General features: G+C 65.7%; 50 protein-coding genes, 2 tRNA genes, 1 other RNA gene and 1 pseudogene (2 of these 54 cut by a window edge). 21 read left to right on the forward strand and 33 right to left on the reverse strand.

All coding sequences use genetic code 11. The features are described 5' to 3' along the window. Positions 1-15 carry the final stretch of a molybdopterin molybdotransferase MoeA gene (gene moeA / locus M2282_RS05965; RefSeq protein ID WP_280807866.1) on the forward strand. It extends 1314 nt beyond the left edge of the window, so the window shows 15 of its 1329 coding nt (coding positions 1315-1329); its start codon lies beyond the left edge, outside the window; it ends in the stop codon at positions 13-15. Positions 16-22: 7 nt separating this feature from the next. On the opposite strand, the gene rnhA is transcribed toward moeA, so the two are convergent. Together rnhA and M2282_RS05975 are read right to left on the reverse strand one after the other, a co-directional pair. Further along, positions 23-472, reverse strand: coding sequence for a ribonuclease HI (gene rnhA, locus M2282_RS05970; protein ID WP_280807867.1), 450 nt, complete (start codon positions 470-472; stop codon positions 23-25). Between the two features lie 29 nt (positions 473-501). After that, positions 502-1275 carry a class I SAM-dependent methyltransferase gene (locus tag M2282_RS05975; RefSeq protein WP_280807868.1) on the reverse strand — a complete coding sequence of 258 codons (774 nt, stop codon included), beginning with the start codon at positions 1273-1275 and terminating at the stop codon, positions 502-504. On the opposite strand from M2282_RS05975, the gene gloB reads away from it, so the two are divergent. Both gloB and M2282_RS05985 read left to right on the forward strand, forming a co-directional pair. Continuing rightward, entirely contained in the window at positions 1274-2053 is a 780-nt protein-coding gene (gloB, locus tag M2282_RS05980; protein WP_280807869.1) for a hydroxyacylglutathione hydrolase, read from the forward strand. The two genes, M2282_RS05975 and gloB, sit on opposite strands and share 2 nt — an antisense overlap. Beyond that, positions 2050-3672 (forward strand): transglycosylase SLT domain-containing protein, encoded by a 1623-nt coding sequence (locus M2282_RS05985; RefSeq protein ID WP_280807870.1) that lies wholly within the window; start codon positions 2050-2052, stop codon positions 3670-3672. The genes gloB and M2282_RS05985 overlap by 4 nt, the downstream gene beginning before the upstream one ends. A gap of 19 nt (positions 3673-3691) precedes the next feature. Here M2282_RS05985 and M2282_RS05990 read toward each other — a convergent pair whose 3' ends face one another. The 8 genes from M2282_RS05990 to dnaX all read right to left on the reverse strand — a co-directional run bounded on the left by M2282_RS05990 (position 3692) and on the right by dnaX (position 11071). Further along, on the reverse strand, positions 3692-4876 hold the full coding sequence (locus M2282_RS05990; protein ID WP_280807871.1) for a low temperature requirement protein A: 1185 nt from the start codon (positions 4874-4876) through the stop codon (positions 3692-3694). A 32-nt stretch (positions 4877-4908) separates the two neighbouring features. Then, positions 4909-5742, reverse strand: a complete 834-nt coding sequence (locus tag M2282_RS05995) for an ABC transporter permease (RefSeq protein WP_280807872.1) — start codon at positions 5740-5742, stop codon at positions 4909-4911. After that, positions 5739-6554, reverse strand: coding sequence for an ABC transporter ATP-binding protein (locus tag M2282_RS06000; RefSeq protein WP_280807873.1), 816 nt, complete (start codon positions 6552-6554; stop codon positions 5739-5741). The genes M2282_RS05995 and M2282_RS06000 overlap by 4 nt, the downstream gene beginning before the upstream one ends. Positions 6555-6606: 52 nt before the next feature. Next, positions 6607-7641, reverse strand: coding sequence for an ABC transporter substrate-binding protein (locus M2282_RS06005; RefSeq protein WP_206173814.1), 1035 nt, complete (start codon positions 7639-7641; stop codon positions 6607-6609). A gap of 150 nt (positions 7642-7791) precedes the next feature. Next, positions 7792-8184 (reverse strand): MAPEG family protein, encoded by a 393-nt coding sequence (locus M2282_RS06010; protein ID WP_280807874.1) that lies wholly within the window; start codon positions 8182-8184, stop codon positions 7792-7794. 4 nt (positions 8185-8188) lie between these two features. Further along, positions 8189-8779, reverse strand: a complete 591-nt coding sequence (gene recR / locus M2282_RS06015) for a recombination mediator RecR (protein ID WP_013540938.1) — start codon at positions 8777-8779, stop codon at positions 8189-8191. A 7-nt stretch (positions 8780-8786) separates the two neighbouring features. Further along, positions 8787-9119: a YbaB/EbfC family nucleoid-associated protein gene (locus tag M2282_RS06020; RefSeq protein WP_007836669.1), complete on the reverse strand. Its 333-nt coding sequence runs from the start codon at positions 9117-9119 to the stop codon at positions 8787-8789. 74 nt (positions 9120-9193) lie between these two features. Continuing rightward, positions 9194-11071 carry a DNA polymerase III subunit gamma/tau gene (gene dnaX / locus M2282_RS06025; protein WP_280807875.1) on the reverse strand — a complete coding sequence of 626 codons (1878 nt, stop codon included), beginning with the start codon at positions 11069-11071 and terminating at the stop codon, positions 9194-9196. A gap of 113 nt (positions 11072-11184) precedes the next feature. On the opposite strand from dnaX, the gene ffs reads away from it, so the two are divergent. Both ffs and M2282_RS06035 read left to right on the forward strand, forming a co-directional pair. Further along, positions 11185-11281, forward strand: an RNA gene (gene ffs, locus M2282_RS06030) — signal recognition particle sRNA small type. A gap of 115 nt (positions 11282-11396) precedes the next feature. Then, the gene (locus tag M2282_RS06035; protein ID WP_280807876.1) at positions 11397-12743 is read left to right on the forward strand and encodes a DUF6538 domain-containing protein; all 1347 of its coding nucleotides are present in this window, start codon (positions 11397-11399) and stop codon (positions 12741-12743) included. A gap of 250 nt (positions 12744-12993) precedes the next feature. Here M2282_RS06035 and M2282_RS06040 read toward each other — a convergent pair whose 3' ends face one another. The 3 genes from M2282_RS06040 to M2282_RS06050 form a co-directional block, all read right to left on the reverse strand. Next, positions 12994-13299, reverse strand: a complete 306-nt coding sequence (locus tag M2282_RS06040) for a BRO-N domain-containing protein (RefSeq protein WP_280807877.1) — start codon at positions 13297-13299, stop codon at positions 12994-12996. A gap of 53 nt (positions 13300-13352) precedes the next feature. After that, entirely contained in the window at positions 13353-13649 is a 297-nt protein-coding gene (locus tag M2282_RS06045) for a hypothetical protein (RefSeq protein ID WP_280807878.1), read from the reverse strand. Between the two features lie 213 nt (positions 13650-13862). Then, positions 13863-14456 (reverse strand): recombinase family protein, encoded by a 594-nt coding sequence (locus tag M2282_RS06050; RefSeq protein WP_280807879.1) that lies wholly within the window; start codon positions 14454-14456, stop codon positions 13863-13865. A gap of 371 nt (positions 14457-14827) precedes the next feature. Here M2282_RS06050 and M2282_RS06055 point away from each other — a divergent pair, with 371 nt between their 5' ends. Both M2282_RS06055 and M2282_RS06060 read left to right on the forward strand, forming a co-directional pair. Further along, complete coding sequence (locus tag M2282_RS06055; RefSeq protein WP_280807880.1) at positions 14828-15727, forward strand: hypothetical protein; 900 nt, start codon at positions 14828-14830, stop codon at positions 15725-15727. A 459-nt stretch (positions 15728-16186) separates the two neighbouring features. Then, entirely contained in the window at positions 16187-17233 is a 1047-nt protein-coding gene (locus M2282_RS06060; RefSeq protein ID WP_280807881.1) for a restriction endonuclease, read from the forward strand. A gap of 42 nt (positions 17234-17275) precedes the next feature. Here M2282_RS06060 and M2282_RS06065 read toward each other — a convergent pair whose 3' ends face one another. The 5 genes from M2282_RS06065 to M2282_RS06085 all read right to left on the reverse strand — a co-directional run bounded on the left by M2282_RS06065 (position 17276) and on the right by M2282_RS06085 (position 25168). Further along, positions 17276-17452 (reverse strand): hypothetical protein, encoded by a 177-nt coding sequence (locus tag M2282_RS06065; RefSeq protein ID WP_280807882.1) that lies wholly within the window; start codon positions 17450-17452, stop codon positions 17276-17278. 22 nt (positions 17453-17474) lie between these two features. After that, entirely contained in the window at positions 17475-17702 is a 228-nt protein-coding gene (locus M2282_RS06070) for a hypothetical protein (RefSeq protein ID WP_280807883.1), read from the reverse strand. 328 nt (positions 17703-18030) lie between these two features. Further along, positions 18031-19269, reverse strand: coding sequence for a TIGR03862 family flavoprotein (locus M2282_RS06075; protein WP_280807884.1), 1239 nt, complete (start codon positions 19267-19269; stop codon positions 18031-18033). Next, on the reverse strand, positions 19266-22526 hold the full coding sequence (locus M2282_RS06080; protein WP_280807885.1) for a UvrD-helicase domain-containing protein: 3261 nt from the start codon (positions 22524-22526) through the stop codon (positions 19266-19268). The genes M2282_RS06075 and M2282_RS06080 overlap by 4 nt, the downstream gene beginning before the upstream one ends. After that, positions 22523-25168: a PD-(D/E)XK nuclease family protein gene (locus M2282_RS06085; protein ID WP_280807886.1), complete on the reverse strand. Its 2646-nt coding sequence runs from the start codon at positions 25166-25168 to the stop codon at positions 22523-22525. Before M2282_RS06085 ends, M2282_RS06080 begins: the two co-directional genes overlap by 4 nt. Positions 25169-25325: 157 nt before the next feature. Between M2282_RS06085 and trxA the strand changes: the two genes are divergently transcribed. After that, complete coding sequence (gene trxA / locus M2282_RS06090; RefSeq protein WP_013540933.1) at positions 25326-25658, forward strand: thioredoxin TrxA; 333 nt, start codon at positions 25326-25328, stop codon at positions 25656-25658. A 181-nt stretch (positions 25659-25839) separates the two neighbouring features. Continuing rightward, positions 25840-27105 (forward strand): transcription termination factor Rho, encoded by a 1266-nt coding sequence (gene rho, locus M2282_RS06095; RefSeq protein ID WP_013540932.1) that lies wholly within the window; start codon positions 25840-25842, stop codon positions 27103-27105. Positions 27106-27159: 54 nt separating this feature from the next. Here rho and M2282_RS06100 read toward each other — a convergent pair whose 3' ends face one another. Beyond that, entirely contained in the window at positions 27160-28227 is a 1068-nt protein-coding gene (locus tag M2282_RS06100; RefSeq protein WP_280807887.1) for an oxidoreductase, read from the reverse strand. 191 nt (positions 28228-28418) lie between these two features. Between M2282_RS06100 and M2282_RS06105 the strand changes: the two genes are divergently transcribed. The 3 genes from M2282_RS06105 (at position 28419) to M2282_RS06115 (ending at position 31839) form a co-directional block, all read left to right on the forward strand. After that, positions 28419-28688 carry a type B 50S ribosomal protein L31 gene (locus tag M2282_RS06105; protein WP_007836661.1) on the forward strand — a complete coding sequence of 90 codons (270 nt, stop codon included), beginning with the start codon at positions 28419-28421 and terminating at the stop codon, positions 28686-28688. 75 nt (positions 28689-28763) lie between these two features. After that, the gene (locus M2282_RS06110) at positions 28764-30491 is read left to right on the forward strand and encodes a hypothetical protein (RefSeq protein WP_280807888.1); all 1728 of its coding nucleotides are present in this window, start codon (positions 28764-28766) and stop codon (positions 30489-30491) included. Between the two features lie 4 nt (positions 30492-30495). Next, positions 30496-31839, forward strand: coding sequence for an MATE family efflux transporter (locus M2282_RS06115; protein ID WP_280807889.1), 1344 nt, complete (start codon positions 30496-30498; stop codon positions 31837-31839). Positions 31840-31841: 2 nt separating this feature from the next. Here the strand turns inward: M2282_RS06115 and phoR are convergent, their stop codons facing one another. The 7 genes from phoR to pstS are packed head-to-tail and all read right to left on the reverse strand — an operon-like array spanning position 31842 to position 38480. Then, a complete protein-coding gene (phoR, locus tag M2282_RS06120) occupies positions 31842-33179 on the reverse strand; it encodes a phosphate regulon sensor histidine kinase PhoR (RefSeq protein ID WP_280807890.1) in 1338 nt (445 codons plus the stop codon). 44 nt (positions 33180-33223) lie between these two features. Further along, on the reverse strand, positions 33224-33916 hold the full coding sequence (gene phoB / locus M2282_RS06125) for a phosphate regulon transcriptional regulator PhoB (RefSeq protein WP_007836652.1): 693 nt from the start codon (positions 33914-33916) through the stop codon (positions 33224-33226). 27 nt (positions 33917-33943) lie between these two features. Beyond that, the gene (gene phoU, locus M2282_RS06130; protein WP_280807891.1) at positions 33944-34645 is read right to left on the reverse strand and encodes a phosphate signaling complex protein PhoU; all 702 of its coding nucleotides are present in this window, start codon (positions 34643-34645) and stop codon (positions 33944-33946) included. A gap of 12 nt (positions 34646-34657) precedes the next feature. Then, on the reverse strand, positions 34658-35437 hold the full coding sequence (pstB, locus tag M2282_RS06135) for a phosphate ABC transporter ATP-binding protein PstB (protein WP_280807892.1): 780 nt from the start codon (positions 35435-35437) through the stop codon (positions 34658-34660). Positions 35438-35451: 14 nt separating this feature from the next. Then, positions 35452-36336, reverse strand: coding sequence for a phosphate ABC transporter permease PstA (pstA, locus tag M2282_RS06140; protein ID WP_280807893.1), 885 nt, complete (start codon positions 36334-36336; stop codon positions 35452-35454). Next, positions 36333-37412, reverse strand: coding sequence for a phosphate ABC transporter permease subunit PstC (pstC, locus tag M2282_RS06145; RefSeq protein ID WP_280807894.1), 1080 nt, complete (start codon positions 37410-37412; stop codon positions 36333-36335). Before pstC ends, pstA begins: the two co-directional genes overlap by 4 nt. 33 nt (positions 37413-37445) lie before the next feature. Continuing rightward, the gene (pstS, locus tag M2282_RS06150; RefSeq protein WP_280807895.1) at positions 37446-38480 is read right to left on the reverse strand and encodes a phosphate ABC transporter substrate-binding protein PstS; all 1035 of its coding nucleotides are present in this window, start codon (positions 38478-38480) and stop codon (positions 37446-37448) included. Between the two features lie 256 nt (positions 38481-38736). On the opposite strand from pstS, the gene M2282_RS06155 reads away from it, so the two are divergent. Next, positions 38737-40257 (forward strand): Ppx/GppA phosphatase family protein, encoded by a 1521-nt coding sequence (locus tag M2282_RS06155; RefSeq protein ID WP_280807896.1) that lies wholly within the window; start codon positions 38737-38739, stop codon positions 40255-40257. Between the two features lie 7 nt (positions 40258-40264). On the opposite strand, the gene M2282_RS06160 is transcribed toward M2282_RS06155, so the two are convergent. The 3 genes from M2282_RS06160 to M2282_RS06170 form a co-directional block, all read right to left on the reverse strand. Beyond that, on the reverse strand, positions 40265-40726 hold the full coding sequence (locus M2282_RS06160) for a SixA phosphatase family protein (RefSeq protein ID WP_280807897.1): 462 nt from the start codon (positions 40724-40726) through the stop codon (positions 40265-40267). Between the two features lie 19 nt (positions 40727-40745). Continuing rightward, a complete protein-coding gene (gene ppk1, locus M2282_RS06165) occupies positions 40746-42884 on the reverse strand; it encodes a polyphosphate kinase 1 (protein WP_280807898.1) in 2139 nt (712 codons plus the stop codon). Between the two features lie 179 nt (positions 42885-43063). Next, positions 43064-43951 carry a GNAT family N-acetyltransferase gene (locus M2282_RS06170; RefSeq protein WP_280807899.1) on the reverse strand — a complete coding sequence of 296 codons (888 nt, stop codon included), beginning with the start codon at positions 43949-43951 and terminating at the stop codon, positions 43064-43066. Between the two features lie 144 nt (positions 43952-44095). Here M2282_RS06170 and M2282_RS06175 point away from each other — a divergent pair, with 144 nt between their 5' ends. The 5 genes from M2282_RS06175 to M2282_RS06195 all read left to right on the forward strand — a co-directional run bounded on the left by M2282_RS06175 (position 44096) and on the right by M2282_RS06195 (position 47121). After that, positions 44096-45775 carry an FAD-dependent oxidoreductase gene (locus M2282_RS06175; protein WP_280807900.1) on the forward strand — a complete coding sequence of 560 codons (1680 nt, stop codon included), beginning with the start codon at positions 44096-44098 and terminating at the stop codon, positions 45773-45775. 30 nt (positions 45776-45805) lie between these two features. Then, positions 45806-46069, forward strand: a complete 264-nt coding sequence (locus tag M2282_RS06180) for a UBP-type zinc finger domain-containing protein (RefSeq protein WP_280807901.1) — start codon at positions 45806-45808, stop codon at positions 46067-46069. A gap of 100 nt (positions 46070-46169) precedes the next feature. Continuing rightward, positions 46170-46874, forward strand: coding sequence for a glutathione binding-like protein (locus M2282_RS06185; RefSeq protein WP_280807902.1), 705 nt, complete (start codon positions 46170-46172; stop codon positions 46872-46874). Positions 46875-46920: 46 nt separating this feature from the next. Beyond that, positions 46921-46997 (forward strand) — tRNA-Pro (locus M2282_RS06190). Positions 46998-47044: 47 nt separating this feature from the next. Then, positions 47045-47121, forward strand: a tRNA-Arg gene (locus M2282_RS06195). A 308-nt stretch (positions 47122-47429) separates the two neighbouring features. Here M2282_RS06195 and M2282_RS06200 read toward each other — a convergent pair. Further along, positions 47430-47825, reverse strand: coding sequence for a hypothetical protein (locus M2282_RS06200; RefSeq protein WP_280807903.1), 396 nt, complete (start codon positions 47823-47825; stop codon positions 47430-47432). A 289-nt stretch (positions 47826-48114) separates the two neighbouring features. On the opposite strand from M2282_RS06200, the gene M2282_RS06205 reads away from it, so the two are divergent. After that, positions 48115-48507 (forward strand): nuclear transport factor 2 family protein, encoded by a 393-nt coding sequence (locus M2282_RS06205; RefSeq protein ID WP_280807904.1) that lies wholly within the window; start codon positions 48115-48117, stop codon positions 48505-48507. Between the two features lie 367 nt (positions 48508-48874). Then, positions 48875-49270, forward strand: a complete 396-nt coding sequence (gene arr / locus M2282_RS06210; protein WP_280807905.1) for an NAD(+)--rifampin ADP-ribosyltransferase — start codon at positions 48875-48877, stop codon at positions 49268-49270. A 255-nt stretch (positions 49271-49525) separates the two neighbouring features. Here the strand turns inward: arr and M2282_RS31045 are convergent. The 3 genes and pseudogenes from M2282_RS31045 to M2282_RS06225 form a co-directional block, all read right to left on the reverse strand. Continuing rightward, positions 49526-49708 (reverse strand): annotated as a pseudogene (locus M2282_RS31045) (XRE family transcriptional regulator); the annotation flags it as partial. Between the two features lie 119 nt (positions 49709-49827). Continuing rightward, positions 49828-53850 (reverse strand): PAS domain-containing protein, encoded by a 4023-nt coding sequence (locus M2282_RS06220; RefSeq protein WP_280808228.1) that lies wholly within the window; start codon positions 53848-53850, stop codon positions 49828-49830. A 317-nt stretch (positions 53851-54167) separates the two neighbouring features. Then, positions 54168-56471, reverse strand: coding sequence for an FdhF/YdeP family oxidoreductase (locus M2282_RS06225; protein WP_280807907.1), 2304 nt, complete (start codon positions 56469-56471; stop codon positions 54168-54170). Between the two features lie 202 nt (positions 56472-56673). On the opposite strand from M2282_RS06225, the gene M2282_RS06230 reads away from it, so the two are divergent. After that, positions 56674-56783, forward strand: partial view of a cytochrome c oxidase subunit II gene (locus M2282_RS06230; RefSeq protein ID WP_280807908.1) — the 5' portion only. 949 nt of this gene lie beyond the right edge of the window; only the first 110 of its 1059 coding nucleotides appear in the window; its start codon is at positions 56674-56676; its stop codon lies beyond the right edge, outside the window.

Here is a 56783-nt window from a genome sequence, read left to right on the forward strand (position 1 = left end):
AACGGCGTTCTCTAGCCGATCTTCAGATCCGCCCGAGCGCCTTGTCCACGCCCTTGTTGGCGAGCATGTCGGCGCGTTCGTTCCCCGGGTCGCCCGAATGGCCCTTGACCCAGCGCCATTCGATCGTGTGGCCGCCCTCGGCCACCAGCTTGTCGAGCCGTTGCCAGAGCTCGACGTTCTTCACCGGCTGCTTGCTGGCGGTCATCCAGCCCTTGGCCTTCCAGCCGCGGATCCACTCGGTGATGCCCTTGCGCACGTACTGGCTGTCGAGGTACAGCACCACCTTGCAGGGCCGCTTGAGCGCAGCCAGGCCTTCGATCACGGCGGTGAGCTCCATGCGGTTGTTGGTGGTGGCCAGTTCGCCGCCGAACAGTTCCTTTTCGGTGGCGCCCGACTTGAGCCACGCGCCCCAGCCTCCAGGTCCGGGGTTGCCCTTGCATGCACCATCGGTGTAGATCACGACTTCGTTCAAGCTCTCTTTTCCTTTTTTCTCTGTTCGATTCAATCCATCTGATCCGGCCGGTGCCGATGCACCTTGCCCGCGATCGACACCGGCGCCGTGGCCCGTGCCGCGGCGCGGCGCCAGTCCGCGCTCAGGAGGCGCATGCCGCGCACCCGCTTCACGGCCACCAGGAAATACGCCGCGCCGAAGATCGGCCACCAGCGCTCGCCGGCCTTGTCCATCCATCGGCAGCGCTCGAGCCACGCGTCGCTGCGCACCGCGGGCCGGTAGACGCCGAAGCGCCCCGACTCCACCTCGAAGCTCAGGAGCCGCAGCCAGTCGCGCATGCGCCAGTAGCCGATGAACTCACCGCCCTCGGGCAGGTAAAGATCGCCGACGCCGAGCTTGCGGTACAGGTGCGCGCGCCGCTGGCGCATGCCCCACAAGCTGGCCGGGTTGAGGCCGCAGATCACCACACGGCCCTCGGGCACCAGCACCCGCTCGACCTCGCGCAGCGTGGCGTGCGGATCGGGACTGAGTTCCAGCGCATGCGGCATCACCACCAGGTCGAGGCTGTTGGCCGCGAACGGCAGCGCCGTGAAGTCGGTCAGCAGCGTGGCCTCGGCGGGCCGCATCGGGTCGCTCAGGGCCAGCCAGCGGTGCGGCATGCGGTTGGTGCGGAGGCCCTCGACTTCGGCCGCGCCCAACTGCAGCGCGTGGTAGCCGAACACGTCGGCCACCGCTTGGTCGAACTGGGCCTGCTCCCACGCGAGGAGGTAGCGTCCCGGGGGGGTCGCGAACCAATCCTGCAAACCTATAATTTGACCGCTCATGACCCTCGTTCCGCTGCCCGCCTTCGCCGACAACTACATCTGGATGCTGCACGACGGGTCCAGCGCCATCGTCGTGGATCCGGGCGACGCCCAACCGGTGTTCGATGCGCTGGCGCACCACAAGCTGCAGCTGGCCGCGATTCTAGTCACGCACCACCATGCCGATCACACCGGTGGCGTGGCCGCGCTGCACGCCGCCACGGGCGCACCGGTGCATGGCCCGGCGCGCGAGCGCATTCCGGAGCCCTTCACGCCGTATGTGCAAGGCGACATCGCCGAAGCGCTTGGCCTCAGCTTCGAAGTGATCGACGTGCCGGGCCACACGGCCGGCCACATCGCTTACTTTCTTCCGGCGGCCGAGAGCCGCGCGCCGCTGCTCTTCTGCGGCGACACCTTGTTCTCCGGCGGCTGTGGCCGTCTCTTCGAAGGCACACCCGCGCAGATGCTGGCCTCGCTCGATGCGCTCGCCGCGCTGCCCGGCGACACCCGCGTGTGCTGCGCCCACGAATACACACTTGCTAACCTGCGATTCGCCCGCGCGGTGGAACCGGGCAATGCCGATCTGACTCACTACAACGCGCGCTGCGAAAGCCTGCGCGCACAGGGGCAGCCCACGCTGCCCTCGCAACTGGCAACCGAACGCCTGATCAACCCCTTTCTTCGCAGCCGCGAAGCCACTGTCCTTAGAGCGGTGCGCGAGCACGCCGAGCTTTCCGCCGATGCGGCCGAAGCCGATGTGTTCGCTGCGCTGCGCCAATGGAAAAACGACTTCCGATGAAATTTATCGCTGCCACCTGCCTTGCAGGTTCCCTGGTGCTCGCAGGCTGCGCGGCACCGACCGACAACCCCTCCTCATCCAGCACTTCCTCCAAGACCGGCGCCACCGCCGGCGGCACCGGCTCCAAGGTCGCCGGCAGCGCGGCCCCCGTCTACCCGCGTGACGCCCTCTCTCCCCTGTCCAGCAGCGAGGCCCATTCGCAGAGCGTGGTCACGCTGGCCCCGCCGACCGACATGTGGGACCGCATCCGCCGCGGCTTCAAGATGCCCAACCTCGAGAGCGACCTCGTGCGCGACCGCGAGCAGTGGTACGCCAGCCGGCCAGACTACATCCAGCGCATGACCGAGCGCTCGAACAAGTACATGTTCCACATCGTCGAGGAACTCGAGCGGCGCAACATGCCGACCGAACTCGCGCTGCTGCCGTACATCGAGAGCGCTTTCAACCCGCAGGCGGTGTCCAGCGCACGCGCCGCGGGCATGTGGCAGTTCATGCCGGCCACCGGCAACGACTTCGATCTGAAGCAGAACATCTTCCGCGACGACCGCCGCGACGTGCTGGCCTCCACCCGCGCCGCGCTCGACTACCTGCAGAAGCTCTACGGCATGTTCGGCGACTGGCAGCTCGCGCTGGCCGCCTACAACTGGGGTGAAGGCAGCGTGAGCCGCGCCATCGCCAAGAACCAGCGCGCGGGCCTGCCCACCACCTACAGCGACCTCAACATGCCGGCCGAAACGCGGCTGTACGTGCCCAAGCTGCAGGCGGTGAAGAACATCGTGGCCAATCCGCAGGCCTTCAACGCCGAGCTGCCGCTGATCGCCAACCACCCATACTTCCAGACCGTCACGCTCACGCGCGACCTGGATGTGGAACTGGCCGCCAAGCTGGCTGACGTGCGCATCGAGGACTTCCGCGCGCTCAACCCTGCCGCGCACAAGCCGGTGCTGATCGCCTCGGGCACGCCGCAGATCCTGCTGCCCTGGGACAACGCGGCCGTGTTCCAGCGCAACTTCGACGCCTACTCGCAAGGCCAGTACGCCAGCTGGACCGCCTGGGTCGTGCCCAACACCATGACCGTGGCCGACGCCGCCCAGCGCTCGGGTATGAGCGAGAGCGACCTGCGTGCGATGAACAACGTGCCGCCGCGCATGCTCATCAAGGCCGGCTCGACGCTCATCGTGCCGCGCGGTGCACGCGTGAAGGAAGACGTCGCGGCAGTCGTGGCAGATGGCGGCCACCTGAGCTTCCAGCCCGAGATCGTCAATCGCCGCACCACCGTCAAGGCCGGGCGCAACGACAGCGTGGCGAGCATCGCGCGCCGCTACAACCTCAAGCCCACCAACGTGGCCGAGTGGAACGACGTGAAGCCCAACCACGCGTTCAAGCGCGGCTACAGCGTGGTCGTGTACCTGCCGGTTCGCGCGGCGCCCGCGGCCCGTGTCGGTGCCGGCGTGGCGGTGGCGCGTGGCCATGCCGCGGCAGCCTCCTCGAAACGCGGCAGCGCGCCTGCCCAGGCCAGCACGGCCCGCGGCAAGAACGTCGTCAAGGTGCCTGCGGCCGGCAAGCAGCAGGTCGTGCGCGAGAAGCGCGGCGGCACGCCCTCGAAGAAGAAGCGCTGACGCCTGCGGTGCTTCTTGCTCAGTGCGCCTGGGCCGCCCACGCCCGGCGGCGCACCACGGCTTCCAGCGCGGCCACGGCAATCATCACCACCGTGGTCAGCGTGCCCACCACCAGCACCGTCAGATGTGACGCGAACACCGCCAGCGCCGCGAGCGCGATCAGCCCGTAGAGGTGCGACTGCGGCAGGAAACCGCGCACCACCCGCTTGAACAGCGCATTGCCGAAGAGGTAGATGGCCGGCCCGCCCAGGAGCGGCCCGAGGTACTTGAGCTCGGCATGGTGCGATCCCTCCCCGATCACCAGTTCGTCCGCGACCGCGCACACGATGATGCCGGCCACCAGGATCACGTGCGTGTAGTGGTAGTTGGCGCCCATGCGGCCCGGGTCCGTCGCATGCTCGATCGCGTGCGTGGCTTCCTTGGCGCTGGTGTCGAAGTACATCCACCACATGGCCAGGCTGCCCGCAAAGCCCACGAGCAGCGCGTACACGTCGACCAAGTGCCATTCGGCATGGTGGCCGAACGCGATGCCGCTCGCCAGGATGGATTCGCCCAGCGCCACGATCACGAAGAGCTGGCAGCGCTCGGCGAGATGGCCGCCGTCGATGGTCCACTCCGCGGTCGACGACCGTCCCAGCCCCGGAAAGACCAGCCCGACCATCGGCGCGACGTATTCGCACAGCACGCCGACGAACCAGAACCCGAGGCGCCACGGTCCTTCGGACAGCCCGCCCGCGATCCAGAACACCGCCGCCACGCAGTTCCACGCCAAGAGGCGCCGGAAGTTGGGCGCCAGCGGGCTCTCGCTGCCGACCGCGATCAGCATGCACAAGGTGCGCCCCACCTGGATGGCCGCAAAGCACGAGGCGAACACCAGTCCCCGCTCGGCAAACGCGCCCGGCACCGCCGACGCCATCACCATGGCCAGCAGCATCACCCCGAACAGCATGCCCCGGATGCGCAGCGCGCCGGGGTTGAACCAGTTGGTGGCCCACGCGGTGTACTGCCAGCCGAGCCAGACGGCGAACCACATCACCAGCGTCTGCAACGCGCCCAGCAGGCTCAGGTGATCCAGCAGATAGTGCGACAGCTGCGTGACCGAGAACGCATAGACCAGGTCGAAGAACAGTTCTTCATTCGAGACCCTGGCGGTCTCGTTGCGCGATCGCAAAGTCGTTGGCAGTCCGTTTTTCTTGCTCAACATGACTCTCTCCCTTTCAGATTTCAAATAGCCAGCTAGAGTTTTTCGGTTTCCCCGCTGCGTGGCTGCCATTTCATGAGGCGCTTCTCGATCAGGCCGACCAGCCCGTCGAGCAGCAGCGCAAAGGCCGTGAGAACGACGATACCGGCAAAGACGGTGTTGACGTCGAACGTTCCTTCGGCCTGGAGTATCAGGTACCCCACGCCGCGCGCCGACCCCAGGTACTCGCCCACCACCGCGCCGACGAAGGCCAGCCCCACCGAGGTGTGGAGGCTGGAGAACACCCAGCTCGTGGCGCTCGGCAGGTACACGGTGCGCAGCAGTTGCCGCTGGTTGGCGCCCAGCATCTTCGCGTTGGCCAGCACCACCGGACTCACCTCGCGCACGCCCTGGTAGACGTTGAAGAACACGATGAAGAACACCAGCGTGACCGCCAGCGCCACCTTGCTCCAGATACCGAGGCCGAACCACAGCGCGAAGATCGGCGCGAGGATCACGCGCGGCATCGAGTTGGCGGCCTTGATGTAGGGGTCGAGGATCAGGCTCGCCGTCGGCGCGAGCGCCAGCCAGAGCCCGCAAGCGAGACCCAGCACGGTGCCGATGCCGAAGGCCAGCACCGTCTCCAGCAGCGTGGTGCCCAGGTGCCGGTAGATGTCGGCATTGCCTTTCAGCCCCTCGGGAAACAGCAGGTTCGGCGGCACCTCGAACGGCAGGAACCAGCTCCAGATGCGGCCCGCCACCTGGATCGGCTCGCCGACGAAGAAGGCGAACTGCTGGTTGCGCGACGCCAGGTGCCAACCCACCAGGATGAACACCAGCAGCACCAGTTGCCAGAAGCGCGCGTTGCGCTCATTCAGGCGCGGGATCATGCGGCCTTCCTCAGTTGCTGCGCGTAGCCCTTGAGCACCTCGTCGCGCAGCACTTCCCAGATCTGCGTGTGCAATTCGACGAAGCGCGGCTGCGTGCGCACCTCGGCCACGTCGCGCGGCCGCGCAAGGTCGATGGCAAATTCGCCGATCGGATGCGTCGCCGGCCCGGCCGAGAGCACCACCACGCGGTCGCTCATTGCAATGGCTTCGTCCAGGTCGTGCGTGATGAAGAGCACCGCCTTCTTCTTCGCGCTCCAGATCTCGAGCACCTCGTTTTCCATCAGCTGCCGGGTCTGGATGTCGAGCGCGCTGAAGGGCTCGTCCATGAGGATGATGTCGGGGTCCAGCACCAGCGTCTGCGCCAGCGCCACGCGCTTGCGCATGCCGCCGGAGAGCTGATGCGGATAGCGATCGCCGAAGCCCGAGAGGCCCACGCGCGAAAGCCACGCCTCGGCCTGCTCGCGCGCATCCGCATCGGACACGCCGCGGTACTGCAGCCCCACCATCACATTGGCGACGGCGCTGCGCCACGGCATCAGCGCCTCGGTCTGGAACATGTAGCCCGCGCGCGCATTGACGCCTTCGAGCGTCTTCCCGAACACCTTGACCGTGCCCGACGACGGCTCAAGCAGCCCCGCGCCCACGTTCAGCAGCGTCGACTTGCCGCATCCCGTCGGGCCGACCACCGAGACGAACTCGCCGGCCTTGATGCGCAGCGTGGTGTCGGCGACGGCGGTGTAGCGCTGGCCCGGATCGTCCTTCGAATGGAAGGTGCAGCTGATGGAAAGGAGTTCGAGTGCGTAGTCGGACATGTCTGCAGGATTAAAAAACCCGGCCAAGGCCGGGTCGCGGGGACGTTCGGAGTCAGGCTTTGAACCTGTCCTTCGCGCGCCTAGCAAAATCGTTGGTGTAGGTCTTGATGAGGTCGATCTTGTCGGCCTTCACGCTGGTGTCGAAGCTCGCGATGGCAGTGAGCGCCGTCTTGGGCCCATCGGACGGCACGAGGCCGTCGGTGGCGATCGATTCGCGCACCTTGTCGAACGACGCGAGGTACAGCGCCCGGTCGCCGAGCAGGTAGGTCTCGGGCACCGTCTTGATGATGTCGCCCGGCCCCGCCGTCTGCAGCCACTTCAGGCCGTGCACGATGGCATTGGCCAGCGCCTGGCAGGTGTTGGGATTCTTCTGGATGAAGTCGATGGGTGCGTAGAGGCAGGCCGCGGGCATCGGTCCACCGAACACCTGCTGAGTGCCCTTGAGCGTGCGCGTGTCGCTGATGATCTTCACGTCGCCCTTCTGCTCGAGCATCGTCATCACCGGGTCGGTGTTGCTGATGGCATCGATCTGGCCCGAGCGCAGCGCGGTGAGCGCGCCGGCCGCGACGCCCACGCCGATGTAGCTCACGTCGCTCGCCTTGAGCCCGCCGCGCGAGAGCACGAGGTTGGCCACCATGTTGGTCGACGAGCCCGGTGCCGAGACACCGATCTTCTTCCCCTTGAGATCCTGGATGCCGGTGTAGCCCGCCATGTTCTTGGTCGACACGCCCACCGCGATCTGTGGTGCGCGGCCCTGCAGCACGAAGGCCTGGAAGAACTGGTTCTTGGCCTGCAGGTTGATGGTGTGTTCGTAGGCGCCCGAGCAGACATCGGCCGAGCCGCCCACCACCGCCTGCAGCGCACGCGCGCCGCCGGCGAAATCGGAAATCTCGACCTCGAGCCCTTCGGCCTTGAAATAGCCGAGCTGCTCGGAGATGGTCAGGGGCAGGTAGTAGAAGGCGGCCTTGCCGCCGACCGCGATGGAGACCTTGGTCTTCTCCAGCTTGGCTTGCGCAAAAACCCGCGGCAGCGCAATCGCTGCGGCAGCGACTGCGGAGGCGGAAATGAGGGTTCTGCGATGAAGCATGAAGCGGGTCCTGCGGGCTCTTTGATTCTTGTGAAGTGAATCGAGCTTAGGGGTGCGCGCCCGTTGCCTGCATCGGGGTCATCCCGTGCGGGTTTCCACGTAAGCACGAAGGCCTCCCCGAGAGCCTCCATGGCGCCTCTGCCGAATGGCTTATTTCGCGAGGAAAAGAATCGCGACGTTGACCACGAAAGCGAGCGCCCAGACCGCGCTGCGCACACCGCCCAGACCCTTGATGTAGATCGCAAGGTAGATCGTTCGCAGCACGACGTAGGCCACCGCCAGCATGTCCAGCCGCGCCTGGTTGGCGCCGAGCTGGTGCGCAATGATCACCGCGCCGATGAAGAACGGCAGGCCTTCGAAGGTGTTGGCCTGCGCGCTGTTGGCGCGTGCACGCCAGCCGCTCTGCCGGGCGGCCCATTCGCGCGGATGCACGTTGTCGCGGGGGCCGAAGGCGCCGACCTTGGCGATCCATGCAGCGAGGTACGGCAGGCCGCAGGCGAAGAACACGCACCAGTAGGCGATGGTGAGCAGGGACAGGGTCATGGCGCTATCGACGGTCGACCAATGCGTGCGCGATGGTGCCGAGGTCCACGTATTCGAGTTCGCTGCCGGCCGGCACGCCGCGCGCAAGCCGCGTCACAGTAAGGCCGCGCTGCTTGAGTGCTTCGCCGATCACATGCGCGGTCGCTTCGCCCTCGGCGGTGAAATTGGTGGCGAGGATGACTTCGCTCACCGTGCCGTCGAGCGCGCGGTCGAACAGCTTCTGCAGGCCGATGTCTTTCGGACCGATGCCGTCGAGCGGACTGAGCTTGCCCATCAGCACGAAGTAATAGCCGCGGAAGGCGCCGGTGCGTTCGAGCGCGGCCTGGTCGGCGGGCGTCTCGACCACGCAGAGCTTCGTCCCATCGCGGCGCGAGTCCATGCACACGCTGCAGATCGGTGCTTCCGTGAAGGTATTGCAGAGTTCGCAGTGCCGCACATTGCCCGCCGCCTGCTGCAATGCGCGCGAAAGCAGCTGCGCGCCGTCGCGGTCGTGCTGCAGCAGGTGAAACGCCATGCGCGAAGCCGACTTGACGCCGACGCCGGGCAAACGGCGCAGCGCATCGACCAATGCGTCGAGCGAACTGGCGTCGGCCATCAATCGCTCAGAACGGCAGCTTCATGCCGGGCGGGAGGCCCGGCATGCCTGCGGTGAGCTTGCCCATCTTCTGCTCGCTGGTTTCCTCGGCCTTGCGCACGGCGGCGTTGAAGGCGGCGGCCACCAGGTCTTCGAGCATGTCCTTGTCGTCGGCCAGGAGGCTCGGGTCGATGGTGATGCGCTTGACGTCGTGCTTGCAGGTCATGACGACCTTCACGAGGCCCGCGCCCGATTCGCCTTCGACCTCGATGTGGGCCAGTTCTTCCTGGGCCTTCTTGAGGTTGTCCTGCATTGCCTGCGCCTGCTTCATGAGGCCGGCCAGTTGTCCTTTGTTGAACATCGTTGGTCCTGTGTGTGTGGTGAAGAAAAGGGGTGAAGGATAAAAGACGCGGCCGCGGTGCCCGGTGTCAGGGGTCAGGCCGGCCGCAGCGTTCCGGGGACGATCTTCGCATCGAACTCGCGCATGAGCATCTGCACCTCGGGGTCGCTGTGAATGGCCTCCTCCGCCATGCGTTGGCGGGCCTCGGCCGCATGCCGGTTGCGGCGCGCGGGGCTGTCGACCACGCCGCCGATCTCGATCGCGAGCTTGACGTCGTGGCCGAGCGCGTTGAGCGCCGCGGTGAGTTTCTCGCGGCTGGAAGGCTGGTTGAGCGTTTCGCGCTCGATGCGCAGGATCCACTGGTCGGTGTCGCGCCCCACGAGCTGCGACTGCAACGCGAGTTCACGCGAGAGGGCTGTGATGCTTTCGGCCGCGACCAGCTGGGTGACCGTGGCATACCAGAAGTCGCCGTCCTCACTGGGCGGGATCGGCGCGGCCGGGCCGCGTTGCTCGTCGGTGCGCGGCGCATCGCGCTGACCGGGAGGCGGCTGCACGCGGATCGGCATGCCGACAACTTTGGCGGGGGTGTCCGTGGGCGAGGGCCTGTGATCTGACTGCCGCAGGGGTTCGTCGACGACGGCGAGGCGGTGTCCCGCGGGAACCGATGCTGGTGCATTCGATGCTGCTGTGGGTGCCGGAACGGGCGGCGTGGGCGCTGTCGGATGCGGGGTTTCGGCCACAGGCCTGACCACGGGCGCCGGGGCCGGCACAGGCGCAGCGACGGGAGCCGGAGCCCTTTGCGCTGCGCCCTGGGCTTCATTCAGAGTTTTTTTTTCCGGGGTGGCCGTCGAAGCGGCCGCGTTGGAAGGCTTGAAGGCCAACAGCCGCAGCAACACCATGGTCAATGCGGCGTATTCGTCGGGCGCCAGGCCCAGCTCGCCGCGGCCGTGCAGGCAGAGGCTGTAGAGCAGCTGTGTCTCGTCGGCGGGCATCAGCGATGCGAGGCGCGCGGTGTCGGCAGCATCCGGGTCGGTGGCCGAATCGGCGGATTCCGCGCGCGAAGGCACCGCCTGCAGCACGGCCATGGCCTGCAGCACCGAGGTCATTTCCTCGAGCGTGGAAGCGGCCGACATACCATCGCGGCGCAAGGCCTCGGAGGTGTCGACCACCGTCTTGCCGTCGCCCTGCGCAAGCGCCTCGATCAGCTTGAACACATGGCCGCGGTCCACGCTGCCAAGCATCTGGCGCACGCCGGTCTCGATCAGTTCGCCGTTGCCGAAGGCGATGGCCTGGTCGGTGAGCGACAACGCATCGCGCATCGAGCCGCGCGCCGCGCGTGCCAGCAGGCGCAGCGCCTGCGGCTCGGCCGGCACCTGCTCGGTCTGCAGCACGCTCGTGAGGTGTTCGAGGATGGTCTCGGGCGCCATCGGCCGCAGGTTGAACTGCAGGCAGCGCGACAGCACCGTGACCGGCACCTTCTGCGGATCGGTGGTGGCGAGCACGAACTTGAGGTATTCGGGCGGCTCTTCGAGCGTCTTCAGCATCGCGTTGAACGCGGTGTTGGTGAGCATGTGCACTTCGTCGATCATGAAGACCTTGAAGCGCCCCTGCACCGGCTTGTAGACGGCCTGTTCGAGCAGCGACTGCACCTCGTCCACGCCGCGGTTGGAGGCCGCGTCGAGCTCGGTGTAGTCGACGAAGCGGCCCGAATCGATGTCGCGGCAGGCCTGGCAGATGCCGCACGGCGTGGCGGTGATGCCGCCCTGCCCGTCCGGCCCCTGGCAGTTGAGCGACTTGGCCAGGATGCGCGAGACCGTGGTCTTGCCCACGCCCCGCGTCCCGGTGAAAAGATAGGCGTGATGCAGGCGCTGCGTGGTCAGGGCGTTCTCGAGCGCCTGCACCACATGCCCCTGACCGACCATCTCACCGAAGGTTTTCGGACGGAACTTGCGAGCGAGCACGAGATAAGACATTGCGGGCATTCTAAAAGGCGCGGGGAGGCGACTTCACGCTTGTTTCCCCGCCGTCCCCGAAATCATTCACGCCTCGGCGAAGGGGGCAAATCGACGGGGTTAGAATCGCCGCTGACGGGCCTCCCTGCATGGTGAAGTGGCCAACCGGGTCAGGTGGGGAACCAAGCAGCCCTAACTGCGTAGTCAGTGCCAGGGGTAAGGCTCGTCAACCTCTTTCTGTAAAGCGCTTAGTTATCAAGAACTTAAGCGCTGACATGGGCTTACGAGCCCTCCTCTGTATCACTTTGCTGTGTCACCTCCGTACAACATGAAGACGGGAAATGACATGGCAAAGGTCGAGGGATTGAACCTCAGAGGTACGCGCTACTGCGTCCGAATCATCATCCCCGAGGAGCTCCGTGAGGTCTATCGCAAGACCCGCGTGAACATCGCTTTGGGGACCAGCGACCGCCGCGAGGCCACCCTTTTGGCGACTCTGAAGCGGGCCGAATGGCTCGCCGATTTCGACGTGAAAAAGCGTGAGCTGAAGCCCGAACCTCTGGCGCTCATAACCCCAGAGATGGCGCAAGAGTTGGCCTTGAGGATTCGTGCACGGGTCCTCCGTCAGGACGATGCTCTACGCGATGATTCAACGCTCATCGCTCCGCTTACTGACGTAGCGAAGGCCGTGCTTCACAACACGCGAACGCTCGGCCTCGGACCGGCCACCCCGTACTTCCCTCCTGAGCGCGACACATCTCCAGGCGCGGGCCTTTCTGACGATGACGCGGAGACGCTGGCCGGTCTGAATGCCATCCTCGATGCTCGCGCGGGTGCCGATCTTGCGAAACGCCGTAGAGCGGCTGTGCTGCCCTTGGTGCGCCTTGAAGCGCTGAAGCTAGGGGTAGCCTTCGATCCGAGCGTTGAAGGCGCACAGGAGGCTCTAACGGCCTGCCTGATGGCTTACCGGAAGGCGCGGCAGGAGGTCACCGAGAGAGACGCCGGGGAGGTCGTGGAAACGCCTGTAGTGCTGCCATCGACAGCACATATCCATCTGTCGAAGGGCAAGGCCCGCACGCTACGTGACGTGTACGACCGATGGAAGGAGTCAGGCGATGCGCCCCGCTCCGCCGACTCGCTCGTGGTCTATGACCGCGCCCTGAAGCAATTCGAGGGGCAACACAAGGGAATGACGCTCGACGCCATCACACGCGAGATCGGTGATACGTACCGCACCTGGCTCCGCGAGAACTGCAACACCTCAAAGACCGCCCGTGATCGACTCACGAACATCAAGTCTCTCTTGAAGTTTGCAGAGGAGACTTTGCAATGGATTCCCAAGCAGCCGTGGCGCGGCCTCGACATCAAGACCACCACGACGAACAAGCGAAGGCCGTGGACGAATGACGAACTCGTGGCGCTGTTCTCCTCGCCACTGCACGCGGCGTATGAACTGCCGGATGCCCGCTATGGAGGCCGTGAGGCCGCCTACTGGATTCCCCTCTTGGGCCTGTTCACAGGTACCCGGCTGGGCGAACTCTGCCAGCTTCGCACGGTTGACGTTCAGAAGGTCGAGGGAGTCAATGTTCTGGTGCTGACGAACGAAGGCGAAGGCCAGAGCATCAAGAGCGACGCAGGACAAATGTGCTGCACAGTCCCGACGAACACCGGGGACTGCGAGGGCATCATGTGACCTGAGTCGATCTGCTTTCCTAGCTCCGAGACCGTCATTGACTGCGCCCACTTCTTGGCGGCTGCGGCTTCGTCGTCTTCGGCCTTCTGGCGCATCGTCTCGGCCACACCAGCGCCGCCCGCGAACACGTTGGCGAGCGCCTTCCACCGCGTGTCTTCCACTGGTGCTGCGACTTGCTCGGTAGCTGCGATGGGACGTGCGGCCGTCTGGAGGCGTTCACCCCCGAAGTTGTCGTTGATCTGAAGGCGGGTCATGCTGCGTTCCTTCTGGCTGCCAGTCGCAGGATGTGGAGGGTGGGTTGAACGTGCGAGGCCAACCAGCGCAGGAACTCTTTCGCCTCAGGCTTGCGGCTCAACGATGCGAGCGTGTACATGCCGGATTCATTGATGACCGTGGTGTCGGGGTGCATGCCGTAAGCATTGCCCTTCCCGATGACTGCCTTGTCGGCATGGTCGATGCGCGGAATGATCTTCGGCCCGCCTCGAAGGCCCATCGCCGGGAGCACGTCGAGAGTGACGAACCAGAAGGCGCCGGCTGCATCGCTAAAGCCGCGCATGGGCTGCCCATTCGGGGGACTGAAGACGCACAAGGCAGGGACGTTCGCGACGCTCACAGTTGCACCTCGGGCTGACCGGCTACCAAGTCGCCCATGTACAGCGCCGACACGAACGGGCCAACGTGCATGTCCGAGCGAACGGCGACGGTGGCTACCAGGCCGTGGTGGTGAATGATGTGCGCGAGCGTCTGGCTATTCGTGATCCAGTGAGCGTCGCCCTCACGGGCGGGCGTACCGGCTTCGGCGTCGGCGGCGAACTGAAGGCTGCGCTGATAGTTCTTGAGGTGGTCGAATTGTTGGACCGGGAGGGAGTAGGCGCGGATAACGCGGGGGGTTGGATGTTGTGCCATTGCAAGCTCAGTTTGTGGATATGAAGACGAAGAAAAGCCCCCTGACGGCGAACCGAGAGGGGGCGATGAGGTGCGCCAGGACGGGCACCTTGAGGTGGTCGAGTGGGGGGTCTACCTATTGGGGGGGTTTTATGCCCAGGAAGCGGGCCTCGCCTGTGGAAGCATCGCGATACCGCCCCGGGCTGAACCTACGGACAGCGCTAGATTTTTCGCTCAGGCGGGAGCCTTGAGGTACTCATAGACGGTGGCCCGGGAGACTTTCAGCGCAGCCGCAATGTCGGTCTTGGGGATGCCCCTTGCTGCCATGTCGCGGAGCGATGCGGCGGCATCTTCATCAAGTGCCGGCTTGCGCCCCTTGTAGATCCCCCCCGCCTTCGCAATGGCGATTCCCTCACGCTGGCGCTCTTTAATAAGTGACCGCTCGAACTGGCCCACGGCGCCAAGAAGCTGGAGCATCAGTGTTGCCATCGGGTCATCGTTGCCCGTGAAGGTCATCCCTTCCTTCACGAACGACACCGACACGCCGCGCCTCGTGAGTTCCTCTACGACCGCCTGAAGGTCCATCAGGGAGCGCGAGAGTCTGTCCATGCTGTGAACAAACAGGTGATCGCCCTCGCGGATGAACTCGCGCATCGCTTGAAGCTGCGGGCGGTCAGTGTCCTTCCCGCTGGCTTGGTCGGTAAATGTCTTGTCGAGGATCATCCCGTCCAACTGCCGGGCATCGTTTTGGCCGACTGAGGAAACCCGAACGTAGCCGATGCGTTGGCCCTTGGGTGCGTGGCCGGTGGTCTTGCTGGATGCGGTCATGGGGATGTAATCCGGGAATGAATGTGTAAGCCTGAAGTTTAAGACTCATTCTGGAATGTGCCAATCAATTCAAACGCCAACCCTAGTCAGACACGATTTGGGCCTTGGCTCGCTGTATGGCACGGGTGTACCCTTGATGGACGGAAGCGGCTTGCCATAGAACTACCGTGCCCGCTCATAATCGTTCGATGAGCCCCATCAGAGACGCGCTTTTCGAACACCAAATGTTCCGACCTCCCGGGGGCGGTTGGTACCCGGTGGAACACATACGCCGGACAAAAGCTACATGGGAGTTCACCAAGGCGCAAACGGAATCGGAGCTAAGCGCAATGTGCGCAGAAAAACTCCTAGCCGTTCAGTGGATGAATCAGATGAGCGGCGAAAACCTGGTGACGGAGCCATGTTTCGCGGCGACAGCCGAGGGGTACATTGAGCGTGAAAAGCGTTGGCAAGAACTGAAGCGCCGACATCCCGCATTGCTTGCGCAGCAGGCTAGTACGCGCGATCTGGCTTTGGCCCTTCTAGTGAGTGTGGGGACGGACCCAGACGAACAGGCATTCTCGGAGTGTTTTCGGGTGAAGTCGCTGCATGTCTACCTTTGGTTCAGGACATCAGCTGACATCGACTCGGCGGTCGAGGAACTGATGGCGGAGGGGCTGATCCGCAGTGCGGACCCAATGTTCACATCTCAAGGCCCTGCGCTAGCGCCGACCGCCGAAGGTCGCATTTACTGCGCTCAGATGTTGGTGCCACGTCTCGGTTTAGTCGAAGATCACTCGATGCTCAGGGCGCCCGACGCCGACGCCGCGTCGGCGATGTTCGCAGGGCTGGGGCTTTCTGAAGTGATCACAGACAACCTGCAGTTCCGGTGGGAAGAAGCACAGCGGTGTCGTTCGTCCGGTGCTTGGTTATCCGCGACTGTGATGTATGGCTCAGTCCTTGAGGCATTGCTTGCCACATCGCTGGAAAGTCATCTTTCCAAGGCAATGACCGCCGTTAATGCTCCCAAGGACCAATCAGGAAAAACCTTGCCTTTGAAGGATTGGCGGTTGGAAAAGTTGCTGAAAGTGGCTTCCGAAATAGGCTTAGTGAATTCGACCGTGGCGGATTTTGGAAGCGTTTTAAAGGATGCTCGGAATCTAATCCATCCAGGAAAGCAACTGCGAGAACGCAGCAATCCTGAGGCGGCCACGGCGGCCGTTTCCGGGAATGTAGTGCGGGGTGTCATCACCACTCTCCGCGCCCGCCGCACTCCCACCGCTAGTGCCTGATGAGCCATAGTGACAACTGGGTCAACGCCGTGGCAACCCCCTTGGCGCACCTTCACGATGCCGATGAGGCCACCGTGTGGGCTGCGATCCCCGCTCAGTGGTTGCTCGTGACAGGCGAGCCGTGTGACCAAGAGGACAGTTATCACGTCATGCTGGCAGGATGCGTGGTGCAGGCCGTGCGGCACCCTCGATGATGGCCGCGAGGCTTCCTTGAGAAGCTAGGCAGAGAGTCGGCGTGTAGGGCCGCGAGGGGGTACAGGGGGGAATCTCCGCCCCGGATTTGTTCGAGGGGGTCCTCTCATTTTTGCGACAAAAGCAAAATCGCTGCAACGCCTATGATGCCCGTGCCGGAATTCGACCCCCACGCTGGTCACCGGTACGTCGAACCGCGCGACCAACGGGCGTCGATCACGTCATGCTAGTTGATACAGCCTTCGACATTTAATTGAAGGACACTCGATGTCAGATCCATTGCTTACGCCAATGCTGGTTCAGTACTTGGTTGGTCTCTGTTGTGTGAAATGGGACGCCGATGTTGTGGAGGCTACGCTTGGAGATATGGTCTACGATTCGGCGGCTGAAAAGCCCCGCGACGTTGACGTCACAGTGACCGTTTCCCCGCCTGAAGGAGGGGCATATGCGTTCAAAGCTTATGAGGTCAAACGCGAGAAAAAACCTTTAGACCTAATCGACGTCGAACAACTGTGCCTCAAGCTGAAAGATATGGATGCAGTTACTCATCGTGCGATTGTTTCAGCATCTGGATTCAGCGCGGCTGCACGCAAAAAGGCGGCTGCGCACGGAGTAGAACTCTATGAACTCCGGGAATGGACTCGTGATCTTCAGGATCAATTTCCGGCCCTTGAAATGCAGGGGACAGCACGGGACAGGTATCGGGCGGGGATGACGTTGCTATGCTGGATACAGCCTCAAATTTCAATCCGCATGGAAGCGACGTGCATGATCCAACGCGGTGACGCGCTTTACAGTGATGCAGGACAGCCGCACGCGAAATACCCAACATTCGGCGAATTCGCGGATGGCTTATTACTGCGTTCAACCGAACTGCTGCTAGGAATGGAGCCTGCCGCGACCATGTATCGAGGGGCGTTCTCCTCTATCCTCGGCCAACCACTTAACAGCTTGGAGGTGCTTGCGAGCCCGGCCTGGCAGCAAGCGCATACCCTTGAAATCAAAGACGAGGGCATTTACGTCCGGGTTGGAGAAGATCTGTGTCGAATGGATGCAGCAACAGTCACCGGGTTGCTTCAATGGCAAAAGAAAGCTGACTCAGCAAAGTATTTAATCATCGAAAATGTTGCCTCGGGCGAGGCTTTTGCTGGAGCGCTAGTGCTTAACACAGAGCAAGAAGGTGGGTTCACTGCCCTAGTGTTTTCGCCAAAGACTCGGGCAATTGATGTCCGACTTGTGAAACTTTCAGAGAAGCACAGAAACTTCATCCACAACTTAAAGCTGGAACTGCTCGGTAGTGACAGCAGCGATTGAAGTGAGGCTGCGCCGCCGCCTTGAGCTACGCCTGCCCAAGCGTCATGTGCGAAGACCCTTCACGAGCCCGATAAGACCTCCCACGAAGGGCACCAGCCACATATACATGAGTGTCCCGCCGATGGCCCTTTCGTTGCTCCAGTTGGAGCCGATGAGGTCATAGCCGATGTAGAGCATCAGCAGGGAGACGAGAATCGCCAGGGTTGAAAGCAGCTTCATTCTTCTTGTTCCCTGCTAGCTCTCAACGCCCAGGCCGATATCCAATTTGCTCAGGCGCTTTGTCGTAGGTGAGCTGCCAGCCGAAGGCCGTGAGGACGCCCGAAGATGCCCCTTCGCGGTGATGACGGGGCCACCAGGGAGACTGTTGGTTGCGGGCAATGAACACCTCCTTGTGCGTGGTCTTGATGTAGAAGGACCCGCCTGTGTTCAAGACAACTTCGCGATGGTCGAGGGCAAATTGCAGCAGCATGTTTTCAGTGGTGTAAGCCGCGCCGAAGTGGGCGGAGAACCCGACTTTGCCCATAGCCAAACGAAATTACAAACGACTATCCGAGAGTGTCTCACTATGTTGACCATCAACGCTAGGCGAGGATTCGACTACAGTGGGCGTTCGTTGTGACACCAGCGTGTATCACTTGAGGTTTTCAGATCACCTTAAGTCGTTGATTTAATTGAGTTTTTCCTTCCACCTGACAGCGGTAAGGCTCGTCAACCTCTTCAGCCACTCGTTTCACTTCATGCGAAGTGAAACGCAGCTTGCAAAATCTCTCAGCGAAAAATCCTCGGATGGCAGGCCTTTACAGGCCTAGCCTCTGGATTGCTCCGCGCGCCGCAGCCGCGCCGCTGGCCATCGACGCGGTCAGCAGGTAGCCGCCGGTAGGCGCCTCCCAATCGAGCATCTCCCCCGCCACGAACACGCCCGGCAATGCGCTCGCCATGAGCTTCGCATTGAGCGCATCGAAGCGCACGCCGCCCGCAGTGCTGATGGCCTCATCGATGGGCCGCGTCGCGACCAGCTTCAGCGGCACCGCCTTGATCGTCTTGGCCAGTTGCACCGGGTCCTGCATCGCCTCGCGGCTCAGTGCCTCGTGCAGCACGCCAGCCTTGATGCCTTCGAGACCCAGCCGGCTCTTGAGGTGACTGCTGAGCGAGCGGGCGCCGCGTGGGTGCTTCACGGCGGCCAGCACCTGTTCCGCACTGCGATCGGGCAGCAGATCGAGCAGCAGCGTGGCGCTGCCGTGCGCAGCGATCTCGTCGCGCAGCAAGGCCGAGGCTGCATAGATCAGGCTGCCTTCGATGCCCGTGGCCGTCGCGACGAACTCGCCCTTGCGCGCGAAAGTTCGCCCCTGGCTGTCGGCGAACGAGATTGCGACCGACTTGAAAGGCTGCCCCGCAAACCGGCTGGAGAAATGCTCGCTCCACCCTGCCCCGTCGAAGCCGCTATTGGCAGGCAGCAGCGGCGCGACATCGATGCCGCGCGCCTGCAGCCAGGGCGCCCATGCGCCGTCTGACCCCAGCCGCGACCAGCTCGCGCCGCCCAGCGCCAGCACCACGGCATCGGCTTTCACCGTGGTCTCGCCCGCCGGCGTTGCAAAGTGCAGTGACGACGCATCGAACGCTGCATCGCCAACCCAGCGATGCCGCATATGAAACTGCACCCCCGCCGCGCGCAGCCGATGGAGCCATGCGCGCAGCAGCGGCGCGGCCTTCATGTCCGTAGGAAACACGCGTCCCGAGGTGCCCACGAAAGTCTCGATGCCCAGGCCCGTCGCCCATTCGCGCACCTGCTGCGGCCCGAACTGCGCAAGCATCGGTTCGAGCTGCGCGCGGCGCTCGCCGAAGCGATTCATGAACACATCGAAGGGCTCCGAATGGGTGAGGTTCAACCCGCCGCGGCCGGCCAGCAGGAATTTGCGGCCCACCGAGGGCATGGCGTCGTAGACGTGCACTTGCGCGCCGGACGCGCCGAGGACTTCAGCCGCCATCAGGCCGGCAGGTCCGCCGCCGATCACGGCGACGGTTGGGGAAAGGGTCATTCGAGATTTACCAGTTCGCCCTGCCCGGTGAGGAACGCGACGCGGACCGTGGCACCGGGGTAGGCATGTTGCACGGCAACGCGGTAGCGCTGCATCTGTGCGATCAAGTTCGCGTCCCGCTCAGGGCGCGCTGCGGATTTGTAGTCGAGGATCCACCAGGCACCGCTGTCGCGCTCGCGCACCAGCCGGTCGATGCGCAAGGTCTCGCCTTCGTGGACCAGCGTGACTTCGTTGCCATGCCAATCGACCCTGCGATCGTCCCACACCCAGGCGCCCGCGCCCGCGCGGATGCGTTCGGTCAGGGTTGCGGCGCCGCGCGCCTGCTGCGGATCGAGCATGAATTCGCGGGCCGCGGCGCGCAGATGGGCCGAGGGCAGCGACTCGCCCGGCACCGCCCATTCGAGCAACCGGTGCATGGCCTGGCCGAAGGCGGCGGCGCGCGCATCGACCGTGGCATCAGCCGCCTTCTTGTCGGAAAGCTGATCGACAGCGACAGGCGCCGGAGGCATCTGCTTCATCGAGAAGCTGGCCACGCCAGTCTTGGCGGGCAGCGCAACCAGCGGCTCATCGGCCTCCGTCAGCTCGCAGGCCGGTTCCAACCGCGTCCACCAACTGCTCTCGTTGACACGCGCCGGCTTCACCGACGACAGCACCAGCCGCTCGCGCGCCCGCGTGGTCGCGACGTAGAGACCATTGAGCTCTTCGCGATGCCGCGCGCGCTGCTCTTCTTCCAGCAGCGCAGCCGCGCAGGCCGGAGGCGTCTTCTCGCTCGCGAGGAAGACGAAGCGCGTCGGCGCACTGTCGCTGCCCTTCCACTCGACCAGCACGCCCATGGTCTGCGCGCGCGGCGGCGCGGCATCGCAATCGAGCATGAGCACGGTGTCGGCCTCCAGGCCCTTGGCGCCGTGCACGGTCAGCAGTTGCACGGCATCGGGCGCGGCCACGGACGGTGCGCGCACGCCGCCGGCACGCAGCGCGCGCACCAGCGCATAGGGCGTGGCGAAGCGCGCGCCTTCGATCTCCAGCGATGCGGACATCAGCCCGCGCAGGTTGGCGAGCGCGCTCTGGCGCATCGCCGCGGGCACGGCGGCGCCGAACTTCGCGAGCACGTCGCCATCGTGAAAGATCGCGTCGATCGCATCGTGCGGCGGCAAGGTCGCGAGCCAGCGCTGCCACCTCTTCAGGCTGGCGCCCGCCTCGACCAACACTTCGGGAAGGCCCTCGCCCTTCTGGATCAACGAGAACCAGCTCGACGACGGATGCTCGCGTTGCCGCAGCGCCAGTTGCACCAGCACCTCGTCGTCGATGTTGAAAAGCGGCGACTTGAGCGCACGCGCCAGCGAGAGATCGTGCGCGGGCGACACCAGCGCATCGATCAGCGCAACCATGTCCTGCACCTCGGGCGCGTCGTGCAGCTCGTTCTTCTCGGGTTGCTGCACGGGAATATGGCGCTGGCGCAGCGCATCCTGCATCGCTGCGAGGCGGTTGCGCCGGCGCGCCAGCACCATGATCTGCCGCGGCGGCGTGCCGTCGGCGATGCGCTGCGCCACCCAGCGCGCAGCCTGCTCGCATTCTTTCTGCAGCAGTTGCTCTTCGGGCAGCACGCGCGGCGTGACGAGGCTGTCGCGCCAGTGCAGCATGCCGTCGTCGGCGGGTGCGGACTCGGCCGCGTCGCCGAGCGCATCGCGGTCGATGGGCGGCAGCTTGAGCAGTTCGCCTTCGTCGCCGCGCTCCGTCGTGTGCGCGCGGTAGCCGTCGAACTCGCCCGCATCCTGCGCCGCGAGCATGGCCTGGTTGACCAGCCCGACCACCGCGCGTGCGTTGCGGTGCGTGTGGTCGCAGTTGAGCAGTTCGCCATCGAGCCCTTCGCGCACGAACTTCTTCGCGGCGATGAACACCTGCGGCTCGGCGCGACGGAAGCGGTAGATGCTCTGCTTGGGGTCGCCCACGATGAACACGCGCGGCGCGCTGCTGCCCGCGCCCGTGTAGGAACTGAGCCAGCCGTAGAGCGCCTGCCACTGCAGCGGGTTGGTGTCCTGGAACTCGTCGATCAGGAGGTGCGCAATGCGCGCGTCGAGCCGCTCCTGCACCCAGCCCGACAACGCGGACTGGCCGAGCAGCAACTGCGCGGCCTGCTCGACGTCGTTCATGTCGACCCAGCCGTGGGCGCGCTTGACATCCCCGAACGCGGCGATCAGCAGGCGCGTGAGCCGCGTCATGCGCTGCTGGTAGAGCCACGCCGCGTGCTGGGCCTGCGCGGCGCACAGAACCTGGAGCTCGGCCTCGGCCTCCTGCGCGGCAGGGAATTTCTGCAGGTTCTTGGTGAGCCGGTCTTCGCTGGCGACGAAGAAGTTCTTCCTCAGGTGCGCGAGCGCCGCGGCGAGCGATTCGGCCGGTGGCTCGCCGACGCCGAACACATCGATGATGGCCTCGGCCGCCTTCTGCGGCGTCTTGTTGCTCTCGCGGCCGAGCGCGGCGGCGCGGTTCAGCCACCGGCGGCGGACCGGTTCGCCGCGCAGGGCATCGGTCGGCTCGTCCAGTCCTTCGAGCGACGGGTAGAGCGCGCTGAAGTGCTGAACGGCGTTCTCCGCATCGGCCAGCGAGAACTCAACGCGCTTCGTGAGCGCTTCGCCCAACGCCTTTGCCGTTTGCGAACGACCGTGCGTGGCGACGACGGCATAGTAGTCGTCCAGCGCATGCTTGTCGGCGGTCACCGCTTCGAAGAACGGCCGCCAGGTGTGGCCGCGCGCCTCGGCGTCGTCTTCGAGCAGTTCGTAGTTGGACGGCAGGCCCAGCTCGCGCAGCACCGCGAGCGGCGCGTTGCGCAGCAGGCCGGCGAACCAGGCGTGGAAGGTGCGGAACTGAACCGGGCGGCCGCCTTCGAGCAGGCGCCTGTAGAGGCCCTTCAGTCGCGGTACGGCAGCGAGTGCGGCAGCGGGCTCGACGCCGCGCATCACAAGCTGCTTGACCAGTTCTTCGGGGCTCTCTTCTGCGAACTGCTCGAGCCATTGGTCGAGCCGTTCGCGCATCTCGCCGGCGGCCTTCTTGGTGAAGGTGATCGCGAGGATTTCATGCGGCTCGCAGGCGGAGTCGCCCTCTTCGAGCAACGCGCGCACGATGCGCGACACCAGCATCCACGTCTTGCCTGCACCGGCGCAGGCTTCGACGGCGACGGATCGGCGCGGATCGCAGGCGACGGTATAGAAGGCCTCGCGTGTGACGTGACGGCCGTTGTGTTCGTAGGCTGCGCCGTTCATTTCGTATCGCCTCCGACCGCCGGGCCGCCCCAAGGCGGAGGCGCCTCCCCCTCGGGGGGTGGCGAAGCACACGCAGTGGCAAGCCGGGGGGCTTCATCGCCCCAGAAGTCTTTGCGGCACAGGCCACGGGCCGCGCAGTAGTCGCAGACGGCGCCCTCGCCCAGCGGCGGCAGCGCCGCGCCCTCGGCGATGCGGGTGAAGTCGCTCATGATGCCGGCCACCAGCGCGTCCCTTGCCTCGACCACCGCAGGCTGCTCGACTGTCTGCGTGCCCGAGGACTTCTCGCCCACGTTGACGTAGGCCGCACGCAAGGTGTCGTCCGCCACCAGTGCGGCATAGAAGGCAAGCTGCGTGTCCTCGGTCGGGTCCTTCACGCGCTCCTTGGTGACGCTCGCGGACTCAGTCTTGTAGTCGATCACGAGGGCCTGGCCGTCGGACGTGCGGTCGATCCGGTCGAGGCGGCCGACGAGGCGTAGGTCGCCCAGCGGCTGCTCCTTCCAGGGTTCGGATTCGATGAACACCGCACCGCCGGCCTCGTGCCCCGCGAGCCATTCGAGATAGCCGTCGCGCACCGCGGGCCAGGCCGCGGCGAAGGGCAGGAATTCGGCGTCGGAGAGCGCGTACTCGCGCGTGGCGCGTTGCGCGGCTTCCTTGATGCGTGCCACGCGCTCCTGCGCATCCTGCGTCGGGGTTTCGATCAATGCCTCGTGGAAATGACCGAGCACGGCGTGCAGCCAGTTGCCGAAGTCGCGCTTGTCGACCTCGACATCAAGTTCGTCGGCGCTGCGCAAACCCAGCTGCCGCAGCGCGAAGAAGCGATAGGGGCAGCGGCGCAGGTCCTCGTACACGCTGGTCGATATCTTCTCCAGCGGGAGCGATGCGCCCGAGGGAGTGGGGACAGTGGTCGGTTGCACGGTCACGTCGCGCCCAGGACGCGGGTCGACGGCGGATTGCAGCACATGGTCGAGCTGCAGCGCCTGCACCAGCGGGCTCGGACGGACCGGCTCGCCGCTCGCGTCGGATGCGCGCCAGACCAGTTCGCAAAAGGGGTTGTGCAGGGCCGCAGTCCACGCCGAGCGCTGCGCGGCCTCGAGCGTCTCGCGCGAAGGAAGGCCCAGTTCGAGGCGCTGCGCGGCGCTCCAGTTGCCGGGCGGCTCGGGCGATGCAGGCAGGCGACGGTCATCGCAACCGGGAATGACCACGGCACCGAACGCACGGCCGAGCAATTGGTACAGCGGCAACACGATCACCCTGGGCGCCTGGTCGCCAGCGGGCGGCACGAAGCTCGCGTCTTCGAGCACGTCGCGCACCCAGGCGGTGAATTCGGCGAGGGTGTGGCGGCCACCGGGGAACTCATCGGCATCGCCGTGCGCCTCGGCATCGAGCCACAAGGCGGCGATGACCTTGCCGCCGGCCATGTCATCGGCAAGGGGCGTCCATTGGCCGCTGCCCTCGAGCAGTTCGCGCAATGCGCGCAGCCATTCGGCCACGGGCCTGGACTTCATCATCGCCGCACGGCGTGCTTCGATGGCCTCGGTGTAAGGGAGCAAGGCCACGTCGCCCGGCTTCTCGCTGCGGGCCGCGAGCCCGCACCATGCGGACCAGTCGCGCAGGCCTTCGCGTCGCAGGCGTACTTCCAGGGCCTGCACGGCCAGCGCATCGCCATCGGCACCGCTCTTGAGCCATTCGAGCACCTGGTCGCTGGCGGCGTCGTGGGCGCAGGCGCGCAGCGCGCTCATCAGCGTGGCGGCGGCGCGCGTGGTCGAAAGCTTCCAGCCGGTCTCGTCGTGCGTGACGACGCCCTGCGCCTTGAGCTGGGCGCTGATGCGGCGCGTGAGCGCGCGGTCGGTGGCGATCAGCGCGACCGGCGCGCGGCCTTCGGCGAGGTGGCGCAGCACGCAGGCGGCGGCGAGCTCGGCCTCGTCTTCAGGATCTGCGGCCACGTGCGAAGCCGCCGGGTCCACGGGCGTGTTGGCGGGCACCAGCGAAAGATGCAGCGCCTGGTCGCCCCACAGGGTGCACAGCGTCTGGGTGAGCGGATCGGTTTGGAAGCCTTCGAGCACGATCAATGCATCGACCTGATTGCGCGTGCTTTCTCGCAGCAGCACGTCCGTCGCATAGCCCGAGGTCGCGGCCCAGGCGACGGCGATGCGGATCAGCGCGCTTTCGATGCGGAACCACTCCGACTCGCTGCCCGCCTCGGCCACCTGCGCGGCGCGCTGGGCCCACTCGCCGACGCGCGCGTCCGGCAACTCCGCCGATGCGAGCGGCGCGAGCTGGTAGGCCAGCTCGACGACGCGGCCGGCCAATGCGAAGCGCTCGTTGTTGAACCCGGACTGCGACAGCAGCGACTGGGCAGTGATGAGGTCGCGTGCCATGTCGAATGCGATGTCGTAGCCCGTCGGCAGGAAGCCGCCCGCGCTGCGTGCCCAGTTGTGCGTGGTCTCGAAGCGCGGCACGAAGCCCGCGCTGCCGCAACGCGCCCACATGCCGCGCGCCACGCCCATCAATTGCGCATACGGCACTAGCACCACGGTGCGCGCGGCATGCAGCTGGCGCTCGGCGAGCGCGCGCACGATGCGCGCGACGACGCCGTCGGCGGGATCGCACCACAGGGCCTGGACGGGGTGGCCTTCGTTCATGTTCTATCGAGGGGTTTGGGAGCGCGTTGTCGTGATCTGCAAGGGCTTTGGCTATCGCTGCCATAGCGGCTGCGCATGGCACGTCACCCCTTGGTTTCTGTCACAATGACCAGCACTTTAGCTGCACCGAAACTCTCTGCGCACAAGGACACATCACATGGCCAGCGACCTGATCAAACACATCTCCGATTCCTCCTTCGAAGCCGACGTGCTCAAGTCCAGCCAGCCAGTGCTGGTCGACTACTGGGCCGAATGGTGCGGCCCCTGCAAGATGATCGCCCCGATCCTTGACGAAGTGTCGGCCACCTACGAAGGCAAGCTACAGATTGCCAAGCTGAACGTGGACGAAAACCGCGACATCCCTGCCAAGTTCGGCATCCGCGGTATCCCCACGCTCATGCTGTTCAAGGACGGCCAGCTGGCCGCCACCAAGGTCGGCGCCATGAGCAAGGCGCAACTCACGGCCTTCATCGATCAGCAACTCGCCTGAAGGCATTTCACCCGGCCAATGCGCAATGCATTGGCCGGCGCGTTTTTCCTGTCATAATCTCCCACAGATCACCGGCCCTTTCAGGCAACCGGTTCGAGTTCCCCGGTTAGTGCAGCAGTTCTCGCTTCACATTCAACCTCCCCCCGTTTTCCGTTTCGATTACCCCGCGAGGGGTCATTCCATGCACTTAAACGAACTCAAGGCACTCCACGTGTCTGAAGTCCTCAAGCAGGCTGAAGCGCTTGAGATCGAAAACGTCGGCCGCATGCGCAAGCAGGAGCTGATGTTCGCGATCATCAAGAAGCGCGCAAAGGCCGGCGAACAGGTCTTCGCCGACGGTGTGCTCGAAATCCTGCCCGACGGCTTCGGCTTCCTGCGCAGCCCCGACACCAGCTTCACCGCCAGCACCGACGACATCTACATCTCGCCCAGCCAGGTGCGTCGCTTCAACCTGCACACCGGCGACATGATCGAAGGCGAAGTGCGCACGCCCAAGGACGGCGAGCGCTACTTCGCACTGACCAAGCTGGACAAGGTCAACGACGGTCCGCCCGAGCAGAACAAGCACAAGGTGATGTTCGAAAATCTGACGCCCCTGTTCCCCAAGGAACAGATGAAGCTTGAACGCGACGGCGTCAAGGGCGAAGAGAACATCACGGGCCGCATCATCGACATCATCGCCCCCATCGGCAAAGGCCAGCGCGCCCTGCTCGTGGCGCCGCCCAAGAGCGGCAAGACGGTGATGATGCAGCACATCGCCCACGCGATCAGTGCCAACTACCCCGACGTCCACATGATGGTGCTACTCGTGGACGAGCGCCCTGAAGAAGTGACCGAGATGCAGCGCACGGTGAAGGGCGAAGTCATTGCCTCGACCTTCGACGAGCCTGCAGCGCGCCACGTGCACGTCGCCGAAATGGTGATCGAGCGCGCCAAGCGCCTGGTCGAACTCAAGAAGGACGTGGTGATCCTGCTGGACTCGATCACGCGTCTGGCCCGCGCCTACAACAACGTCGTGCCCTCGTCGGGCAAGGTGCTGACCGGCGGCGTCGATTCCAACGCGCTGCAGCGCCCCAAGCGCTTCCTGGGCGCCGCGCGCAACGTGGAAGAAGGCGGCTCGCTGACCATCATCGGCACCGCGCTGATCGACACCGGCAGCCGCATGGACGAAGTGATCTTCGAAGAGTTCAAGGGCACCGGCAACTCCGAAATCCACCTGGACCGCCGCCTGTACGAAAAGCGCGTGTTCCCCTCGATCCAGCTCAACCGCAGCGGCACGCGTCGCGAAGAATTGCTGCTGGCCCCCGAGATCCTGCAGAAGACCCGCATCCTGCGTCAGCTCATGTACAACATGGACGAGATCGAGTCGATGGAGCTGATGCTCAAGAACATGAAGGCGACCAAGACCAATGTCGAGTTCTTCGACATGATGCGTCGCGGCGGCTGAGCTTCGGGCTCTCCCGCAAAAGCGCGTCGGCTCTCAGGGGCCGATGCGCTTTTTTCATGGGCGTTCGATGCGGATGGCGCGGCCTTCGGCAGCGCTCTGGCGGCCGATGTCGAGCAGTTCCATCAGCGCGACGGCCTCCCCGGGTGGAACGGGATTCGGGCCGTTGCCCCGGATCGCATCGCGGACCGCCGCGTAGTAGTCGACATAGTTGCCGGCCCGCGTCGGCAGCGCGTGAAAGTGCGGCGCCCCGTCGCTGCCGATCAGCGTGAGTTCGCCATCGAGCGGATCGGCGCCCCACCCTTCGGCTGGCGGTCGCTGTCCGGCGCGCAGCGCATCTTCTTGTGGATCGACGCCGTGCTTGACGTAGCTGCCGCATGTGCCGTGCACGATGTATCGCGGTGCCGCATGGGCCGCGAGCGTGGTGGCATGAAGCACCACGCGCAGGGGCGCGTGCGGGCCGCTCTCGTAGCGCAGCACGGCGTGGAAGTAGTCCTCGACCTGGGCACCGTCGCGCAGGACCGCCGTGTCGAGCTGAAGCGTATCGGGCCGCCCGAACAGCTGAACGGCCTGGTCCACCAGGTGCGAGCCCAGGTCCACCCAGAGGCCCGCACCCGGCACCGGCTGCTCCCGCCAGCGCTCGCGCACCTCGGGCCGGAAGCGGTCGAAATGGGATTCCATGTACACCGGACGGCCCAGTTGGCCGCTCGCAAGCAGGTCCCTCAGCGTCAGGTAGTCGGCGTCGAAGCGGCGGTTCTGATAAACCGCCAGCACGCGGTTGTTGCGCCGAGCCAACAGCTCCAGTTCGCGCGCCTCGGCCACATCGAGCGTGAAAGGCTTGTCCACCACCACGTGTTTGCCGGCCTCCAGCGCCGCCCTGGCGACCGGGTGATGCTGGGCGTTGGGCGTGGCGACCACGACCAGGTCGATGTCCGCACGGGCCACGAGCGCCGCCACGTCCGGCACCACGGCCACGCCGGGCCAGTCCGCATGAACCTTGTGGGGCTGGGAACTTGCGACAGCCGCCAGTTCGAGCCCCGGAACCGCCGAAAGCACCGGCGCGTGGAAAGTCTGGCCGGCAAAACCGTAGCCGACGAGGCCGGCGCGCAATGCTGTGGAAGTCATCTGTGGGCCACTTTCCGCTCAAAACGGCCAGTATGCGATAATCGCTGGCTCCGCGAAAAGTGCAGCCGGGCGTCCTGCCCAGCGATCCCGTCACCCGGGACAGCCGCCGACCCAGTCCAATTCGACCGTTGGCGCGCTTGTGGCTCTCGCATCGACCGCGCATTGATTCCAACAGCGCAAAAGGAAACACCATGGCAAAAGAAGGCATCCACCCGAATTACCGCGAAATCCTGTTCGTCGACATGTCGAACGGTTTCAAGTTCGTGACCCGTTCGTGCGCGAACACCAAGGAAATGGGCAAGACAGACGACGGTCGCGAGCTCCCCCTGTTCAAGCTGGACACCACGAGCGAATCGCACCCGTTCTACACCGGCACGCAGAAGTCGGTCGACAACATGGGCGGTCGCGTCGAGAAGTTCCGCAACCGCTTCGGCAAGACCACCGGCGCCGCTTCGAAGTAAAGCACGCGCTTTGGCGTCGAGGGCAGCCCGGTTTACCGCGCTGCCCTTTTTCATTCCGAATCTCCTTTCGCACTTTTGAACCAGCCCACCCCCGCGATCGTTGCCCAGAATGCCGTGCGCCGGCTGCCGCGCATCGCGCTGCTGCTGCTGTGCGCGGCCTACCTGCTGCCAGGCCTGGTCGGCCGTGGACCGTGGAAGAGCGCCGACATCACCGCCTTCGGCTACATGGCCGAACTGGCCCGGAGCACCGAAGGCATCGCCCGCTGGTTCGATCCACTGCTGCTGGGCATGCAGCCCGAGACGCCCGCGCTGGTCCCCTACTGGATCGGCGCCATCGCGATCAAGCTCGCTCCCGCGTGGCTGAACCCCGACCTGGCCGTGCGATTCGTCTTCGCGCTGATGCTCTGGGGCACTTTCACCGCCACCTGGTACGCCGTCTACTACCTCGCCCGCACGGCACGCGCGCAGCCGGTGGCGTTCGCCTTCGGTGGCGAGGCGCGCCCGACCGACTACGCGCGCGCCATCGCCGACGGCGGCCTGCTCGCGCTGATCGCCTGCCTGGGCCTCGCCCAGCTCGGGCATGAAACCACGCCGGCGCTCGCCCAGCTGTATTTCGCCTCGCACCTTTTCTACGGCGTCGCCGCGCTGCCTTACCGACGCGCAGGACCGGTGATCGCGCTCGTGGTCGGCACGCTCGGCATGACGATGAGCGGCGCCCCGACGGTCGGCTTGGCACTGGCCACGGGCAGCGCGCTGTACATCGCCTACGAGCGACGCCGCACCGCCAAGGCGGGTGCAGATGCCGGCATCGACGACGGCCCCGGCTACACCCGCGGCGCCCTCTTCACGACGGTGGGCGTCACGCTGCTGGCGGCGGCGCTGGTGTTCGGGCTCGGCCTGTCGCAATGGAAGATCACGCTGGACGGCAACTCGCTCGGCGGCGAGATCCGCAGCCAGGCCAAGCTGCTGCTGTGGTTCACCTGGCCGGTCTGGCCGCTCGCCATCTGGACGCTCTGGCGCTGGCGGCGCCAGCTCACGGCGCGCCACGTCGCGCTGCCGTTCTGGTTTGCGCTCGTGCCGCTGGCCGCCACCTGGACCACCGACTATTCCGACCGCTCGCTGCTGCTGGCCCTGCCCGCCTTCGCCACGCTGGCCGCCTTCGCACTGCCGACCTTCCGGCGCAGCGCGGCAGCGCTGATCGACTGGTTCAACGTGCTCTTCTTCAGCGGCCTGGCGGTGCTGGGCTGGCTCTACTGGATTGCCATGCTGACCGGCGTGCCGCGCAAGCCGGCGGCCAGCGTGGCGCGGCTGGTGCCGGGCTTCGTGGCCGAGTTCTCGCCGATCGCGTTCGTGCTCGCGCTGGCCGCGACCATCGCGTGGTGCTGGCTGGTGCGCTGGCGCACCGGGCGCCATCGCGCCGCGCTCTGGAAGACGCTGGTGCTGCCGGCCGGCGGCACTGCGCTGTGCTGGATGCTGCTGATGACGCTCTGGCTGCCTCCCATCGACTACGCGCGCAGCTACCTGCCGCAGGTGCGCGCGGTGGCCGAACGGGTTGGCCAACCGAGCTGCATCGCCGAGCTGGCGCTGAGCCGTCCGCACGCGGCTGCGTTGCGCCACCACGGCAACTTCAACCTGCAGCCGTTCCTGCTGGGCAACGACTGCCCCTGGCTGCTGGTGAGCCCCGAAACGATCGAGCGGCTGCACACCATCATTCCCCTCGAGAAGTGGCGCTTCAGCGGCACCCTGCGCCGTCCCAGCAGCGCCGCGGACGACCTGCTGCTCTACCAAAAGATCGCCCCCTGAGAAAGTGGCAAGCGAACGGGGACTGATCGCACGCCACGCCGGCACGGTGCTGGTCGGCCAGCTGGCCGTGATGGCCTTCGGCGTGACCGACACCATCATCGCGGGGCGCTATTCGGAGCACGCGCTGGCGGCGCTCTCGGTCGGCGCGGCCATCTTCGTGAGCGTGTACGTCTCGCTGATGGGCGTGCTGCAGGCGCTGCTGCCGGTATGGGCCGAACTGCACGGCGCGGGCCGCGGCAGTGAAGTGGGCCGCTCGGTGCGGCAGTCGCTCTACCTGGCCGGCATCGCCATCGCGGTGGGCATGGTGGCGCTGCTGTTGCCCGGCGGTGCCCTTCGCTGGACACAGGTGCCAGCCGAAATGCGTGGCGAAGTCGAGGCGTACCTCGCGGTGCTTGCCTTCGCGCTGGCGCCGGCCCTGCTCTTTCGCCTGTTCAGTACCCTCAACCAGAGCCTGGGCAAGCCGCAGCTCGTGACCTGGCTGCAACTGGCGTCGCTGGTGGTGAAGCTGCCGCTGTCGATCTGGTTCACCTTCGGCGGCGCGGGCCTGCCGGCGATGGGCCTTGTCGGCTGCGCGTGGGCCACGCTGTGCGTGAACTGGGCGATGCTCGGCTGCGCGGTCTGGCTGCTGCGCAGCAGCCCCTTCTATCGCGGCTACGCGCTCTGGAAACGCATCGAGCCGCCCGACTGGCATCAGATCCGCCAGTTCGCACGACTGGGGGTTCCTGGCGGTTTGGCGGTACTGGTCGAGGTGACCTCGTTCACGCTGATGGCGCTGTTCATCGCGCGCCTGGGCACCACTGCGGCGGCTGCGCACCAGATCGCCTCGAACCTGCTGGCGGTGGCCTACATGATGCCGCTCTCGCTGGCCATCGCGACCAGTGCGCGCGTGAGCTTCTGGCTTGGCGCCGGCGATGCCGCAAAGGCCCGGCACGCCTGCCGCCTCGGCTTCGAGCTGGCCATGCTGTGCGCGCTGGTCTATGCGGGCGCGATGGTCGCGCTGCGCCACGAGCTCGCGAACGTGTATTCGGACAACCCCGCCGTGATCGCGCTGGCCGCCTCGCTGCTGCCCGTCGTGGCGCTCTATCACCTCGCCGATGCGCTGCAAACGCTGTGCGTGTTCGTGCTGCGCTGCTACCGAGTGTCGCTGGCGCCACTGGTCATCTATTGCACGATGCTCTGGGGGTTCGGGCTCGGCGGCAGCTACCTGCTGGCCTACCGCGGCCTGGGCCCCTGGGCCGCCATGCAATCGCCGATGGCGTTCTGGATCATGAGCGCCGGCGCTTTGGTGCTCACGGGCCTGCTGTTCAGCGCGCTGCTGCGCTGGACGATGAAGAAGCGGCTGGGCTGACGCTACTTCGCCAGCACGCGCGCCTCGCGCACCCGCGCCGCCGGAAACACCAGCGCAAACCGGCTCCCCTTGCCCACCATGCTCTCGATGCGCAGCTCCGCCCCATGCCGCTGCGCGATGTGCTTGACGATCGCCAGCCCCAGCCCCGTGCCGCCGGTCTCGCGCGAACGGCTGCGGTCGATGCGGTAGAAGCGCTCGGTGAGCCGCGGGATGTGCTCGGCGGCAATGCCCGGCCCGGTGTCCTTCACGGCGTACTCGCCGCGCCCGTCGGGCAGCACCCGCCAGCTCACCGCCACCTCGCCACCGCCGGGCGTGTAGCGGATCGCGTTGCTCAGCAGGTTCGACATGGCGCTCTGCAACTCGGTCGGCGCACCCGACAGCTCCGATTCGGCATCGATGGTGAAAGAGAGGCGATGGCCCAGCGGCGCGAGCCGGCCCGACAGGCCGCGCCCTTCGTCCTCGCACTGCGCCAGCAAGGCGCGGATGCGAATCCACTGGCTGCCCGAAGGCGCCGCGCTGCCCTCCAGCCGCGACAGCGTCAAGAGGTCGTTCACCAGCGTTTCCATGCGGTGAGACTGCTGTCCCATCAGCGCGAGATAGCGCGTGCGCTCGTCCGCATCGAGCGGCAGGTTCTGCAGCGTTTCGACGAAACCCGCCAGCACCGTGAGCGGCGTGCGGATTTCATGCGACACGTTTGCGACGAAATCGCGCCGCATCGCCTCGGCCTGCTCCAGCGCCGTGATGTCGCGCGTGAGCAGCATGCGGCGGTTGCCCGCGTAGGGATGCACCTGCACCGACAGCCGCACCGGATGGCTGCGCTGGTGCGTGTGGCCCGGGCCGGAAGCGTCGATGACCACGTCGCGGCTGTAGTTCCATGACGCCAGGTAGGCCACGAAGGCGGGGTCGCGCACGAGGTTCGCCAGGTGCTGCAGCAGGTCGCGCTCGGCGTCGATGCCGAACTGGCCGGCCGCCGTCTGGTTGCACCATTCGATGCGGCCCTGCTCGTCGAGCAGGATCACGCCGTTGGGGGACGCCTGGATGGCGGCCAGAAATTCCTGCAGCCGGTCTTCGGCCTGTCGGGTCTGCTGCTCGCGGTCGCGCAGCAGCTTGCGGATGCGCTCGGACAGTTCGCCCCAGACACCGGGTCCGCGGGTCGGCAGCCCTGCCGCGTCGTTGCGCAGCACCTGCAGCAACCGTTCGGCGCGCCAGGCGTCGAGCGCGAGCCACAGCACCGCCCCCAGCCAGGCGCCCAGCCACCCGAACTTCCAGCCAAAAATGCCGACAGCGCCCGCTCCTATTGCAAGGGACGCTATTAAAAAAGTAGCGATTCGGAAGGGCATGGCGGGCGATTATCCGCGCCCGCGGCCAAGGGACGCCACGGTGCTCAAACCGTGACTTGGGCGGTCAGGCGGTAGCCTGCTCCCCGGACGGTTTCGACCATCGGCGCGGCGGCACCCAGCGACTCGCGCAGGCGCTTGACGTGCACGTCGACCGTGCGTTCCTCGATGTAGACGTGGTCGCCCCACACCTTGTCGAGCAGCTGCGCCCGGCTGTGCACACGCTCGGCGTGCTGCATCAGGTAGGCCAGCAGCTTGAACTCGGTCGGACCGACCTTGAGCGCGCCGCCCTGCCAGGTCACGCGGTGCGTGGAGGTGTCGAGCGCGAGCTCGCCGATTTCCACGCGCTCGGTCACCACCTCGGGAGCGCGGCGGCGCAGCACCGCACGGATGCGGGCCAGCATTTCCTGCGTGGAGAACGGCTTGGTGATGTAGTCGTCGGCGCCGGCATCCAGGCCCGCGACCTTGTCGGGCTCGTCGCCGCGCGCGGTCAGCATCAGGATCGGGATGGCCTTGGTGCGCGGATCCTTGCGCCACTGGCGTGCGAGCTGCAGGCCGCTCTGGCCCGGCAGCATCCAGTCGAGCAGGATCAGGTCGGGCAGGAAGGCGTCGATTTCGCGCTGCGCTGCAGCACCGTCTTCCGACCAGATCGGCTCGAAGCCGTTGTGGCGCAGGTTGACGGCGATCAGCTCGGCGATCGAGGACTCGTCTTCGACGATCAGGACTCGGGGTTTCTTCATGCTTTCTTGAGAGAGTCTTGCTCTCTGTTATTGCAGCGCGGACTCGATCTCCTGCATCGAAGTGTGCCGCACATCGGCGCCCTTGACGATGTAGATGATGAATTCGGCGATGTTCTTGGCGTGGTCGCCGATGCGCTCGATGGCCTTGGCCAGGAACAGCAGGTCCAGGCTGGCGGAGATGGTGCGCGGGTCTTCCATCATGTAGGTGACCAGCTTGCGCACGAACCCGTCGAACTCCTTGTCGATCAGGTCGTCGTCCTTCAGGATCGACAGCGCCGCGGCCGTGTCCAGGCGCGCGAACGCGTCCAGCGCGGTGCGCAAGAGGCCCGAGGCCAGGTCAGCCGCGATGCGCAGCTCGGTCGTGGGCAGCTGGCGGGCCGATCCGCTCTCGATGATCGACTTGACCATGCGCGCGATCTTGTTGGCCTCGTCGCCCACGCGCTCGAGGTTGGCGGTGGTCTTGCTGATGGCGATCAGCAAGCGCAGGTCGCGTGCGGTCGGCTGGCGGCGCGCAATGATCGACGAGAGCTCGCGGTCGATGTCGATTTCCATCGCATTGACGCGGTGCTCGGTTTCCATCACGCGGTCGGCCGCCTCGGGGTCGAACTGCAGCAGCGCATATACCGCGGTGTGGATCTGCGACTCGACCATGCCGCCGAGCTCCATCACGCGCGACGAGACGCCGTTGAGTTCGCTGTCGAACTGGCTGGAAAGGTGTTTCTCGCTCATGGTTGTGTCTCCTTAGCCGAAACGGCCGGTGATGTAGTCCTCGGTTTCCTTGCGCTGCGGCTTGAAGAACATCTGCTCCGTCGCGCCGAATTCGATCAGGTCACCCAGGTACATGTACGCGGTGTAGTCGCTGCAGCGGGCGGCCTGCTGCATGTTGTGCGTCACGATGACCACGGTGTACTCGTTCTTGAGCTCGGCGATCAACTCTTCGATCTTCGCGGTCGAGATCGGGTCGAGCGCGGAGCACGGCTCGTCGAGCAGCAGCACTTCGGGCTTGATCGCGATGCCGCGCGCAATGCACAGGCGCTGCTGCTGGCCGCCCGACAGGCCAGAGCCGCTTTGCTGCAGCTTGTCGCGCACTTCGGTCCAGAGGGCGGCCTTCTTCAGGGCCCACTCGACGCGGTCGTCCATCTCACTGGCCGAGAGGCTCTCGAACAGCTTCACGCCGAAGGCGATGTTGTCGTAGATCGACATCGGGAACGGCGTGGGCTTCTGGAAGACCATGCCGATCTTGGCGCGGATGAGCGCCACGTCCTGCTTGGAGGTCAGCAGGTTCTCGCCGTCCAGGGCAATGGTGCCCTCGGCGCGCTGCTCGGGATAGAGCTCGAACATGCGGTTGAAGGTGCGCAGCAGGGTCGACTTGCCGCAGCCCGACGGGCCGATGAAGGCCGTGACCTTGTTCTCGGGAATCTCGAGGTTGATGCCCTTGAGCGCGTGGAATTTGCCGTAGTAGAAGTTCAGGTCCTTGACCGAGATCTTCGAGCGCGACGGTTGTGCGACGGTGTTTGGCATGGATGGCTTCTTGTTCAGTGTTTGTTGCGCGTCAACACACGCGCCAGGATATTGAGGGCGAGCACGGCGACGGTGATCAGGAACACGCCGGCCCACGCCAGCTGTTGCCAGTTCTCGTACGGGCTCATCGCGAACTTGAAGATCGTGACCGGCAGGCTGGCCATCGGCTGGCTCACGTCGGCGGTCCAGAACTGGTTGTTCAGTGCGGTGAAGAGCAGCGGTGCGGTTTCGCCCGCGATGCGCGCCACGGCCAGCAGGATGCCGGTGACCACACCGGCGCGAGCGGCGCGCAGCGTGATGCTGATGATGACCTTCCACTTCGGCGTGCCCAGGGCGTAGGCCGCTTCGCGCAGGCCCGGCGGCACCAGCTGCAGCATGTTCTCGGTGGTGCGGATCACCACCGGAATCACGATCAGCGCGAGCGCGAGCGCACCGGCCAGGCCCGAGAAGGTCTTGAAGTAGGCCACCACCACGGCATAGACGAACAGGCCGATCACGATCGAGGGCGCCGACAAGAGGATGTCGTTGACGAAGCGCGTGACCGAGGCGAGCCAGCCCTTGGGGTTGTACTCAGCCAGGTAGATGCCGGCCATGATGCCGATCGGCGTGCCCACGAAAGTAGCGAGCATCACCATCACGAACGAACCGAAGATCGCATTCGCAATACCGCCCGCCTCGTTCGGCGGCGGCGTCATTTCGGTGAAGGTGGCGAGGGCAAGGCCGCCGATGCCAAGGCGCAGTGTTTCCCAGAGGATCCACACGAGCCAGAACACGCCGAACGCCATGGCGGCGAGGGAGAGCGTGAGCGCGATCTTGTTGACTCGGTTGCGCGAAGCGAACCTGGCCTGGCGGGTTTCGGCCAGCGCCTTGGCGTTGATGAGGTTTTGCGCGGTGCTCACGATTTGGTTCCTTCGCTCTTCTTCATCTGCGCCAGCAGCACCTTCGAGAGCGTCAGCACGACGAAGGTGATGAAGAACAGCACGAGGCCCAGGTACATCAATGCCGCCTGGTGCAGGCCCGCGCCGGCTTCGGCAAATTCGTTGGCCAGGGCCGAGGTGATGCTGTTGGCAGCCTCGAACACCGACAGCGAGTTGAGCTGGTTCATGTTGCCGATCACGAAGGTGACCGCCATCGTTTCACCCAGCGCCCGGCCGAGGCCGAGCATGATGCCGCCGATGACACCGGCCTTGGTGTACGGCAGCACCACCTTGGAGACGACCTCCCAGGTGGTGGAGCCGAGGCCGTAGGCCGACTCCTTGAGCAGCGGCGGCGTCACTTCGAACACGTCGCGCATCACCGAGGCGATGAACGGAATGATCATGATCGCGAGGATGATGCCGGCCGACAGGATGCCGATGCCGACAGGCGGGCCGGACACCAGCGCGCCGAGGTACGGCACGCCGGCGAGCAGCTTCTGCAGCGGCTGCTGCACCCAGGTCGACAGGATCGGACCGAACACCAGCAGGCCCCACATGCCGTACACGATGGACGGCACGGCGGCGAGCAATTCGATGGCCGTGCCCAGCGGGCGCTTGAGCCAGTTGGGCGACAGCTCGGTCAGAAAAAGGGCAATGCCGAAGCTCACCGGCACCGCAATCACCAATGCGATGAACGAGGTGGCCAGCGTGCCGTAGATCATCACGAGGCCGCCGTACTCCTCCTTCACCGGGTCCCACGTGCTGTTGGTGAGGAAACCCAGGCCGTACTTGGAAATGGCAGGCCAGGCGCCGACGATCAGCGACAAGAGAATGCCGATCAGCATCGCCAGCGTCAGCAGTGCGGCGCCCTTGGCGGCCCAGCCGAACAGGCGGTCGGCCATCGGGCCGGAACGCGGTGCCTTCACCGGCGGTGGCGGCGCAGTGGCGCGGCCACGGTCGGCCGCGAGGTCGTACGTGGCGGCAGCAGGAAGAGTGGATGACAAGGGTCGCTCCGGCAAAGACGAAAGCGGCGCGTCCTCGAGCGATGTGCTGCTCATGGATGCGCCGTTCTGTACTGGTGGGTGGATGGCTTACTTGAACGCGACGGGCTTGCCCGATGCGTCCTTCACTTCACCCCATGCCTTGGCGATGGTGGCCTTGACGGCGTCGGGCATCGGCACGTAGTCGAGGTCGTCGGCGGTCTTGTCGCCACCCTTGTAGGCCCAGTCGAAGAACTTGAGCACGGTGGTCGCGTTGGCGGGCTTGTCCTGCACCTTGTGCATCAGGATGAAGGTGGCGCCGGTGATGGGCCATGCATCCTTGCCGGCCTGGTTGGTGAGCACCTGGTAGAAGCTCTTGTTCCAGTCGGCGCCGGCGGCGGCGGCCTTGAAGGCCGAGTCGTCGGGCGAGACGAACGAACCGGCGGCGTTCTGCAGCTGGGCGTAGGTCATCTTGTTCTGCTTGACGTAGGCGTACTCGACGTAGCCGATCGAGTTGGGCAGGCGGTTCACGAAGGCGGCGACGCCTTCGTTGCCCTTGCCACCCGCGCCGGTGGGCCAGTTCACGGCCGTGCCTTCGCCGACCTTGGTCTTCCACTCGGCGTTGACCTTGCTCAGGTAGTTGGTGAACAGGAAGCTGGTGCCCGAACCGTCGGCGCGTCGAACCGGTGCGATGGCGGCGTCCGGCAGGGCCAGCGAACCGTTGAGCGCCTTGATGGCGGGGTCGTTCCACTTGGTGATCTTGCCCAGGTAGATGTCGCCCAGGACCTGGCCGTTGAGCTTGAGCTCGCCTGCCTTGATGCCGGGGATGTTGACCACGGGAATCACGCCGCCGATGACGGTGGGGAACTGCATCAGGCCCTTGGCCTGGAGTTCGTCGTCCTTCAGGGGAGCGTCCGAAGCGCCGAAATCGACGGTCTTGGCTTCGATCTGCTTGAGGCCGGCGCCCGACCCGACGGACTGGTAGTTGATCTTGACGCCGGTGGCCTTGTTGAAGTCCGAAGCCCACTTGGCATACAGCGGTGCCGGGAAGCTGGCGCCGGCGCCGGTCACGTCTTGTGCGAGGGCGGGAATCGAGAACAGCACGGTCACCAGACCGGCGGTTGCAAATTTGAACGTCGTTTTCATGAAGCTTCCTTTAGAAGTAAGAAGTAGTCCCTTTCGGGCTTGGGACGGACTCTAGAAAGCTTGTGTGACATCAATGTGACACCCCGCTGTCGAGGGAAAATGCCGGTGTTTCCCCCGCCGGCTGTGTGACGCTGTCACACAACCGTCATGCACCGCGCCTAGCCTTCCCGACCTCGCCGCTGAGCGATTCGGGAGGCGGCGCGCCTGTCACGGCGCTACGATCAAAGCAACCGCCCTCTTTCACTACAACAACTACATGCAAAACGGCACCCGCCTCGCCGCAGTCGATCTCGGTTCCAACAGCTTCAGGCTCGAAATCGGCCAGGTCGACCACGGCCAGATCCACCGCACCGAATACCTCAAGGAGACGGTGCGCCAGGGCAATGGCCTGGACAGCGCACGCAACCTCACCACCGAGGCCATGCAGCGCGGCTGGGACGCGCTCGCGCGTTTCGGCGAACGGCTGGCCGGCTTCAAGCGCTCGCAGGTGCGGGCCGTGGCCACGCAGACGCTGCGCGAGGCGCGCAACCGCGAAGAATTCCTGCTGCGCGCGCGCACCATCCTGGGCTTCGGCATCGACGTGATTCCTGGCCGGGAGGAAGCCCGCCTTATCTACCAGGGCGTGGCGCACATGCTCCCGCACACCGACGCCTCCGACAGCGAACGCCGGCTGGTGGTCGATATCGGCGGGCGCTCCACCGAAATGATCATCGGCCGCGCGCTCGACGCCGAACTCGTGGAGTCGTACCGCGTCGGCAGCGTCGCCTGGTCGATGAAGCACTTCGCCGAAGGCCAGTTCACGCCCGCCGCCTTCCGCGCCGCCGAAGTGGCCGCCAAGGCGGTGCTCGATGACGCGCTCGGCAGCTACACCCGCGACCAGTGGGATGTGGCCTATGGCGCCTCCGGCACCATCGGCGCGGTCGGCGACGTGCTGGCCGCGTCCGGCGCGGAGCCCGGCCTCGTCACCCGCGAGGGCCTCGACTGGCTGCTCGACCGCCTGCTCAAGGCCGGCAGCGTCGACAAGCTGCGGATCGACGGCATGCGCGAAGACCGCAAGGCCGTGATCGGCGGCGGCGTGAGCGTGCTGCGCGCGGTGTTCGACCTGCTGGGCATCGAAGAGATGAAGGTGGCCCAGGGCGCGCTGCGCCACGGCGTGCTGTACGAACTGCTGGAACGCGACGAGAGCGTGGCCGACATGCGCACCGCCACAGTGGCGCGCCTCGCGACGCGCTTCGCGGTCGATGCCGCGCAGGCCAGCCGGGTGGGCGAAGCCGCCGCCGGGCTGTTCGTGCAGCTGGCGCCCGCCGCGCGCGGTGGCAGCAGTTCCAACCGCGCGGGCCGCGCATTGCGCAAGCTCGGCTGGGCCGCGCAACTGCACGAGATCGGCGCGCTGGTGTCGCACAGCGACTATCACAAGCACGGCGCCTACATCCTGGACAACACCGACGCCCCCGGCTTCGCGGTGAACGAGCTGCACGCGCTCGGCCAACTGGTGCTGGGCCAGCGCGGCAAGCTGCGCAAGCTCGAGGCGGCGCTGGACGACGAGACCTTCGTGATGCAGTTGCTGGCGCTGCGCTTGGCCATCATCCTCTGCCATGCGCGCCGCGATCCCGATCCGCAGGCGCTGCACCTCGCGGCACTGGGCGCGCGCGCGTTCACCATCGTGTGCGCACCCGATTGGGCCGATGCCTATCCGCAGTCGGCCCACCTGTTGCGCGAGGAAGTGCTGGCCTGGCAGAAGACCAGCAACTGGCGCGTGGAACTGAGCGGCGCCTGAGCCGGACTTAAAGAAGCTCCGGCGACTGCACCGTCACCACGACGGTCTGCACGTCGCCGTCGCGCTCGCGGGAGCGAATCCACCACAGCGCGCCCTTGCGCACCGGGCAGCTGTCCTGCCTGAGGCCCAGCAGCAGCGAGATGGCCTGCCCCACCGAGGGCTGGTGGCCGATCATCAGCACCACCGATTTACCGTTGGGCCAGCCGGCTGCGCCGAGCATCGAATCGGCCGTGGTGTCGGGTGCCAGTTCATCGCGCAGCTTGAATTTGCGGCCCAAGGCCAACGCGGTCTGCTCGCAGCGCCGTGCGGGGCTGCAGATGATGCGGGTGCCGTCGGGCAACTGGCGGTCCAGCCAGCTGGCCATGCGCTTGGCCTGCTTTTCGCCGCGTGCGGTGAGCGAGCGCTGCATGTCGTCGCAACCCTCGGTCCAGTCCTCGGCTTCGGCGTGGCGCCAGAAGATCAAGTCCATGGTCATCGTCTTTCGGTCGTCAGTTGCTGGATGCATCGCCGTGATGCCCTCGCGCTGCATAACGGTTCATGAGCGCGGTCTGCGCCCCATGCGCCTCGACGGCGCGTGACGCGCCCTCTTCGCCAGGGTTCGTGTCGCGGTCGACGCGGGTGTAGACGCCATCGCCGCCCAGGTCCCAGGCGTCGCGGCCATCGTGCAGGTAGGCCACCAGGCACTCGTCGATCAGGCGCTGGCGCAGGCCGGGATCGGTCACGGGCCAGGCCAGCTCGATGCGCCGCATCATGTTGCGGTTCATCCAGTCGGCGCTCGAGAGGTAGAGCGCCTCGTCCTCGCCGTTGCGGAAATAGAAGACCCGCGAATGCTCGAGGAAACGCCCGATCACCGAGCGCACGCGGATGTTGTCGGTGAGCCCCGGCACCTGCGCCGGCAGCGTGCAGGCGCCGCGCACGATGAGGTCGATCTTCACGCCCTTCTGCCCCGCGAGGATCAGCGCGGCGATGAGCGCGTCGTCGGTCAGCGCGTTCATCTTGGCGACGATGCGCGTGGGCTCGCCATTCGACGCGGCCAGGCCCAGTGCATCGATCTGCGCGACCAGGTTCTTGTGCAGGTCGAAGGGCGCCAGCCACATCCGGTTGAGCTTGGGCAGGCGGCTCTGGCTCGCCAGGTGGACGAACACCGCCTCCATGTCGGCCGTCAGCAGCGGATCGGTCGTGAGGTGGCTGATGTCGGTATAGAGCTTGGCGGTGCGCGGGTTGTAGTTGCCGGTGGAAAGGTGGCCGTAGCGGCGCAGTTGCTTGCCCTCGCGGCGGGTCACCAGCAGCATCTTGGCGTGCGTCTTGAGACCGACCACGCCGTACACCACCTGCGCGCCGATCGACTCCAGCATTTCGGCCCAGTTGATGTTGGCCTCTTCGTCGAAGCGCGCCTTCAACTCCACCACCACCGTGACTTCCTTGCCGCGGCGCACGGCTTCGCGCAGCAGGTCCATCAGCTCGGAGTCGGCGCCGGTGCGGTAGATGGTCTGCTTGATGGCCAGCACCTGCGGATCCAGCACCGCTTCGCGCAGGAAGGCGAGCACGCCGTCGAAGCTCTCGAAGGGCTGGTGGATGAGCACGTCACCGCGCTGCAGGCGCTCGAAGAACGACTGGGCGGGTGACAGCGTGACGGGAAACGACGCCGAATACGGCGCGAAGCGCAGCTGCGGCTCGTCGATCAGGTCGATCAGTTGTGTGAGCCGCGCCAGGTTCACCGGCCCGTGCACGCGGTACAGCGATTCGGGCGGCAGGTTGAACTGCGCCAGGAGGAAGCTCGCGAGCGATTCGGCGCAGCTGGCCGACACCTCCAGGCGCACGGCCTGCCCATAGTGGCGGTGCTGCAGGCCCTGGCGCAGCGCGGTGCGCAGGTTCTTCACATCTTCTTCGTCGACCGCAAGATCGGAGTGCCGCGTGACACGGAACTGCGAGAAGTCGCCCACGTCGCGGCCCGGGAACATGCTCGACAGATGGGCTCGCACCACGCTCGACAGCGCCACGAACAGCGTCTTGCCGTCCGACACCTTGGCCGGCATGCGGATCAGTCGCGGCAGCACGCGCGGCAGCTTGACGATCTGGATCGGGTTCTCGCGCCCGAAGGCGTCCTTGCCGCCCAGGCGCACGATGAAGTTGAGCGACTTGTTGGCCACCTGCGGGAACGGATGCGCCGGGTCCAGGCCGACGGGAATCAGCAGCGGGCGCACTTCACGCTCGAAATACTCGCTCACCCATTTGCGCTGCGCCGGGTTGCGCTCGCCATGAGAAATGATGTGGATGCCGTGCGTCGCGAAGGTGGGCATCAACTCGTCGTTGTAGAGCGCGTACTGGCGCGCCACCAGCTTGTGCGCCGCCTCGGCCAACTGCTCGAACGAATCGACGGTGTAGGTGCCCTTCTGGTCGCCGGCGCTGCCGGCAATCAGGTGCGGCGCGGCGCGGACCTCGAAGAACTCGTCGAGGTTGGAAGACACGATGCACAGGTAGCGAAGGCGCTCGATCAGCGGGACCTCGGGCCTGCGGGCCCAGTCGAGCACGCGCTCGTTGAACGACAGGATGCTGTGATCCCGGTCAAGCAGGGTGAACGTGGGCGCCGCGACGGCGAGCGACCGGTCTGCGGGGGCTGGTGACATGGACACTGATTCTGGAGCAAGGGACACAGGAGCACGCGTAGGCGGAAATATGACAGTGTCGACATCATTTGTGACACTCAAATGACACTCGCGTGACGTCGTCACTTCTGCCCTGTGCGGCTCCATCATGCCCGGAGAGAGGGCGGGCGGGCCGTCGGCGGGATGGACGGCCGCCGGTGTCATGCGCCGAGAAAGTGCTTGCGGTAGCGTGCCGGCAGATCGTCGATGCGCATCAGCATCGGCAGGTCGGCGGCGTTGAAGTCCGGGTCCCAGGCCGGTGCGCCCAGCACCTTGGCGCCCAGGCGCAGGTAACCCTTGATGAGCGCCGGCGGCTCCACGTCGAGGGTGCTGTCCAGACGCTCGACCGGCAGCGGCAGGCGCGGCTGCACCTGGTACTGGATCGGCGCCATTTGGCTGGCCGACACCTGGCGCCAGATGCTGGCGGCCGCGTCGCCGTTGGTCACGCCGTTGTGCGACATCGGAATGCTCGCGCAGCCGATCATGGTGTCCAGCTTGTTGCGGTGCATGAAGCCGGCGAGCGCACCCCACAGCGCGAGGATCACCCCGCCCTGGCGGTGCTCGGGATGCACGCAGCTGCGGCCCAGCTCCACCATGCGCTCGCGCAGGTCGCGCAGGCGGGTCAGGTCGAACTCGGTGTCGCTGTAGGTGCTGCCGACGCGGCGCGCCTGGGCCGGCGTGAGCACGCGGTAGGTGCCGATAACCTGCCGGGTGAGCTCGTTGCGCACCAGCAGGTGTTCGCAGAAATCGTCGAACAGGTCGATGTCGTGGCCGGCCAGCGGGGAGGAGACCCGGGCGCCCATTTCGCCGACGAACACGTCGTAGCGCAGGCGCTGCGCGGCGCGCACGTCGTCCAGGTGGCGGGCCCAGCCGACCGTGATGCCCTGCTTGGCTTCGACGGGCGGGGGAAGAATGACGGCGGGTGCCTGCGGCACCGACACGCGGGCTGCAGTCGAAACACCAGCAGCAGCGACCGTGGGCGCAGGCCACAAGGCCGCGCGCAGCCCGAGCTGCGAGAGCGGAAACGTCGGGTTGGGCAGTTCTTTCATGGGGAACCCTTTCTGCCGAGGGAGTCTCCGCACCTGCGATGAAGCCGGCGTGTCAGGAACATGGCAGACGCATGACGGTGTTACAGCCGATTTGGCACACTTCGTCGTCTAATGCATTCCAACCGCGACATGGAGTTTGGACACATGGCCACCGCAGCAGCCGGCACCGACAGCAGCCGTTTTCACCAGACCTTCCCCGTCCTCAGCGACACCGAGATTGCGCGCATCGCGCGCTTCGGCAGCGTGCAGCAATTCGCACGCGGCGAACGCCTCTTCACCGCAGGCGAAACCGGCCCCGGCATGTTCGTGCTGCTCAAGGGCGTGGTCGCCGTCACGCAGCGCGACGGCCTTGGCCGCGTGGTGCCGATCGTGCGGCAGGGCCCCGGCGAATTCCTGGCCGAGGTCGGCCAATTGAGCGGCCGCCCTGCCCTGGTCGACGGCCACGCCGATGAAGATGTCGAGGCGCTGCTCGTCTCGCCGCAGCAACTGCGCGCGTTGCTGGTCGCCGAAGCCGATCTTGGCGAACGCATCACCCGCGCGCTGATCCTGCGGCGCGTGGCGCTGATCGAATCCGGCGCCAGCGGGCCGGTGCTGATCGGCAAGCCGCAGTCGGCCGACATGGCGCGGCTGGAGAACTTCCTACGCCGCAACGGCTATCCCTATCACCTGGTCGATGCGGCCGAAGACCCCGACGCCGCCGCGCTGCTGGAACAGTACGGCACCTGCCAGCTGCTGGCGGTGTGCCCCGACGGCTCGGTGCTGGTGAACCCGGCCGAAGATGCGCTGGCCCGCTGCCTCGGCATGGTCGACACCGTCGAGCACAACGAGCTGTTCGACGTGGCCGTGGTCGGCGCCGGGCCGGCCGGCCTCGCCACCGCGGTGTACGCCGCCTCCGAAGGCCTGCGCGTGATCGTGCTCGACTGCCGCGCCTTCGGCGGCCAGGCCGGCGCCAGCGCGCGCATCGAGAACTACCTGGGTTTTCCGACCGGCATCTCGGGCCAGGCGCTGGCAGGCCGGGCTTTTGTGCAGGCGCAGAAGTTCGGTGTCGAGATGCTGATCCCGGCGAAGGTCGTGTCGCTGGACTGCTCGCGCGAGAACGAGCGCGAAAGCCTCGGCATCGCTCTGGCCGACGGCCGCACGATCCATGCGCGCACGGTGGTCATTGCAAGCGGCGCGCGCTATCGGCGCCCCGACGTTCCGCGCCTCGCGGAATTCGAAGGCCGCGGCATCTGGTACTGGGCCTCGGCCATCGAAGCCAAGATCTGCTCGCAGCAGGAAGTAGCGCTGGTGGGCGGCGGCAATTCGGCGGGCCAGGCGGCGGTGTTCCTGTCGCGCCATGCGGCCAAGGTGAACGTGCTGGTGCGCGGGCCGTCGCTGGCGGCCAGCATGTCGCGCTATCTCATCGACCGCATCGAGGCCACGCCCAACATTTCGCTGCAACCGCACACCGAACTAGTGCGGCTGCACGGCAGTTCCGACGAAGGCCTCACGGGCGCGACATGGCGCTGTCACACCAGCGGCAACGAGCACGATTGCCCGGCCCGCAATATCTTCCTGTTTGTCGGCGCCGAGCCCGAAACCTCGTGGCTCGAAGGCTGCGGCGTCGCGGTCGACAAGCACGGATTCGTGATGACCGGCACGGCGGCGAGCAGCGGCTTTCCGGCGCGGCCGGCCACGGCGCTCGAATCCAGCGTGCCGGGCGTGTTCGCGGTGGGCGACGTGCGCTCGGGTTCGGTCAAGCGCGTGGGCGGGGCGATCGGCGAAGGCGCTGCGGCGGTGGCGCTGATCCATCAACATCTGTCTCAGACGACGGCCGTGGCCTGACCCATCAATCAGATATCAAGGAGTTCTTCGGTGCCCATCAAAGCCTGCGATCACGTGCCCTCCTCCATCGCGCAACCTCACACGCAGCGGGGCTGCGAGGACTGCCTGAAGACCGGCGACACCTGGGTCCACTTGCGCCTGTGCGTGCACTGCGGCCACGTGGGCTGCTGCGACTCGTCGAAGAACCGTCATGCCACGCGGCATTCGCAGGCCGAAGGGCATCCGGTCATCCAGTCCCTGGAGCCCGGCGAAGACTGGATGTGGTGCAACACGCACCAGTTGCAGGTGGGCTGAAAAAGGCTGCCGCAAGGCGAATTCCCGTGCCGGTACGGGTTTGGATCCGCGCGGATATGCTGACTCTCTCCCTTCACATTCCTCCTCCGGAGCCCGAGACATGCCCGCATCGCCCATCGAGGTCTATTCCTGGCCCACGCCCAACGGCCACAAGGTTCACGTCATGCTGGAGGAGTGCGGCCTGCCCTACCGCGCGCACCCCGTGAACATCGGCAAGGGCGACCAGTTCGCGCCCGAGTTCCTGCAGATCAGCCCCAACAACAAGATCCCCGCCATCACCGACCCCGACGGTCCGGACGGCAAGCCGATCTCGCTCTTCGAGTCGGGCGCGATCCTGGTCTACCTCGCAGGCAAGACCGGCAAGTTCCTGCCCACCGGCGACCGCGAACGCTACGACGTGCTGCAGTGGCTCATGTTCCAGATGGGCGGCGTCGGCCCCATGCTCGGCCAGGCGCATCACTTCCGCCTGTACGCGCCCGAGAAGATCGCCTACGCGATCGACCGCTACACCAACGAGGCCAAGCGCATCTACGGCGTGATCGACAAGCAGCTGTCGAAGACGAAGTTCATTGCGGGGAAGAGCTATTCGATTGCCGACATCGCCATCTTCCCGTGGCTGCGCAGCTGGGAAAACCAGGGCATCACCCTCACCGACTTCCCGCACCTGAAGGCCTGGTTCGACGGCATCGCCGCGCGTTCGGCCGTGCAGCGCGGCGTGAAAGTGCTGGCCGATCTGCGCCAGCCGATCACCGGCGACAAGGAGCGCGAGATTCTTTTCGGCAAGACTCAGTACGAGAAACGTTGAGAAAATCCGGAACCGGTCGATATCCGGGCTAGAATCGAGGGCTTGTCGGGGTGTAGCGCAGCCTGGTAGCGCATCTGGTTTGGGACCAGAGGGTCGAAGGTTCGAATCCTTTCGCCCCGACCAAGTTTTCTTCGGTATTCGTCTTTTTGCTTCTGTCCGGCCCGGAATCTCTGCCCGTAGCTCAGTTGGATAGAGCACCTGCCTTCTAAGCAGGTTGTCGGGGGTTCGATCCCCTCCGGGCAGGCCAATCCCTCATTTCGTGCAGCTTTACGCTGCCTCAGAACTCGCACCTCTCACAGAGGTGGCGGGTTTTTCTTTGCCTCTCGCGATGTCGGGCCGCAGCATCGAATCTTCGTAATTTGTCGGTACTTCTTCAGGTACCTGCACGTGGCCTGAAGCCAGGTACCGACAGCACGGGGGATCACCATGCCTTCCAGGATCTTCAGCGGCCTGGAAAGCCAGGCTCAGCGAGCGCCTGTGACAACAGCGCCGCCCGGTCTGCGATACGGGCATTTGCGCGATGCGGCCGCGGATGCAACGGGCGCTCCGCTGGGCTCAGGTCTTGCGCGGTGGCTGTATGTCCCCGCGGGCAGGTTCGCTGCCATCGTCGCCGGGATAGCGCAACTGGCTACCGACTCGGCTCGGGTACTTCAGCGCATCCATCGATCCCGCGCGTCCGGTGAAGGGGCGCAACTCGCTGCCGGTGTAGGTTTCGCGGCGCAGTGGAGGCCTGGGTCCGAGGGTTGGCACGGGCGCGGACGGGCTCTGCGCGTCCTGCCTTTGCAGCGCCTCGCGCCCTTGCACCGTGATCGTGTGCAGGTGCCCCGGCGTCCCGTCGTGCCGGGGGCTGGAAACTTCCCGGACGTAGCCCCGCGCGCGCAGTTCCGCCAGATCCTCGGCAACGGGTCGGCCCAGGCTTTGGCTGATGGCGATGCCGAGAGACAGATCCATGCGGGCCACCTCGCGGAGAACGGCGAGAGGGTCCGGGGCGAGAGAAGCAGAGATTGGGGAGGTCATCTCGCATTCTCCACGCGTTGCGCCACAAAGCGAACTCCGGCCCCCGGCCGAGACTGGTGGACTGCAGCTGCACGAGCGGAAGGCAGGCGTAAAGCCGCTCTTGTGACACGCCTGCGCGTCGCGATTTCGTAGGAAGTAGCTGACCGTGACTCTGCAGATGCCCCTGCATCGCAGAATCCATGGCGGCTCGACCGTTGCCTTCCCAAAGCATCAGGAGACGCCCATGCAAGACAACAGCCGAGAGCTCTTCGCTCTTGAAAAGAAATTCTGGCAGTCGATGGTGGACACCGACACGGACACGGCCATCGAGTTGTTGTATGAGCCAGCCTTCATGGTGAGCGCTCATGGCTCGATGAAGTTTGACCATGCCGGCTATCGAAAGATGGCAGAGCAAGGAAGCATGGTCGTCAAATCGTTCAGGCTGAGCGAGATGGAGGCCACCTTCCCCAGCGATGGAGTCGCCGTCCTGAGCTACAAAGTCCATCAGATTCTGTCGCCGAGAGGAAAGTCCGAAAAGGTGGAGCAGCAAATGACGGACACGTCGACATGGATCCATGACGGCGATGCCTGGCGATGTGTCATGCACACGGAAGCGCCAACGGCAAAGGGCGAATAACTTTCCGCTGCCCCTTGGTGTGTTGATTTCCATCTCGAAGTGCGCAGTTTTCCGTGAGACGTTGATCGGCATGCAGCACTCAACCTGCCTGATGACAATGCTCAGGAAGGACATGTCAACAAATCGACGCTCGATGGACTGTGGGTCAATCGAGCTCGGAAATCCACAGTCGGTGCAATCCAACGACCACATTCTTTTATCGCCGAGCCAGTAGCCTGCGATCAGCCAGGAACGCGCGATCGCTCACCGGCACTTGGACATCTACATCGATGGTCTGTTCAGCCGGACCGGCGCCCAGCCGCGCAGTGGCGCCACGAAAACCTGATGCACTCTCCCCTTCGACCCCTAGCGACCCTCTCCAATTTCTATGACAGTCCTGGATTCCGGCCCCTTCTTTCACGGCACCAAGGCGGATCTGCGCGTGGGCGACCTGCTCACCGCGGGATTCACGTCCAACTACAAGGACGGCCTGGTGATGAACCACATCTACTTCACGGCCCTGAGCAAGGGAGCGGGCCTGGCCGCCGAGATCGCCAAAGGTGCCGGCAAACCACGGGTCTACGTCGTCGAGCCGACGGGAGACTTCGAGAACGATCCCAACGTGACAGACAAGAAATTCCCTGGAAACCCGACACGCTCGTACAGAAGCCGGCACCCCTTGAAGGTCACCGGTGAGCTCCAGTGCTGGGAGCCGTTCGATGCCGAGTTTGTTCGGGAACTCAGGCGCCGCGTCCAGGAGGGCATGGGCGAGATCATCAACTAGATGCCTGCCCGCATGAGGCATTCGCTTCAACGCGGGCGGTCCGGCCCCGCCCCGCCTCCCCGTAGCAGGTCGACCTGATCGCTTTGCCTACGAGACGGGCGCAGCCAACTGCAGTTCGAGCGCGATGTCGACGGCAAGGTGGTCGCGCTCGTGCTGTACGAAGGGGGCGAGTTCCGTATGCAGCGGCTCGCCGACTAAGTCTCAGATCTGGTGGTGGACTCCAGGGCATTGCGAGGCACGATGGCACCTCATCGCTCACTCGCGTAGCGTGAAAACCACCGACAGGCAGGACACTGGGCCGTTCTGAATGGCTTCGATCCCATGCAGCGCGGTTGCATCGACTGCAGCGAGTCTCCCTGCCCTCACCTCGACCAACTTGGCGCCGTATCGATAGCGGACCTCCCAGGAGAGGAAGCACAGGAACTTGAGGCTCGGATACGGGCGGTCGCGCAGGGATAGGCGCCCTGCAGCATCTGACCAGATAGCGCGGTTCAGGAGGTTGGTGCACTTCCGCGGCGGCACGTTGATGCCATTACGGGGGGCGTCCATCCTGTTGCTTACCGAAGCGCCACCTGGACGTTGTTGCGGCCTGCTCCCTTGGCCTGGTAGAGCATTGCATCCGCCTGCTCGACCAGCCCCTCGACGGTCGTGGCGCCTCCCTGATAGAACGCGAGACCGATGCTCGCGGTGACGTTGACCGTCTGCTGGTCGATGACGAATGGCGTGTTCATGGCCTCGACGATCTTGGCGGCGGCGGCCGACGCTATTTCTTTCCGCGGCAAGCCTTCCATGATCACCGTGAACTCGTCGCCCCCGAGACGGGCGACGGTATCGCTGGAGCGCAGCGTCTGCGACAGCCGGCCGGAAAATGCCCGCAGCAGTGCGTCGCCCGCGTTGTGTCCGTACCGGTCGTTGATCTGCTTGAATCGGTCGATGTCGAGGTACAGGAGCGCCATCAGTGCGCCCGTGGCACGACAGCGCTCCATTGCCTCGGCCACGCGCAACTCGAAGCCAGCGCGGTTGATGACGCCCGTGAGAGGGTCCACGCGTGCCAGTTCGGTCAGCCGTCTCTCTTCGACCTTCTGACGCGTGATGTCGCTGACGACCGCGTGGAAGCCCAGCACGGTGCTGCCGTCGGCCGCCAGTTGCGGGATGTACTGGGCCTCGTAGTAGACACGGCTGTCTCCGCTGGCGATCTCGCTCTGGAACGTGACCGCCTCTCCGCGCAGCGCGCTGCGGATATGAGGCTCGACCGACTTGTAGGCTGCGTCGCCCAACAGCGCACGAACGGTCTGCCCGTAGATTTCCTGGCGCGATCTGCCGAAGCCGCGCTCGTAGGCGAGATTGTTGAAGCGGTAGCGCTCGTCGGAGTCGATGTAGGCCACTCGCATCGGCAGCACATCGGCCACCGTGCGCACGCGCGCCTCGCTCTCCTGAAGCGCTTGTTGCGCTTCGCGGAACGAGGTCACGTCGTGGATGAGGGTGTACAGCCCCACGACCGTACCCTGCTCGTCCCGGTCCGGGACGACCGTGACTTGCACATGGCGCCGACCACCATCGGGGCGCACCATTTCTCGGTCATAGGCAACGTCCTGGCCGGCCAGGGCGGCTCGCAAGTGGGGTTCGATTTGCACCCAGGCCTGCTCGCCATAGAACGCCTGCACGCTGGTCCCGATCTGCGGTGCGGCCTCCTCGCCAAACCACGCCTGGTAGGTCCGGTTGAGGAAGCGGAACCGCAAATCGCGGTCGAGATAGGAAATCAGCACCGGCAAATGGTCGGTCACCATGCGCAGGCGGTGTTCGCTGTCGCGCACTGCCTGTTCCGCCGCCTTGGCAGCCGAGATGTCGCGCATGAGGGCCGAGAAATATTCGACCCTGCCCTCCTTGTCGCGGTGGGCGATGACGATGTGGCTCACCGGAAACTCGCGCCGCGCAGCATCCCAGACCATCGACTCGCCCACCCAGACGCCGGTGGCCACCGCAGCCGGCCAGACCTCCGAGAGGAATCTGTCGAGCGTTTGCGGCGGATTGAAATCCTCCAGCGTCCGGTGCTCGAGCGATGCGTCCGGAGCCACGCCGGTGCGAAGGCGTGCGGCGGGGTTCATGTAGGTGATTCGGCCCTTCATGTCGAGCTGCACCACATAGTCGGTCGTCGCGTCGAATATCGCGGTGAGCGCGCGCAGGGCGCCTTCGGCCAGCTTGCGCTCGGTCACGTCCGTGTACGTTCGCAGTACGCCGCCGCCCTCGATCGGCACGCTGTGAATCTCGATCGTGCGGCCATCCGGGCGCTTGCGGTCGTAGCTGTGCGGACGATCCAGGATGCCCCCCTGGCGAACGAACTCCTGCACGTCCTGCGGCGTGTGGACGAACTCGTCGGTGGCCCACTGGTAGGCGAGCACCGCTTCAAACGTCGGTTTGGACGCCATCAGCTCTTTCGGCAGGTCCAGCAGTTCGATCGCACGCCGGTTGCAAACCTCCACCACCCGCGCGGCGTTGACCATCATCACGCCTTGTTCCATTCGCTCAAGGGTGGCTTCCAGGAGCGCCGACTTCTCCGTCAGGAGTTCCTGGCTGGCACGCAAGGCCAGTTCCGTCTGCTTGCGCTCGGTCACGTCGCGGCCGACCGAATGAAGCATCGGTTCGCCCGAGGGATCGCGCTGCAGGCTGTTGGTCCAGGCGACCCAGCGCTCGGCGCCATTGACAGCCGTCATGCGGTTCTCGCTGGTCGTTGTCGTGCCCGTCGACAGGACTTGCGCAACGACCTGCCGAACGACCGCACGATCCGCAGGCTCGATGTAGTCGAACAGGTTCACGCCCGTCATCACCGCGGGCGTCAGCCCGAAATGCCTCGCGTAGGCCGGGTTGACGTAGGTCAGTTCGCCATCGGGCATCGCGAGCGACACGAGTTCGGATTGGTCCTCGACGATGGCTTTGACTCGCTGCTCGCTCGCGACCAATTGCCCGAGCACCGGCCTGACCTGGCTGTGTTGGGCATAGATGGCCAGCGCGACGATGCCGGCGAGCGCCAGGATCAGGAGCTTCAGGCGCGCTCGCAGCGGCGCATAGAGCGTGTCGACATCGGTCCTGATCGCCAGACCGAGCCCGAAATTCTTGACCGGCGTGAAGGCCGACAGGATGTTGACGCCACGCCTGTCCTTGAGGAATTGCACGCCACGTTCACCGAGCAGCGCTCTCGCCACAGGAAGGGCAGCACCGCCAGCCGCGTCGAACATCGGCAGATCGAACCCGGACGGCCGGAACCGATTCGGCGCACAGACCAGCTTGTCGTTGTCGCGCCCGCAGATCGCGACGTCGGACGTATCACTGGAGGCTCGAACGTCCGCCAGGAGGCTGTCGAACAGCGGCAGTCGCTGCTCGGTGAACATCCGCCCCATCATCCGGCCATCGACGAGCACATCGTTTTCGGTGAGGAGCACATAACCGTCTTTCCAGGCCAGGAAGGCGGTCTGCCCCGCATTCGCCAGGCGCTGAACGATCTGCGCCTGTGCACGCACCGTCACTCCAGCCTGGACCAGGCGCACGCCGTTCGCATCGAAGATCTCCAGGCCCGTCAAGTCGGCGGTCAGGAGGCTGTCGGCGATCGTCTGCAGGAAGTCCTTGGCGGCAGCGTCGCCGGGCGCCTTGCCGAGTTTCTCCAGGGTCTGGCGCACGGTCGGCCGCGTGGCCACAGTGCGAGGCAACCACAGGCCCACATCGACGGCGTGGCCGAGCGATGTCGCGTTCGTCGTGGCGGTGAGCAACATGTTTTGCGAAATCGACTGCTCGAACGTGTCGCGCATTACCGCGAAACCCGCCACGCCGCCCGCCAGCGCGACGAAGATGATGACTGCGAGCGAGCGCCGCTTGATGCGCCCCTCACTCTTTTCCAGTGCTTCGCGGTCGAACGCCTGAGACGCTTCGCGAAGCATCCACAAGCCGCCGCCGACGACCGAAATTCCGAGCGCGGTGACCGGCAGCATCCGGTTGAAGCTCGCCACCTGGTACAGCGCCTCCAGGCCCACGAAGTAGCCGACCAGGGCGCCCAGGCCGATGATGGAAACTGCCAGGACCGACGTGAGGAAGATGAACTCGCCGATGCGGGTGGATCGTCGTCGATGCAGCCAGAAGGCGACGCCGGTGAGCAGGAACGCCAGGCTGGCGTTCGGGGACAGTCGCCCGGGATGTGGATTGGCGGCCGTGGGAATGGTGCCCGCGCGGACAAAGTCGACCCCCAGCCCGATGCCGGCCGCGCTTTCGAACAGGTATGCCAGGGGCAGCGCGATCAGGGCGGCGATGCAGATCGCCGAGAGTCGAGTGAGCCAGCCGCCCGATTTTTGCGGCAGCGTGGCGTTGAAGAAGCAGATGCCGACCGCGATGAACAGCAGTGGATTGACGATACCCATCTGCTCGGAGCCAGGGATGAGATGCGCGATGGCGTCGACCTGAAAAATCCAGCGCGTGGCCGCGGCCGCGCCGAGCAGTCCGACGAGGATGCCTGCAACTTGCGGCGCTGAAAGAGCAGGTTTTTGCATATAGGTATCCGGGTCGGAGGTGGTCGCGGTCGCACTGGCGGCGAACACACTCAAGGCAAGCTGGCGACCCCCGAACAAGGCCGTGACAGCCTAGCGTACACCGCAGGGAGAGCTTGAGCGCCCGAAGGAGGCCCGCGCCGGCCGCTATTTCCGATGAACGGCAAACAATCGGTCAGCGGGATGCGGGCCCTAAGACGGGTTTCGTCCGCGTCGAGCCTGGCAACGATGCCGCTGCACAGTTCCGCATCGGCTTGGCTGGCCGGTGCGTGGATGCGAGCCGAAGGGCTTTGCGCACCGAGTGATCTCCGGATCTCGCGCGGATACACCGTGCGAGTGAGCGGCATCCTCCTCGGTTTCGCGCTTGCCTAAGCCTGGACCCGAGCCCGCAGGCGCACGGGGATCGCCTTGGCTGCGGGCACCTGGCTCTTCTCGGCATGGTGCGACAGCGGTATCAAAGGATTGCATTCCGGGTAGTAGCCGGCCGCACACCCCGACGGAATGTCGAACGGGGTCACGCGCAGACCGTGCACCGTGCGCGGGTGATCGTCCACGGTCGCGGTCGCCACATCGACCATCTCGCCCTCGTGCACGCCCAGCCTTGCCATGTCGTCGCGGTTCATCAGCAGCACGCGCCGCGTTCCGTAGATGCCCCTGAAGCGATCGTCCAGGCTGTAGATGGTGGTGTTGAACTGGTCGTCGCTGCGCAGCGTCATCAGGCGCAGCACGTCGGCGCCGTCCTCGGGCATGTCGGGGTCGGCATGCAGGTTGCCGAAGCCCTTGAAGTTGGCCTTGCCCGTCGGGGTCTTCCACACCCGCTCCCTGGCGGCGAGCGGGCGCGGAAATCCGCCCGGCGCGGCGAGCCGCTTGTTGAAGTCATGAAAGATCTCGGGCAGCGCCTGCGCGATGTGGTCGCGCACCAGCGCGTAGTCGGACACCCAGCCGTCCCATGGCACGCGGGGGTTGTCCGCGAGCGTCGCCTTGGCGATGCCCGCGACGATGGCCGGCTCCGACAGCAGCGTGTCCGCCGCAGGCTGCGCCACGCCCCTGGAGGCATGCATCACGCCGGTCGAATCTTCCATCGTCACGGTCTGTTCGCCGCCGGCCTGGCGATCGATCTCGATGCGCCCCAGGCACGGCAGCAGGTACGACACCTCGCCGTGCACGAGATGGCTGCGGTTGAGCTTGGTTGCCACGTGCACCGTGAGCCGCAGCTGGCGCCAGGCCGGCTCGATCCGGTCGGTGTCGGGCACCGCGCGCACGAAATTCCCGCCGAGCCCGACGAATGCGCGCACTCGCCCCGCCAGCACACCCTCGCAGGTCTCCACCGTGGTGAGCCCCTTCTCGCGCGGCGGCTCGAAGCCGTAGAGTTCCGCGAGCTTGTCCAGCGGCGCCAGTTCGGGCTTTTCGGTGATGCCGACAGTACGCTGCCCCTGAACGTTCGAATGGCCGCGCACCGGACAGATGCCCGCGCCGGGCCGTCCGATGTGCCCGCCCAGCAGCAGCAGGTTGGACACCATCTGCACGTTCTCCACGCCCTTGCGATGCTGGGTCAGGCCCATGCCGTAGATGCCGATGACCGCCCGGGCGTTGGCGAAAGTGGTGGCCGCGGTTTCCAGCGCCTCGCGCGACAGCCCCGATTCCGCCTCGATCTGCGCCCAGCCCGTCTGCCGCATCGACGCTGCGAACGCTTCGAAGCCCTGCGTGTGCTCGGCGATGAATGCCGCGTCCAGTACGCGCGCGCGCCCCTCGGTCTTCGCGAGGTCGTCGGCCTCGATCAATGCCTTGCACAAGCCGCTGAGCGCCGCCAGGTCGCCGCCGTTCTTGACTTGCAGGTACTGGGTGCTGACCTCGGTGTGGGCGGGCGTCAGCATCTCCGGCGGCGACTGCGGATTGACGAACTCCACCAGCCCCCGCTCGCGCAGCGGATTGAAGGTGACGATGGGCACGCCGCGCCGGCGCGCGTCCTGCAGCTGGTGCAGCATGCGCGGACTGCTGACGCCGGTGTTCTGCCCGAAGATGAAGATGGCATCGCACTGTTCGAAGTCGTCCAGATGCACCGTGCCCACCGGCACGCCGATGGTCTCGGGCAGTGCCACCGAAGTACTTTCGTGGCACATGTTGGAGCTGTCGGGCAGGTTGTTGTTGCCGTAGAGCCTTGCCAGCAATTGGTACATGTAGCTGGTTTCGAGCGACGCGCGCCCCGAGGCGTAGAAGACCACCGACGATGGGTCCTGCGCATGCAGCGCCTTCAACTCGGCGCCGATGCCTTCGAACGCCTGCGCCCAGGACACCTCGAGGTAGCGATCGCTCTGCGCGTCCCACTTCATCGGCACCGTCAGGCGTCCTCCGGCTTCCAGGTCGTGATCGGCCCAGCCGAGAAGTTCGGTGACGGCGTGCTCCTTGAAGAATGCAGCCGGAAGCCGCTTGGCCGTCAGCTCCCAGGCCGTGGCCTTGGCACCGTTCTCGCAGAACTCGGCCGGATGCGGGTGCTCGGGCTTGGCCCAGGCGCAACTCACGCATGCGAAGCCGCCCGGCTTGTTCTGCTTCCACAGCGCCAGCGGGCCGGCAATGGGAATGCGCTCGCGCAGCAGATAAGTGCCCACGGCTTTCAGGGATCCCCATCCACCCGCCGCATGGGTGTAGGGGTCGAAATGCGTTTTGTCGGTCACGAAGTGCTCCGGCTCTGTTATGTTTTTTCGACGCTAAGAGCCGCGGGACGCCAGCGTGTAGGTGCGGGCGCAGACACGTTGTGCGAGCAGCTTGTACGCGGCTGCGGCCACCCGGCTGGCGATGACGCGGCTTTGCGAGCGCAGCCGATTGGCAAGCGCCGCACTCCTTGCTAAAAGCAGCGCATCACGACGAAGGACCCAGGTGTTTCGCGCCCGCTTTCTCATCGAATGGTTCTCTGGTTCAGGCACCGATGCGGCGGCTGACTCGCTGGTGCAAGCGGCTGCATTCCTCTCGGGGCCGGCCGCCCACAG

Source organism: Variovorax boronicumulans, assembly GCF_029892485.1.
GTDB classification, from domain to species: domain Bacteria; phylum Pseudomonadota; class Gammaproteobacteria; order Burkholderiales; family Burkholderiaceae_C; genus Variovorax; species Variovorax boronicumulans_B.

What these genes read in the sequence shown, in the direction of transcription:
- M2282_RS06005 (WP_206173814.1), bottom strand. Translation starts at nt 7,641, where the DNA reads ATGCTTCATCGCAGAACCCTCATTTCCGCCTCCGCAGTCGCTGCCGCA.
- M2282_RS05995 (WP_280807872.1), bottom strand. Translation starts at nt 5,742, where the DNA reads ATGATCCCGCGCCTGAATGAGCGCAACGCGCGCTTCTGGCAACTGGTG.
- M2282_RS06175 (WP_280807900.1), top strand. Translation starts at nt 44,096, where the DNA reads ATGGCCACCGCAGCAGCCGGCACCGACAGCAGCCGTTTTCACCAGACC.
- rho (WP_013540932.1), top strand. Translation starts at nt 25,840, where the DNA reads ATGCACTTAAACGAACTCAAGGCACTCCACGTGTCTGAAGTCCTCAAG.
- M2282_RS05975 (WP_280807868.1), bottom strand. Translation starts at nt 1,275, where the DNA reads ATGAGCGGTCAAATTATAGGTTTGCAGGATTGGTTCGCGACCCCCCCG.
- arr (WP_280807905.1), top strand. Translation starts at nt 48,875, where the DNA reads ATGACAGTCCTGGATTCCGGCCCCTTCTTTCACGGCACCAAGGCGGAT.
- M2282_RS06045 (WP_280807878.1), bottom strand. Translation starts at nt 13,649, where the DNA reads ATGGCACAACATCCAACCCCCCGCGTTATCCGCGCCTACTCCCTCCCG.
- M2282_RS06085 (WP_280807886.1), bottom strand. Translation starts at nt 25,168, where the DNA reads ATGAACGAAGGCCACCCCGTCCAGGCCCTGTGGTGCGATCCCGCCGAC.
- pstB (WP_280807892.1), bottom strand. Translation starts at nt 35,437, where the DNA reads ATGCCAAACACCGTCGCACAACCGTCGCGCTCGAAGATCTCGGTCAAG.
- M2282_RS06000 (WP_280807873.1), bottom strand. Translation starts at nt 6,554, where the DNA reads ATGTCCGACTACGCACTCGAACTCCTTTCCATCAGCTGCACCTTCCAT.
- M2282_RS06035 (WP_280807876.1), top strand. Translation starts at nt 11,397, where the DNA reads ATGGCAAAGGTCGAGGGATTGAACCTCAGAGGTACGCGCTACTGCGTC.
- pstC (WP_280807894.1), bottom strand. Translation starts at nt 37,412, where the DNA reads ATGAGCAGCACATCGCTCGAGGACGCGCCGCTTTCGTCTTTGCCGGAG.
- M2282_RS06105 (WP_007836661.1), top strand. Translation starts at nt 28,419, where the DNA reads ATGGCAAAAGAAGGCATCCACCCGAATTACCGCGAAATCCTGTTCGTC.
- M2282_RS06080 (WP_280807885.1), bottom strand. Translation starts at nt 22,526, where the DNA reads ATGAACGGCGCAGCCTACGAACACAACGGCCGTCACGTCACACGCGAG.
- M2282_RS05985 (WP_280807870.1), top strand. Translation starts at nt 2,050, where the DNA reads ATGAAATTTATCGCTGCCACCTGCCTTGCAGGTTCCCTGGTGCTCGCA.
- gloB (WP_280807869.1), top strand. Translation starts at nt 1,274, where the DNA reads ATGACCCTCGTTCCGCTGCCCGCCTTCGCCGACAACTACATCTGGATG.
- phoU (WP_280807891.1), bottom strand. Translation starts at nt 34,645, where the DNA reads ATGAGCGAGAAACACCTTTCCAGCCAGTTCGACAGCGAACTCAACGGC.
- M2282_RS06070 (WP_280807883.1), bottom strand. Translation starts at nt 17,702, where the DNA reads ATGCTGCTGCAATTTGCCCTCGACCATCGCGAAGTTGTCTTGAACACA.
- M2282_RS06055 (WP_280807880.1), top strand. Translation starts at nt 14,828, where the DNA reads ATGAGCGGCGAAAACCTGGTGACGGAGCCATGTTTCGCGGCGACAGCC.
- M2282_RS06010 (WP_280807874.1), bottom strand. Translation starts at nt 8,184, where the DNA reads ATGACCCTGTCCCTGCTCACCATCGCCTACTGGTGCGTGTTCTTCGCC.
- trxA (WP_013540933.1), top strand. Translation starts at nt 25,326, where the DNA reads ATGGCCAGCGACCTGATCAAACACATCTCCGATTCCTCCTTCGAAGCC.
- M2282_RS06060 (WP_280807881.1), top strand. Translation starts at nt 16,187, where the DNA reads ATGTCAGATCCATTGCTTACGCCAATGCTGGTTCAGTACTTGGTTGGT.
- M2282_RS06100 (WP_280807887.1), bottom strand. Translation starts at nt 28,227, where the DNA reads ATGACTTCCACAGCATTGCGCGCCGGCCTCGTCGGCTACGGTTTTGCC.
- dnaX (WP_280807875.1), bottom strand. Translation starts at nt 11,071, where the DNA reads ATGTCTTATCTCGTGCTCGCTCGCAAGTTCCGTCCGAAAACCTTCGGT.
- M2282_RS06185 (WP_280807902.1), top strand. Translation starts at nt 46,170, where the DNA reads ATGCCCGCATCGCCCATCGAGGTCTATTCCTGGCCCACGCCCAACGGC.
- M2282_RS06020 (WP_007836669.1), bottom strand. Translation starts at nt 9,119, where the DNA reads ATGTTCAACAAAGGACAACTGGCCGGCCTCATGAAGCAGGCGCAGGCA.
- M2282_RS06075 (WP_280807884.1), bottom strand. Translation starts at nt 19,269, where the DNA reads ATGACCCTTTCCCCAACCGTCGCCGTGATCGGCGGCGGACCTGCCGGC.
- M2282_RS06065 (WP_280807882.1), bottom strand. Translation starts at nt 17,452, where the DNA reads ATGAAGCTGCTTTCAACCCTGGCGATTCTCGTCTCCCTGCTGATGCTC.
- recR (WP_013540938.1), bottom strand. Translation starts at nt 8,779, where the DNA reads ATGGCCGACGCCAGTTCGCTCGACGCATTGGTCGATGCGCTGCGCCGT.
- phoR (WP_280807890.1), bottom strand. Translation starts at nt 33,179, where the DNA reads ATGCCCTTCCGAATCGCTACTTTTTTAATAGCGTCCCTTGCAATAGGA.
- M2282_RS06205 (WP_280807904.1), top strand. Translation starts at nt 48,115, where the DNA reads ATGCAAGACAACAGCCGAGAGCTCTTCGCTCTTGAAAAGAAATTCTGG.
- M2282_RS06040 (WP_280807877.1), bottom strand. Translation starts at nt 13,299, where the DNA reads ATGCGCGGCTTTAGCGATGCAGCCGGCGCCTTCTGGTTCGTCACTCTC.
- pstS (WP_280807895.1), bottom strand. Translation starts at nt 38,480, where the DNA reads ATGAAAACGACGTTCAAATTTGCAACCGCCGGTCTGGTGACCGTGCTG.
- M2282_RS05990 (WP_280807871.1), bottom strand. Translation starts at nt 4,876, where the DNA reads ATGTTGAGCAAGAAAAACGGACTGCCAACGACTTTGCGATCGCGCAAC.
- M2282_RS06160 (WP_280807897.1), bottom strand. Translation starts at nt 40,726, where the DNA reads ATGGACTTGATCTTCTGGCGCCACGCCGAAGCCGAGGACTGGACCGAG.
- M2282_RS06170 (WP_280807899.1), bottom strand. Translation starts at nt 43,951, where the DNA reads ATGAAAGAACTGCCCAACCCGACGTTTCCGCTCTCGCAGCTCGGGCTG.
- M2282_RS06155 (WP_280807896.1), top strand. Translation starts at nt 38,737, where the DNA reads ATGCAAAACGGCACCCGCCTCGCCGCAGTCGATCTCGGTTCCAACAGC.
- ppk1 (WP_280807898.1), bottom strand. Translation starts at nt 42,884, where the DNA reads ATGTCACCAGCCCCCGCAGACCGGTCGCTCGCCGTCGCGGCGCCCACG.
- M2282_RS06200 (WP_280807903.1), bottom strand. Translation starts at nt 47,825, where the DNA reads ATGGATCTGTCTCTCGGCATCGCCATCAGCCAAAGCCTGGGCCGACCC.
- phoB (WP_007836652.1), bottom strand. Translation starts at nt 33,916, where the DNA reads ATGAAGAAACCCCGAGTCCTGATCGTCGAAGACGAGTCCTCGATCGCC.
- M2282_RS06050 (WP_280807879.1), bottom strand. Translation starts at nt 14,456, where the DNA reads ATGACCGCATCCAGCAAGACCACCGGCCACGCACCCAAGGGCCAACGC.